The organism is Hyphomonas sp. (genome assembly GCF_013823385.1).
In the GTDB taxonomy this organism is placed as follows: Bacteria; Pseudomonadota; Alphaproteobacteria; order Caulobacterales; family Hyphomonadaceae; genus Hyphomonas.
Genome location: NZ_PNMA01000008.1, coordinates 54,805 through 111,118, shown reverse-complemented (window position 1 = coordinate 111,118; position 56,314 = coordinate 54,805). Strand labels below are relative to the sequence as shown.

51 protein-coding genes and 1 other RNA gene (1 of these 52 cut by a window edge) are annotated in these 56,314 nt (G+C 64.8%); 29 read left to right on the top strand and 23 right to left on the bottom strand.

The features are described from left to right. Both C0456_RS07360 and C0456_RS07355 read right to left on the bottom strand, forming a co-directional pair. A protein-coding gene (locus tag C0456_RS07360) for a hypothetical protein (protein WP_291050134.1) crosses the window boundary here: on the bottom strand, positions 1–503 show its 5' portion. 427 nt of this gene lie to the left of the window's left edge; the window shows 503 of its 930 coding nt (coding positions 1–503); it begins with the start codon at positions 501–503; its stop codon lies off the left edge, out of view. Between the two features lie 4 nt (positions 504–507). Next, positions 508–1,407, bottom strand: a complete 900-nt coding sequence (locus tag C0456_RS07355; protein ID WP_291050132.1) for a hypothetical protein — start codon at positions 1,405–1,407, stop codon at positions 508–510. A 369-nt stretch (positions 1,408–1,776) separates the two neighbouring features. On the opposite strand from C0456_RS07355, the gene hisS reads away from it, so the two are divergent. The 7 genes from hisS (at position 1,777) to C0456_RS07320 (ending at position 11,107) form a co-directional block, all read left to right on the top strand. After that, complete coding sequence (gene hisS, locus C0456_RS07350; protein ID WP_291050130.1) at positions 1,777–3,258, top strand: histidine--tRNA ligase; 1,482 nt, start codon at positions 1,777–1,779, stop codon at positions 3,256–3,258. Next, a complete protein-coding gene (locus tag C0456_RS07345) occupies positions 3,255–4,376 on the top strand; it encodes an ATP phosphoribosyltransferase regulatory subunit (RefSeq protein WP_291050128.1) in 1,122 nt (373 codons plus the stop codon). The genes hisS and C0456_RS07345 overlap by 4 nt, the downstream gene beginning before the upstream one ends. Next, positions 4,373–5,083 carry an ATP phosphoribosyltransferase gene (hisG, locus tag C0456_RS07340; RefSeq protein WP_291050126.1) on the top strand — a complete coding sequence of 237 codons (711 nt, stop codon included), beginning with the start codon at positions 4,373–4,375 and terminating at the stop codon, positions 5,081–5,083. The genes C0456_RS07345 and hisG overlap by 4 nt, the downstream gene beginning before the upstream one ends. 399 nt (positions 5,084–5,482) lie before the next feature. Then, positions 5,483–6,670 carry an aspartate aminotransferase family protein gene (locus C0456_RS07335; protein WP_291050124.1) on the top strand — a complete coding sequence of 396 codons (1,188 nt, stop codon included), beginning with the start codon at positions 5,483–5,485 and terminating at the stop codon, positions 6,668–6,670. A gap of 125 nt (positions 6,671–6,795) precedes the next feature. Next, positions 6,796–7,635 carry a thioesterase family protein gene (locus C0456_RS07330; protein ID WP_291050122.1) on the top strand — a complete coding sequence of 280 codons (840 nt, stop codon included), beginning with the start codon at positions 6,796–6,798 and terminating at the stop codon, positions 7,633–7,635. Between the two features lie 44 nt (positions 7,636–7,679). After that, positions 7,680–8,228: an AAA family ATPase gene (locus tag C0456_RS07325; protein WP_291050120.1), complete on the top strand. Its 549-nt coding sequence runs from the start codon at positions 7,680–7,682 to the stop codon at positions 8,226–8,228. A 248-nt stretch (positions 8,229–8,476) separates the two neighbouring features. Continuing rightward, a complete protein-coding gene (locus C0456_RS07320; protein ID WP_291050118.1) occupies positions 8,477–11,107 on the top strand; it encodes an AAA family ATPase in 2,631 nt (876 codons plus the stop codon). On the opposite strand, the gene C0456_RS07315 is transcribed toward C0456_RS07320, so the two are convergent. Next, entirely contained in the window at positions 11,108–12,310 is a 1,203-nt protein-coding gene (locus C0456_RS07315) for a lipase family protein (RefSeq protein ID WP_291050116.1), read from the bottom strand. 129 nt (positions 12,311–12,439) lie between these two features. Between C0456_RS07315 and C0456_RS07310 the strand changes: the two genes are divergently transcribed. Beyond that, positions 12,440–13,282, top strand: coding sequence for a carbon-nitrogen hydrolase family protein (locus tag C0456_RS07310; protein ID WP_291050114.1), 843 nt, complete (start codon positions 12,440–12,442; stop codon positions 13,280–13,282). Positions 13,283–13,404: 122 nt separating this feature from the next. Here C0456_RS07310 and nspC read toward each other — a convergent pair whose 3' ends face one another. Together nspC and C0456_RS07300 are read right to left on the bottom strand one after the other, a co-directional pair. Further along, entirely contained in the window at positions 13,405–14,532 is a 1,128-nt protein-coding gene (nspC, locus tag C0456_RS07305) for a carboxynorspermidine decarboxylase (RefSeq protein ID WP_291050112.1), read from the bottom strand. 198 nt (positions 14,533–14,730) lie between these two features. Then, the gene (locus C0456_RS07300) at positions 14,731–15,945 is read right to left on the bottom strand and encodes a saccharopine dehydrogenase family protein (RefSeq protein ID WP_291050111.1); all 1,215 of its coding nucleotides are present in this window, start codon (positions 15,943–15,945) and stop codon (positions 14,731–14,733) included. Positions 15,946–16,107: 162 nt separating this feature from the next. On the opposite strand from C0456_RS07300, the gene C0456_RS07295 reads away from it, so the two are divergent. Continuing rightward, positions 16,108–16,428 carry an antibiotic biosynthesis monooxygenase gene (locus C0456_RS07295; protein WP_291050109.1) on the top strand — a complete coding sequence of 107 codons (321 nt, stop codon included), beginning with the start codon at positions 16,108–16,110 and terminating at the stop codon, positions 16,426–16,428. Between the two features lie 9 nt (positions 16,429–16,437). On the opposite strand, the gene C0456_RS07290 is transcribed toward C0456_RS07295, so the two are convergent. Then, the gene (locus tag C0456_RS07290; protein WP_291050107.1) at positions 16,438–16,818 is read right to left on the bottom strand and encodes a hypothetical protein; all 381 of its coding nucleotides are present in this window, start codon (positions 16,816–16,818) and stop codon (positions 16,438–16,440) included. Positions 16,819–17,162: 344 nt separating this feature from the next. Here C0456_RS07290 and C0456_RS07285 point away from each other — a divergent pair, with 344 nt between their 5' ends. From C0456_RS07285 to C0456_RS07275, 3 genes are all read left to right on the top strand, one after another. Then, complete coding sequence (locus C0456_RS07285; protein ID WP_291050105.1) at positions 17,163–17,417, top strand: GlsB/YeaQ/YmgE family stress response membrane protein; 255 nt, start codon at positions 17,163–17,165, stop codon at positions 17,415–17,417. A 135-nt stretch (positions 17,418–17,552) separates the two neighbouring features. Continuing rightward, positions 17,553–18,479, top strand: coding sequence for an ornithine carbamoyltransferase (argF, locus tag C0456_RS07280; protein WP_291050103.1), 927 nt, complete (start codon positions 17,553–17,555; stop codon positions 18,477–18,479). Between the two features lie 96 nt (positions 18,480–18,575). Beyond that, positions 18,576–18,971 carry a VOC family protein gene (locus C0456_RS07275; protein WP_291050101.1) on the top strand — a complete coding sequence of 132 codons (396 nt, stop codon included), beginning with the start codon at positions 18,576–18,578 and terminating at the stop codon, positions 18,969–18,971. Here C0456_RS07275 and C0456_RS07270 read toward each other — a convergent pair. Further along, positions 18,923–19,573 carry a helix-turn-helix domain-containing protein gene (locus C0456_RS07270; RefSeq protein ID WP_291050100.1) on the bottom strand — a complete coding sequence of 217 codons (651 nt, stop codon included), beginning with the start codon at positions 19,571–19,573 and terminating at the stop codon, positions 18,923–18,925. The two genes, C0456_RS07275 and C0456_RS07270, sit on opposite strands and share 49 nt — an antisense overlap. Before the next feature lie 202 nt (positions 19,574–19,775). On the opposite strand from C0456_RS07270, the gene C0456_RS07265 reads away from it, so the two are divergent. Beyond that, on the top strand, positions 19,776–20,696 hold the full coding sequence (locus C0456_RS07265) for an Hsp33 family molecular chaperone HslO (RefSeq protein WP_291050098.1): 921 nt from the start codon (positions 19,776–19,778) through the stop codon (positions 20,694–20,696). A gap of 69 nt (positions 20,697–20,765) precedes the next feature. Here the strand turns inward: C0456_RS07265 and C0456_RS07260 are convergent, their stop codons facing one another. The 5 genes from C0456_RS07260 to C0456_RS07240 form a co-directional block, all read right to left on the bottom strand. Then, positions 20,766–21,668 (bottom strand): SDR family oxidoreductase, encoded by a 903-nt coding sequence (locus C0456_RS07260; protein WP_291050096.1) that lies wholly within the window; start codon positions 21,666–21,668, stop codon positions 20,766–20,768. A gap of 84 nt (positions 21,669–21,752) precedes the next feature. Continuing rightward, positions 21,753–22,136 carry a hypothetical protein gene (locus C0456_RS07255; protein ID WP_291050094.1) on the bottom strand — a complete coding sequence of 128 codons (384 nt, stop codon included), beginning with the start codon at positions 22,134–22,136 and terminating at the stop codon, positions 21,753–21,755. Further along, entirely contained in the window at positions 22,129–23,304 is a 1,176-nt protein-coding gene (locus C0456_RS07250) for a mechanosensitive ion channel family protein (RefSeq protein ID WP_291050092.1), read from the bottom strand. The genes C0456_RS07255 and C0456_RS07250 overlap by 8 nt, the downstream gene beginning before the upstream one ends. Further along, entirely contained in the window at positions 23,301–24,026 is a 726-nt protein-coding gene (locus C0456_RS07245) for a hypothetical protein (protein WP_291050091.1), read from the bottom strand. The genes C0456_RS07250 and C0456_RS07245 overlap by 4 nt, the downstream gene beginning before the upstream one ends. 97 nt (positions 24,027–24,123) lie before the next feature. Further along, a complete protein-coding gene (locus tag C0456_RS07240; RefSeq protein ID WP_291050089.1) occupies positions 24,124–25,326 on the bottom strand; it encodes a trypsin-like serine protease in 1,203 nt (400 codons plus the stop codon). Positions 25,327–25,482: 156 nt separating this feature from the next. On the opposite strand from C0456_RS07240, the gene C0456_RS07235 reads away from it, so the two are divergent. After that, entirely contained in the window at positions 25,483–26,985 is a 1,503-nt protein-coding gene (locus tag C0456_RS07235; RefSeq protein ID WP_291050087.1) for a serine hydrolase, read from the top strand. A 58-nt stretch (positions 26,986–27,043) separates the two neighbouring features. On the opposite strand, the gene C0456_RS07230 is transcribed toward C0456_RS07235, so the two are convergent. Then, positions 27,044–27,727 (bottom strand): hypothetical protein, encoded by a 684-nt coding sequence (locus C0456_RS07230; RefSeq protein ID WP_291050085.1) that lies wholly within the window; start codon positions 27,725–27,727, stop codon positions 27,044–27,046. Positions 27,728–27,828: 101 nt separating this feature from the next. Between C0456_RS07230 and C0456_RS07225 the strand changes: the two genes are divergently transcribed. After that, on the top strand, positions 27,829–30,618 hold the full coding sequence (locus C0456_RS07225) for a ligase-associated DNA damage response DEXH box helicase (RefSeq protein ID WP_291050083.1): 2,790 nt from the start codon (positions 27,829–27,831) through the stop codon (positions 30,616–30,618). Here the strand turns inward: C0456_RS07225 and C0456_RS07220 are convergent. Further along, on the bottom strand, positions 30,608–31,342 hold the full coding sequence (locus C0456_RS07220; protein WP_291050081.1) for a 2OG-Fe(II) oxygenase family protein: 735 nt from the start codon (positions 31,340–31,342) through the stop codon (positions 30,608–30,610). The two genes, C0456_RS07225 and C0456_RS07220, sit on opposite strands and share 11 nt — an antisense overlap. A 199-nt stretch (positions 31,343–31,541) precedes the next feature. Between C0456_RS07220 and C0456_RS07215 the strand changes: the two genes are divergently transcribed. After that, the gene (locus C0456_RS07215) at positions 31,542–32,246 is read left to right on the top strand and encodes a hypothetical protein (RefSeq protein ID WP_291050079.1); all 705 of its coding nucleotides are present in this window, start codon (positions 31,542–31,544) and stop codon (positions 32,244–32,246) included. Positions 32,247–32,540: 294 nt separating this feature from the next. Here C0456_RS07215 and C0456_RS07210 read toward each other — a convergent pair whose 3' ends face one another. Then, positions 32,541–33,026, bottom strand: a complete 486-nt coding sequence (locus tag C0456_RS07210) for a hypothetical protein (RefSeq protein ID WP_291050077.1) — start codon at positions 33,024–33,026, stop codon at positions 32,541–32,543. Positions 33,027–33,833: 807 nt separating this feature from the next. Between C0456_RS07210 and pdeM the strand changes: the two genes are divergently transcribed. The 4 genes from pdeM to C0456_RS07190 all read left to right on the top strand — a co-directional run bounded on the left by pdeM (position 33,834) and on the right by C0456_RS07190 (position 38,099). Then, entirely contained in the window at positions 33,834–34,568 is a 735-nt protein-coding gene (gene pdeM / locus C0456_RS07205) for a ligase-associated DNA damage response endonuclease PdeM (protein ID WP_291050075.1), read from the top strand. A gap of 104 nt (positions 34,569–34,672) precedes the next feature. Next, complete coding sequence (locus tag C0456_RS07200; RefSeq protein WP_291050073.1) at positions 34,673–35,935, top strand: SulP family inorganic anion transporter; 1,263 nt, start codon at positions 34,673–34,675, stop codon at positions 35,933–35,935. Positions 35,936–35,995: 60 nt separating this feature from the next. Further along, complete coding sequence (locus C0456_RS07195; RefSeq protein ID WP_291050070.1) at positions 35,996–36,613, top strand: helix-turn-helix transcriptional regulator; 618 nt, start codon at positions 35,996–35,998, stop codon at positions 36,611–36,613. Between the two features lie 28 nt (positions 36,614–36,641). Beyond that, a complete protein-coding gene (locus tag C0456_RS07190; RefSeq protein WP_291050068.1) occupies positions 36,642–38,099 on the top strand; it encodes a pyridoxal-dependent decarboxylase in 1,458 nt (485 codons plus the stop codon). 98 nt (positions 38,100–38,197) lie between these two features. On the opposite strand, the gene C0456_RS07185 is transcribed toward C0456_RS07190, so the two are convergent. Next, a complete protein-coding gene (locus tag C0456_RS07185; protein ID WP_291050066.1) occupies positions 38,198–38,980 on the bottom strand; it encodes an SDR family NAD(P)-dependent oxidoreductase in 783 nt (260 codons plus the stop codon). Between the two features lie 160 nt (positions 38,981–39,140). Here C0456_RS07185 and C0456_RS07180 point away from each other — a divergent pair, with 160 nt between their 5' ends. After that, positions 39,141–40,049, top strand: a complete 909-nt coding sequence (locus C0456_RS07180; protein WP_291050064.1) for a LysR family transcriptional regulator — start codon at positions 39,141–39,143, stop codon at positions 40,047–40,049. Between the two features lie 274 nt (positions 40,050–40,323). Here C0456_RS07180 and C0456_RS07175 read toward each other — a convergent pair whose 3' ends face one another. Both C0456_RS07175 and C0456_RS07170 read right to left on the bottom strand, forming a co-directional pair. Continuing rightward, positions 40,324–42,252 (bottom strand): hypothetical protein, encoded by a 1,929-nt coding sequence (locus tag C0456_RS07175; RefSeq protein ID WP_291050062.1) that lies wholly within the window; start codon positions 42,250–42,252, stop codon positions 40,324–40,326. 41 nt (positions 42,253–42,293) lie between these two features. Continuing rightward, positions 42,294–43,175, bottom strand: a complete 882-nt coding sequence (locus C0456_RS07170; RefSeq protein WP_291050060.1) for a hypothetical protein — start codon at positions 43,173–43,175, stop codon at positions 42,294–42,296. A gap of 128 nt (positions 43,176–43,303) precedes the next feature. On the opposite strand from C0456_RS07170, the gene C0456_RS07165 reads away from it, so the two are divergent. Next, the gene (locus tag C0456_RS07165) at positions 43,304–44,269 is read left to right on the top strand and encodes an alpha/beta hydrolase (RefSeq protein WP_291050058.1); all 966 of its coding nucleotides are present in this window, start codon (positions 43,304–43,306) and stop codon (positions 44,267–44,269) included. A gap of 128 nt (positions 44,270–44,397) precedes the next feature. On the opposite strand, the gene C0456_RS07160 is transcribed toward C0456_RS07165, so the two are convergent. Beyond that, positions 44,398–44,862 (bottom strand): Dps family protein, encoded by a 465-nt coding sequence (locus C0456_RS07160; protein ID WP_291050056.1) that lies wholly within the window; start codon positions 44,860–44,862, stop codon positions 44,398–44,400. Positions 44,863–44,988: 126 nt separating this feature from the next. After that, complete coding sequence (locus C0456_RS07155; RefSeq protein ID WP_291050054.1) at positions 44,989–46,200, bottom strand: pyridoxal phosphate-dependent aminotransferase; 1,212 nt, start codon at positions 46,198–46,200, stop codon at positions 44,989–44,991. Positions 46,201–46,453: 253 nt separating this feature from the next. Here C0456_RS07155 and C0456_RS07150 point away from each other — a divergent pair, with 253 nt between their 5' ends. Together C0456_RS07150 and uvrC are read left to right on the top strand one after the other, a co-directional pair. Next, entirely contained in the window at positions 46,454–46,744 is a 291-nt protein-coding gene (locus C0456_RS07150) for a hypothetical protein (protein ID WP_291050052.1), read from the top strand. Between the two features lie 58 nt (positions 46,745–46,802). Next, positions 46,803–48,677, top strand: coding sequence for an excinuclease ABC subunit UvrC (gene uvrC / locus C0456_RS07145; protein WP_291050050.1), 1,875 nt, complete (start codon positions 46,803–46,805; stop codon positions 48,675–48,677). On the opposite strand, the gene C0456_RS07140 is transcribed toward uvrC, so the two are convergent. Next, on the bottom strand, positions 48,674–49,291 hold the full coding sequence (locus C0456_RS07140) for a TetR/AcrR family transcriptional regulator (protein WP_291050048.1): 618 nt from the start codon (positions 49,289–49,291) through the stop codon (positions 48,674–48,676). The two genes, uvrC and C0456_RS07140, sit on opposite strands and share 4 nt — an antisense overlap. 102 nt (positions 49,292–49,393) lie before the next feature. On the opposite strand from C0456_RS07140, the gene C0456_RS07135 reads away from it, so the two are divergent. The 5 genes from C0456_RS07135 (at position 49,394) to C0456_RS07115 (ending at position 53,441) form a co-directional block, all read left to right on the top strand. Further along, on the top strand, positions 49,394–50,734 hold the full coding sequence (locus tag C0456_RS07135; RefSeq protein ID WP_291050046.1) for an oxygenase MpaB family protein: 1,341 nt from the start codon (positions 49,394–49,396) through the stop codon (positions 50,732–50,734). A gap of 33 nt (positions 50,735–50,767) precedes the next feature. Further along, positions 50,768–51,124, top strand: a transfer-messenger RNA (tmRNA) gene (ssrA, locus tag C0456_RS07130). An 82-nt stretch (positions 51,125–51,206) separates the two neighbouring features. Continuing rightward, entirely contained in the window at positions 51,207–51,851 is a 645-nt protein-coding gene (locus C0456_RS07125; RefSeq protein ID WP_291050044.1) for a DUF5671 domain-containing protein, read from the top strand. Continuing rightward, positions 51,841–52,323 (top strand): hypothetical protein, encoded by a 483-nt coding sequence (locus C0456_RS07120; protein ID WP_291050042.1) that lies wholly within the window; start codon positions 51,841–51,843, stop codon positions 52,321–52,323. The genes C0456_RS07125 and C0456_RS07120 overlap by 11 nt, the downstream gene beginning before the upstream one ends. A gap of 110 nt (positions 52,324–52,433) precedes the next feature. Then, positions 52,434–53,441: an SDR family oxidoreductase gene (locus tag C0456_RS07115; protein ID WP_291050040.1), complete on the top strand. Its 1,008-nt coding sequence runs from the start codon at positions 52,434–52,436 to the stop codon at positions 53,439–53,441. 23 nt (positions 53,442–53,464) lie between these two features. Here C0456_RS07115 and C0456_RS07110 read toward each other — a convergent pair whose 3' ends face one another. Next, entirely contained in the window at positions 53,465–54,136 is a 672-nt protein-coding gene (locus tag C0456_RS07110) for a glutathione S-transferase family protein (RefSeq protein ID WP_291050038.1), read from the bottom strand. Positions 54,137–54,271: 135 nt separating this feature from the next. Continuing rightward, positions 54,272–56,242 (bottom strand): prolyl oligopeptidase family serine peptidase, encoded by a 1,971-nt coding sequence (locus tag C0456_RS07105; protein WP_291050036.1) that lies wholly within the window; start codon positions 56,240–56,242, stop codon positions 54,272–54,274. Positions 56,243–56,314: the final 72 nt, after the last annotated feature.

Sequence of the window (56,314 nt, the reverse complement as noted above, 5' to 3'; positions counted from 1 at the left end):
TCGAGATTGACGAAGGCGCGCATCTGGGTGTGGGCATCGGCGTGCTGCGGGCTGTCGAAATGCAGATTATGGCTCAGCATTTCCGAAAGGTTGTAGATGCAGAGCCGCTTGTCATACCGATAGTGCGGGAACAGAGCATCAACGAGCGTGATGAGTTCCTGATTGGCGGCGAGGACGGCTGTTCTGAACTCTTCGGGAGAGACATTGCATGCCGGCAGGAATTCGGCCGCCACATCCCAGGCTGCCTTGCGCGGGGGCTCGCCATGATCGAGTTCCTCGCAGTGGAGCATGATCTTCTTGGCGCGCTTCTCGTTTGGAAACAGGACACGAGAGAGAACCTCCCGGCCGGCATCGAAACGGTAATTGGTCAGAACCAGCAGGTCTCCGCCCTCATACCAGCGCATGAGTTCCTGCTGCCGCTCCAGCCCGGCATTGGCGTATTTCCGGTAGTCGATGAGCCGGATATTGTTTTCCAGGCGCGGATTGATGACGAGCTTTGGCATCGGGTCAGCCTATCCCCATCCGGCGCGGATCGAGCTTCAGGCTCAGCACCTTCTGGTGGTAACCCAGGTATCCGAGTTTTTCGACGCCGAGTTGCCGTATGAGGGCGGGCAGGGCCTCCGTTTTTCTGACATATCCTTTGTAAGGATATTCATAGTGGGCAATGGTCAGCAAATCGCCTGACCTTACCTGATGGGCGACAATTGCGGAATTCGCCAGCCAGACCTCTCCGGGGTTGAAGGTCACGACATGCCTGGGATCATCCGTCGTGTGATGACTGTATCCGAATGCGGCGACGCTCAGGCGCGTATTGAATTGATAATAGTCGTGAAGCACTTCCTCCAGAGAGGCCGTCTCAAACAGGCGGGAGGCATACGCCCGCCAATGCTTCGCAATTCCCCACACCCTTGGAGCTGTATGCAGGTTTGCAAACAGGCGAATTTGCGCCAGCTTCTGGCACCCCTGCAAATTGTCGATGTGCAGGTTCTCGCCGGTTATCCGTTGGAACTTCCAGGTGATCGAACGGGTCCGGAAAGGCAGCGACCCAAACAGATGCTCCACCAAGGCATTCATCTGTCCGTTTACTGACTTCACTTCCCGCTGGAACCGCGCATATCCTTCCGGATCCCCCTGAAAGGGGCCTGTCTCAAACTTGTGCCAGACGGCCTCTCGCCTGTCATGGCCTTTCCACCTCTCCTGCCGCGCCAGGCAGAATTTCTCACGGCCAGGATGGGCCGCTTTTGGCGAGGGGATCGAAGACAGGAAGGCATAGTCAGCGTCGATCCGGGCATCTTCCAGAATGACCAGCTTGCCGCATTCATATGCGGACTGAACGGCTTGAGGATCCTTGATCGAAAGGCGGACTATGTTGTCCGGTATGCGATCGTCGCAGCTGATCTCCGCCATCTCGTTGGCCTTTCCGGGGCGTGCCTGATCCGGGCAATGTCTCTACCCTTGGCCGAAACTGTATCTCTGCGCTGCCGGGGGTGCAACCGCGCCTGCCGGGCTTCTCCCGGAATGGCTTGACTTTGGCCGGCGCGCTGCGTATCCGCCCCGCCAATGAACACAGGCATGCATCCCCATCATCACCCCGCATGACGCGCCGTTGAGGCGCGAACCGGTCCGGCTGCGCCTCTGACAAGTGTTCCATCCCGAGAACCAGACCAGATGCGGCAGGCCGGAACGGGCACGCCTCAGGGGCCTTTGTGCCGCCTTTCCAATCGGGCTGCCTGCGGGTATTGCGGGGCCAGCCGGCAAACAGGATCTGAAGACCCCATGAGCACCAAGGACGCCCAACCTCTCACAGGCAAGGATCTCGCCCGCAAGCCGCGCGGCTTTCCCGACAAGCGCGAGGCCCTGATCCATGCCCAGGCCAGGCTCGTGGAAACGGTGACCGGGGTTTACCGCCAATGGGGCTTTGAGGCGCTGGAAACGAGCGCGTTTGAATATGCCGACGCGCTCGGCAAGTTCCTGCCGGATTCTGACCGTCCCAATGCCGGGGTCTTCGCCCTGCAGGATGATGACGAGCAGTGGATGGCGCTGCGCTATGACCTGACGGCGCCGCTTGCCCGTTTCGTGGCCGAGCAGGGGCAGGGGCTGGGCCGCCCGTTCCGCCGCTATGCCGCCGGCCCCGTCTGGCGCAATGAGAAGCCGGGGCCGGGGCGGTTCCGCGAATTCTGGCAGTGCGACGCCGATACGGTCGGCGCGCCCGGCCTGCATGCTGATGCCGAGATGATCGCGATGGGCGCCGAAGCCCTCCGCGCGCTGGGCATGAAGCCCGGCGAGTTTGTCATCCGCGTCAACACCCGCCGCCTGCTCAATGGCGTGCTGGACGGGGTGGGCGCCACCTCTGCCGATACCCGCCTCGCCATCCTGCGCGCGCTCGACAAGCTTGACCGGCTTGGCCCTTCGGGCGTGGCAGACCTGCTGGGCGCAGGCCGCAAGGATGAGAGCGGGGATTTCACCAAGGGCGCCGGGCTTGGGGCCGAAGAGGTGAAGCGCGTGCTGGCCTTTGCTGAGGCAGGCGCGGACACGCGGGCAATGACGCTCGCCAATCTGGCGAAGGCGACGGGCAGCACCGAAGAGGGCAAGGCAGGGCTGGGAGAGCTGGAAGCGATTGCGCTCGCCCTTGAGGCCCTCGGCGCGCCGGAGGATGACGTCAAGATCGACCCGTCCGTGGTCAGAGGACTGGAATACTATACAGGCCCTGTGTTTGAGGCAGAGCTGCTGCGCGAAGTGACCGGCGAAGATGGCAAGAAATATCGCATCGGCTCCATCGGCGGGGGCGGGCGGTATGATGATCTCGTCGCCCGCTTTGCCGGCGAGACGGTGCCAGCGACGGGCTTTTCAATCGGCATCTCGCGGCTGGCAGCGGCGCTGGCCATCCTAGGCGAGGGCGAAAAGCTCGACGGGCCGGTGGTGGTGCTTAATCTGGAAAAGGACAATCCCGGCATCGCGCTTGGGCTTGCGGCAGAGCTGCGCAAGGGCGGCATCCGGGCCGAAGCCTATATGGGCGCTTCGGGCATGCGCCCGCAGATGAAATATGCTGACCGGCGCAGCTCGCCCGCCGTTGTCATCGTCGGCACCGACGAGATCGAGAAGGGCACGGTTACGATCAAGGATCTGGAGATCGGCGCGCAGAAGGCCAAGGCGATTTCCTCCAATGAGGAATACCGCGAGGCCCGCCCCGGCCAGATCGAAGTGCCGCGCGCCCAAATGGTCGAGGCTGTCCGCCGCATTGTCGAGGCCCACGCATGAAACATGACGCCCTGGTGGCGGTTGCCCGCGCGGTCGTCGAGACGGCCGGTGGCACGCCGGTCGATCCTGACTATGTTCTGCCGGCGGACATTCCGCTGGAGCTTTCCGGCGAAGCCGTGCGCGCGCGGCTCTGCGTGTTCCAGGATTATCGCGGCGCCGAGATGGCAATGCGGCCGGACCTGACGCTGCCCGTGGCGCAGCGCGAAGCTGCCCGGCGCGAAGCGGGCGAGGACGGGGCAAAAACCTATACCTATGCCGCGCGCGCCTTCCGCATTCCGGTGGCGCCGGACGATCAGCTGGAGTTCACCCAGGTCGGCCTCGAACGCTTCGGCCATGAGGCGAGCGCGGAGGCCGACGCGGAACTTTTCGCGCTGATCCACCGCGCGGTGGAAGCCTGCGGCGTGGCGCCTTCCGGCGTCATCATGGGTGATCTGGCGATTTTCCCCGCCTTCATTGACGCGCTCGGCCTGCCCGGCGTAACCGCCGATCTGCTGAAGCGCGCCTTCCGGCAGGAGGGCGGCGTGCGCGCGGTCCTGGACGCAGCCTCCCGCCCGCTGGAGCCTGAAGTGGCGGCGGTGCTGAGCGCGGCAGACCCAGTTGCGGCGCTCGCCGACCTGCTCTCTGAACGGAATATTCCGATGGCAGGCGGGCGCAGCCTTGGCGAAATCGTCGAAGGCCTGAAGGCGCGCTGCGCGGCCATCGAGGCGGGCGGCCTCAGCCAGGCGGCGCGCGAGGTGCTGCTGGCCCTGCGCGAGGTGGATTGTCCGCTGGCGGAGGCGGCCGGAACGCTGTCGGCGCTCGCCGATGCCCACGGGCTTGGCGCCGCTGCCGTTTCGATTGCGGCACTGAAAGCGCGCGCCGATGCCATCCTCACGCGTGTGCCGGCCGCCGCGCAGACCGCGCGCTTCCGCACCGGCTTTGGCCGGCGGTTCACCTATTATGATGGCTTTGTATTTGAAATCCTCGCGCCGGGCCTGGAACTCACCCAGCCTGTGGCGGCCGGCGGGCGGTATGACGGCCTGCTGACGGGGCTTTCCGGCGGCAAGGTATCGGCAACCGGGATCGGCGGCGTCGTGCGGCCAGACCGGATGGTGCGTGTGCGGAGGGCAGGAGCATGAGCCGGATCACGATCGCTGTCCCCTCCAAGGGGCGTCTCAAGGAACAGACCGAAGACTGGCTGGCCAGTATCGGCCACACCGTCCGCCAGATCGGCGGGGAGCGGGGCTATACCGCCGAGATCGAAGGCATCGACGCCGAAGTGCGCCTGCTCTCGGCCAGCGAGATCGCCCAAGGCCTGATCGATGGCAGCCTGCATCTCGGCGTTACGGGCGAAGACCTGCTGCATGATCTGTCTCCGGATGGTCCGGTGGATTTTGAAGTATTGAAGCGCCTCGGCTTTGGCGGGGCAGATGTGGTTGTCGCCGTGCCCCAGGCCTGGTTTGATGTCGACACGATGGCGGACCTGGAAGCGGCGGGCGCGGCCTTCCGCAAGGCGCATCACCGCCGCCTGCGGGTGGCCACCAAATATCTGCGCATCACGCGGCGCTATTTCGCGCAGAAATCGGTGGGCGAATACCGGCTTGTCGAAAGCGCCGGCGCCACGGAGGCTGCCCCGGCCACTGGCACGGCCGACGTCATCGTCGACATCACCACCACCGGCGCCACGCTGCGGGCCAATGGTCTCAAGGTGCTTGATGATGGGGTGATCCTGAAAAGCCAGGCTTCGCTCACGCGCTCCATCCGGGCGCCCTGGAGCGCGGAGGCGGACGCTATCGTAGAGTTACTTATGCGTCAGCCCCGCGCAGAGACAAAACGCCCTCTTTAAAATTTTTTTGGACACATTCTTGACACATCCCCGAAAACGTTGCCGTATGGGTAGGCAAGTTTCTGGGAGGAAACGCTGCAAACGGTGGAGGGGCGTAGCGACCGGGGACGGGGCTACGCCTCTTTTTCATTTCAGGGTCAGTTTTCACGAATTTGGGGATGAAGACCGGGACCAGCAACCGCGATGGTTCAGGGGGAGTCGAGGGGCGTTGTCACCGCGCCGCCGGTCCCGGCTTCATGAATAACAATATGCACTTATCGATAAACGTCAAGCGATATTATCGTTTTTCGATTAAATCGCTGTAATCCTCACCCCCATGTTGACTTGCCCAGCGCCGCGCCGCATGCGTGGCGCCTCAAACCCGCCCTCCGGATCATCGCCGCGTCACAGGAGACCAAGATGGAAGATCCCCGCCAGCACATCCTTCCCGTTTACCGCCCGCCGGAGGAAGTGTTCGTGCAGGGCGAAGGCGCCTACATGTTTACCGAGGACGGGCGACGCTATCTCGATTTCATCGCGGGCATCGCGGTTAATGCCCTAGGCCATGCGCACCCGGCCATGGTCGACGCCCTGCGCGATCAGGCCGGCAAGCTCTGGCATACCTCCAACATGTTCCGGATCAAGGGGCAGGAGGAACTCGCCGACAAGATCTGCCGCGATACCTTCGCCGACCGGGTGTTCTTCACCAATTCGGGCACCGAGGCGATCGAGTGCGCCATCAAGGCGGCACGCAAGTATCACTGGGCTGCGGGCAATCCGGACCGAATCGACATCATCACCTTCACCGGCGCCTTCCATGGCCGCTCCCTCGGGGGGATCAATGCCGGCGGCAACCCGAAATACCTTGAAGGCTTCGGCCCGAAACTGCCGGGGTTCGTGCATCTGGAATGGGGCGATCATGACGCGCTGAAAGCCGCGCTGGCCGCCGCTACGACCGCCGCCGTGCTGGTAGAGCCGGTGCAGGGCGAGGGCGGCGTGCGTGCCATGCCCGAGCAATGCCTCAAGGGCCTGCGCGAGCTGTGCGACCAGCATGGCGTGCTCTTGATGTTCGACGAGGTCCAGTGCGGCATGGGCCGCACGGGCAAGCTCTGGGGCTATCAATGGGCCGCCGACGTGGCGCCCGATGTGATCGCCGCGGCCAAGGGCATTGGCGGGGGCTTCCCCTTCGGGGCGTGCCTGATGATCGAGGCGGTGGCCGAACCGATGCAGCCGGGCAGCCATGGCTCGACCTATGGCGGCAATCCGCTGGCCATGGCGGTCGGCAATGCCGTCTGGGACATCATCTCGAATGAGGAGTTCCTGGCCAATGTGCGGCGCGTCTCCGGCACGCTGGCACAGGGCCTGAAAAGCCTCGCCGACAGCCATCCGGACAAGGTCGACGGCGTCACTGGGAAGGGCCTGCTGACGGGCCTGCGCCTCAAGGCGGACCCGAAGAACCTGCAGACCCTCTGCCGCGATGAAGGGCTGCTCGTGGGCGTCGCCGGCAACAATGTCCTGCGCCTTGCCCCGCCGCTGATCATCGATGACACCCAGGTCCGCGACGCCGTCAGCATGATCGACGCCGCCCTGACCGAGTGGACGCTGTAAGCGCCCCTGCCGGCAATATCGGGTCGTGAAATTTGAAGAGACGGCTACCCTGGGGTGGCTGTCCCTTTCCCTTTCCGGTTGCTAATGTCTGCATCAGGCAGAAACAACAGGGGGAAGAGGGCGTCATGAGCCGAATAGACGATTTCGAGCAGGCCACCCGGCTTGAAAGAGTGGGCGAGACTGTCTGGACCGCGCCGCTGCGGGAGGATTGGGCTCTGTGGGGGCCAGCGGGCGGATACATATCTGCCCTCGCCCTGCGCGCGGCCGGCGAGGCGGCCGCCTTTCCCCGGCCGGTCAGCATGACGTGCCACTTCCTGCGCCCCGGCAAGTTCGCGGCGGCAGAGCTGCATGTGGAAAGCCTGCGGGCAGGGCGGCGCAGCGAGCTCTTGCGGGTTGATCTCAGGCAGGAGGGCAAGAGCCTGCTCACTTGCTCGGTCTGGACGATGCCCGACAGCATGCCCGGTCTTGTCCATGACGCCACCCGTCTGGAGGGGCTGCCGGACCCCGAAACCCTTCCGGCGCATGACGTGCTTGATCCGGCACAGACCACGCCGCCCTTCTTCCGCCGCTTCGACCAGCGCCCCCTCAAGGGCATGCCGCGGGTAGGGGAGGCCTCTCGAGATCCGGAACTGACAGGCTTCTACCGCTTCACCCCCACCGCCACGGCATCTGATCCCTTTGTGGACGCCGCGCGTATTCTGCTGCTGCTCGACACCTTCGGCTGGCTTGCCCAATACCCCGCCCATCCGGAGGAGGATCCCTCGCCCTGGGTCGCGCCGAACATTGACTATCACTACCGTTTCCATCGCCCCACCCGCCACGCCGAGTGGCTGCACATGCGCGTCCGCGCGCCGATTGCTGAAGGCGGCCTGATGGCGACTGATGGAGAAATCCGTGACGCGGAGGGCTATTTGCTGGCCACCGGCGCCTCGCAATTGATGTGCCTGCCGCGTGCAGGCCAGTAATCCTCCGGGGCCGGCGCCTGCGGAGGCGCTTCAGGAGGCCTGCCATGTGCCAAAACGCTTCCCACTGCTTCATCCTGACGGGTGGCCCCGGCGCGGGCAAGACGGCGCTGCTGGAACATCTGGCCGGGCAGGGGATTGCCGTGATGCCGGAGGCAGGACGGGGGATCATCCGTTCGCAGATGGCCATTGGCGGCCGGGCGCTACCCTGGGAAGACCGCGCGCTGTTTGCAGAGCTGATGCTCGGCTGGGAGCTGCGGTCCTTGAGCGCGGCCGCCACATTGCCTGGCCCTGTCCTCTTTGACCGGGGCGTGCCGGATGTTGCCGGCTATCTGACGCTGGAAGAGCTGGAGGTGCCCGCGCATGTCTGGCAGGCCGCCGAGACCCATCGGTACAATTCGCTCGTCTTTCTGGCGCCGCCCTGGGAGGAGATCTTCCACACCGATACCGAGCGCCGGCAGGACTTCGATACCGCCCGGCGAACCTGTGAGGCTATGCGGCGTGTGTATACGGAGCTTGGATACAACCTTGTCGAGCTTCCGCGCGCCTCCGTCAGCCAGCGCGCAGATTTCGTGCGGGCCCGGATCGGCGTTTGAACCTTGTTTTTGCTGAAAAGAAAAAGGGACAGGCTGAGAGAGCATAGCCTGTCCCTGGAATGCGCACGTGCGGTCCCCCCACACTTGCTACTCCGCAATTAGCAAATCTGAGCGCTGCTCGCGTCCGTGCAGATACCTATATTTTGGCGGGCCCTACCCACATTTGAGCTTTCATGTGCGCGGGCCCCGGTTAAGCTCATCTTCTGGCCGGCTTTGGGGAGAGCAGGCTGGGAGGGGAGCAGTCTGCAGTGCTGGTAGAGCGGGAACGGGATTTCGAGCGGCTGGACGCGCTGATCGCGGCGGCGGGCCGGGGGCAGGGGAGTGTGGCGCTCGTCTGCGGCGAGGCTGGCATCGGCAAGACCTCGCTGGTCCGCGACCTGCTGGCCCGCCTGCCCCGAGGCTGGCGCGCGGCCGCTGGCGGCTGCGACGCGCTCTATACGCCCCGCCCCCTCGGCCCGGTGCGCGATATGGCAGACATGCTCGGGCCCGAGGTCTGCGCCCTGCTGGAAAATGGCGACCGGCAGCACCTCTTCGCGGCAATCCTCGACACGATCAGCCGCTCCAACAGTCCCATGCTGATGGTCTGGGAGGATATGCACTGGGCCGATCACGCCACGCTGGACCTGCTGCGCTATCTTGGCCGCCGCATTGCCTTCCTGCCGCTGGTTCTGGTGCTGACCTACCGGGATGATGAAACCGGCGCGCAACATCCGCTGACCCAGGTGCTGGAGGAATTGCCCGCCACGGTGCGCGAGGCGGTTCCCCTGAGCCGTCTTTCGCCCAAGGCCGTCAGCGCCATGGCGCGCAAGGCCGGCCTTCCGGGGGACTGGCTCTATCAGAAGACATCCGGAAACCCCTTCCTCGTCACCGAGATGCTGGCAGCCGGGCGGGGCGCTGCCGACAATCTGCCCGGATCCATCCGTGAGGCCGTTACCGTCCGCCAGGGACAGCTCTCGGGCGGGGCGCGCGAATTGCTGGAACTGATCAGCGTCATCCCAGCCGCCGTCCCGCCTTCGCTGCTGCTCCAGCTTGGCGGCGAGGAGGCCCTGGCGCTGGCCGGAGAGCTGACCGACAGCGGCATCCTTCAGGCCTCCACTGCCGGCGATATCCGCTTCCGGCACGAGATCGCGCGCACCGCCACGCTCGAGCGGATTCCGGCCAAGGTCCGGCGCAGCCTTCATGTCCGTATACTGGAAGCCCTGCGCGCGCAGGGGGCAGACGCGCCGCTGGATCAGATGGTCCACCATGCGGCGGGCGCGCTGGACGGGGCGGCCGTGCTGGCGATTGCGCCCGAAGCGGCAGAGCGGGCCGCCGCCAGCGGCGCCCACCGCGAAGCGGCTGCCCATCTGGGTACGGCGCTTCGCTTCGTTGAAGAGGCAGACCCCGAAACCGCCGCGCTGCTGCATGAGCGCTGGGCCTATGAGAGCGCCCTTGCCGCGCCGATCGATGAAGACGTGCTCGACGCCCGCCGTCATGCCATCACGCTCTGGCGCGTGCTGGGCCGGCAGGACAAGGTGGGCGAAAACCTTCGCTGGCTTTCGCGGATGCACTGGTATCGCGGCGAGGCGCTCGAGGCCGCGCGGCTGGCCGACCAGGCCATCCGTGTACTGGAAAGCATTCCCCCTTCCGCCGAACAGGCCATGGCCTATTCCCTGCGGTCGCAGCTGCACATGCTGAACGACCAGATGGAGGACGCCGTCTATTGGGGCGAGCGCGCCCTGGCGCTGGAAGCAGACTTTCCCCGTCCCGATCTGCGCGCCCACGCTCTTAACAATATCGGCACGGCGCTGGCCTTCCGGGGGCGGACGGAAGGAGAGGCGCTGCTGCAGGAAAGCCTCGACATATCCCTCGCCAACAACCTGCATGAACACGCCGCCCGCGCCTATACCAACCTTGCCGAATATGCCGTGGAGTTCCGCAAGTTCGAGCTTGCCGAGAAGGTGATCGCCGAGGGTGTTGCGTTTGACATCGACCATGATCTCGACGCCTGGACGCTTTATCTCTCCGGCCGCCTGGCGCTGTTGCGGATGGAGCAGGGGCGGCTGAAAGACGCCGTCACGCTGGCGGCCTCCGTCACGGATCGCGAGCGGCTGACCCTGGTCGTTCGCCTGCCGGCGCTCCTGGTGCAGGCGCGGGCGGCCATGCGCCTGGCGGCCCCCGAAGCTCCGCGCCTGATGGAGCAGGCCTATGCCGATGCGATGGCGACCGATGAGTTGCAGCATATCGTGCCCGCGCGGCTGACGCTGATCGAACATGCCTGGCTCTCCGGCAATCCCGGCCTGGCGGGCGAACATCTTGACGCCCTCTTCGCCCTGTCGGACGGGGATCGCCATCCCTGGAATATCGGGGAGCGGGCCGTCTGGGCGCGGCGCCTTGGCCGGCAGGTGCCCGGTCTCTCACCCGAGACACTGCCCGAACCCTTCCAGCTTGAGCTGGCGGGGGAGATCGCGCGGGCGTCCGGCGCCTGGAAAGCGCTGGGCATGCCCTATGCTTCTGCAATCGTCCGTCTGCAGAGTGAGGATGTGGAACTGCTTGGCCAGGCCGTGCATGACCTTCAGGGCATGGGCGCAGAGGCGGGCGCTGCCTTTGCCCGGCGGCGCGCCGCAGAGATGGGCGTCACGCGCAGCCTGCCGCGCCCCCGCCGGGGCACCTACAGCGCGGCCCGCGATCATCCCCTCGGTCTCACCCGCCGCGAGCAGGATGTGCTGCGCCTGATCGTCCGGGGCTGTTCCAACCGCGAGATTTCCGAAGAACTCGGCCGCTCGCCGCGCACGGTGGAGCATCATGTCTCATCGGTCCTCTCCAAGCTCAACGCCCAGAACCGGATGGCCGTCATGCTGCGTGTACAGAACGATCCCTGGCTGCTCGGAAACGGGTGATCATCTGGGGCAGACCTTCGGCGCGGGCGTTCCGTCAAACCGGGCGCGCGTCCATTTGATCAGGATCGGCGCGGTCGGCGCATCCGGCGCCACGATGGAGGCATGGTCCAGCGTGTCAAACTGCTGATAGTCGATGGTTTCGCCCGCCGCGCAGCGCTCGCGCGCATAGCCGGCCTGCATCTTGGCGCTCACCACATCGTCGCGCCGCCCCTGCAGGATCAGCACCGGCGCGCCGAGTTTCCGGCTGGGGATGTTCTCGGCCAGCTTCCGGCGGAAACTCGTGCCCGTCTCCCCGCCCCGGAAGATGGAGCCTTCGGTGAACTTCTCTGCCAGCAGCACCGGCACCACCACGCGCGCATCGGCAAAACAGCGCTCGGCAATCTCCTTCGCCTGCCAGCGGGCCTGGTCGTGCACGATGCCGCTGAAATAGAGATCGGGATAGGTGTCGGCATAGGCGCGCGCCGCGAAGGAGGAGAATATCCGGCCCATCGGGGTTGCTTCCGTTTCGGCCAGAATGGCCGGAATATCCGTTGCCGGAGCAAGCGCGGCGATGCCCTTGACCTGCAGTTCCGGGGCGTAGCTGCGCGCCAGGATACCGCTCCAGAGCGCGGCATGCCCCCCCTGGGAGTGGCCCCAGATCACGGTTTCCAGCGACAGGGTCAGCTCTGAAAGGTCATGCGCGGCCCGCGCCGCGTCCAGTACCGAGCGGGCTTCCCCGTCGCCGATCAGATAGGGGTGGGGCCCCGGCGTCGTCAGCCCGGCATAATCACTCGCCACATACACCCAGCCTTCTTCCAGCAGCGCGCCAAGGGCGGGCACATCGGCAAAGGGGTTTGCCTGCATCGAGGCGCCACAGCCGGGCGCGGCGCCCAGCGTGCCATGCGCCCAGAGGATCACCCGCCGGGGCGCCGTCATGTCTTCCTGCGGCTTCCACATCACGATGGCGCTGGCTGTGGCCGGCGCGCCCCCGCTCAGCGTTGTGGTGTAAAGGATGCGGCGGGCAACCGCGCCTTTGGGCACGCTGCGCTTGTAGGGCTCAGATTTCAGCAGATGCCCTGGCCCTGTGCCGGCCGCCACCTCCGCCTTAAAGAACTTCCCCGGCGCGGGCGGATAGGACCAGAACCAGACGCCAAGGACAATCAACAGGACAAGGAGGATCAGCCCCACCACACCCCTGCGCGCGAGTTTCACCCAGCCGGGCATTGTCTGTCCCCCAACGGCTCCACACTGTGCAGCCTGCGTCAAATTACCAGAACCCGCCGCGCCCCGCCAGCGCTGCTTTAGCCTCCGGGGCGCTGGCGGGGCAGCCTCCGGCGCGCTAGTCTGGCGCTCATGAAACTGACCGCTGCCTGTATCCAGATGCGCTCGGGCACCGAGCCTGCCGCAAACCTCGCCGCCGCCACCGCGCTTATCCGGCAGGCTGCCGGGCAGGGGGCGCGCTTCATCGCGACGCCGGAGATGACGAACCTCCTCGACATCCGCCCCGGCATGGCGCGCCCGAAAGTGCGAAGCGAAGCAAGCGATGAAAACCTGCCTGCCTTTTGCGCACTCGCCGCCGAACTTGGCATCACGCTGCTCATCGGCTCGCTCGCGATTGCGCTGGAAGACGGCGCGGATGACCGTTTCGCCAACCGTTCCTTCCTCATCGGGCCGGATGGCGGCGTCATCGCCCGCTATGACAAGATCCACATGTTCGATGTGGAGGTTGGCGACGGCCAGAATTACCGGGAAAGCCGCGCCTATCGCCCTGGCGAAACCGCCGTGCTCGCCGCCGCGCCCTTTGGAAAGCTCGGCCTCACCATCTGCTATGATGTCCGCTTCCCGCATCTCCACCGGGCGCTCGCCAAGGCGGGCGCTGACATCCTCGCCATTCCTGCCGCCTTTACGAAGGTGACGGGTGAGGCCCACTGGCACATCCTCGTCCGCGCGCGTGCCATCGAGACGGGCTGCTTCGTCATCGCCCCGGCGCAAGCCGGAAAGCACGAAGACGGCCGCGAAACCTTCGGCCATTCCCTCATCGTCTCGCCCTGGGGCGAAGTGCTGGCAGAGGGCAGCGCGACGGAGCCGGGCATCGTGATGGCGGAGCTTGATTTGGAAGAGGTCGCCAAGGCGCGCGCGCGGATTCCGGCGCTGGGCAATAGCCAAGTGTTCCGTGTCGAGAGGGCCGGATTTTAGCGAATCTCCGTGTCATCCCGGAATTTGCGAAGCAAATATCCGGGACCTTCTCTCCGCAAATCTCAGCAAGGTCCCGGATAAGCGCTGCGCGCTTTCCGGGATGACACGCTTAAGCTTCCGCCCTATCGCCCCAGCCGCCGCCGGAATTCGCCATAGCCGAAGTCGGAGACCTGCTCGATCCGCCCGTCTTCCCAGCGGATGGCGAGGTTGGCGAGCGGGGTGCCGTTGAAGGTGTTGGTCTTGACGAAGCTGTAATGCATCTGGTCGGTGAAGATGATCTGGTCGCCCGGTTCCAGTTGTTTCTCGAAGGAATAATCCCCGATCACATCGCCGGTCATGCAGGTCTTCCCGCCGAAACGATACGTATGCGGAAGCTCGCCCGGCATCCCCGCGCCGATCACATCGGGGCGGTAGGGCACTTCCAGAACATCCGGCATATGGGTCGAGGCGGACGCGTCCAGAATGGCCAGGTCCATCTCGTTCCAGTGCAAAGCCAGAACGGTCGAGTGCAACTCGCCGGTGTTCACCACCAGCCCCGCGCCCGGCTCCAGGATCACCTCGATCCCGAACCGCGCCTTGAATTTGAGGATGGCCGCGATCAGCGCATCGACATCATAGCCCGGCTTGTTGAGGAAATGCCCGCCGCCGAAATTCACGGCCTTTGCCTGTTCGAGGTAAGGCGCAAACTTTTCCGACACCGCCTCGATCAGGCCGACCGAGCCCTCATGAAGGCTCTCGCAGAGGGCATGGACGTGAAAAATGTCGACGCCCGACCAGTTCACCTGCGCCAGCTTTGAGGGCACTTCTCCAAACCGGCTCGTCGGCGCGGTCGGGTTATAAAGGTCTCCGCCCAGCGTGGCATTGGAATAGCCGGGGTTTACACGCAGGCCCACATGCGCGCCCGCGTCCCGCGCGATATCGCCAAACCGGCCAAGCTGCTCGGCCGAATTGAAATAGATGTGCTGGGCAATTTTCGTCAGACGGCGGACTTCATCTTCGGTGTATGCGGGCGAATAGACATGCACCTCCTTGCCGAACTCCTCCGCGCCCATGATCGCTTCCTGCTCGCCGCTGGCGGTCGTCCCGTCGAGATAGTCCTTCATCAGGGGGAAGGCGGCGGGCATCGCAAACGCCTTGGTGGCCAGCAGCACCTTGCAGCCAGCCTCCTCGCGCACGCGCTGGGCCGTCTCCAGGTTCTTCCGGAGGCGGGCGGCGTCGAGCACGAAGCAGGGGGTTTGGATATCGGTCATGTCAGAAGGCCCTCACCTCCCACGCCCTTCGGGCGCGGGTCCCTCCTCTCCCGCAAGCGGGAGAGGGGTAATGTTGCGTTTGAGATGGCGTGGTGAAAACCCCTCTCCCTCCGGGAGAGGCTGCGAAGGACGGCGTTTGCACTGCAAACGGTCCGAGCAGGCCCATCGCGCAGCGATGGGAGGTGAGGGGCGCCGAGTTCAGGTCACCACCTCAAACAGCTCGTCCTGATCCCCCGGCTTGATGTCGATGATCGTCGTTGGCAGGCCGCGCTCGGCCACATCATCCAGGAAGGGCTTCGACGGGAACTCCTCGACGTTGAACACGCCGGGGCCTTTCCAGATGCCACGGAAGAACATCGCCGCGCCGGATACCGGCGGCACGCCGGTCGTGTAAGAAACCGCCTGCGCGCCAACTTCCTTGTTGGTCTCGGCATGGTCGCAGACATTGTAGAGCATCTTGGCGATCTTCTCGCCATTCTTCACGCCACGGACGATCACGCCGATGCTCGTCTTGCCCGAATAGTTTTCGGCAAGGGAGGAGGGCGGCGGCAGAAGGTCGCGCAGGAACTCCATCGGAATGATGTCCATGCCCTTATGCTTGATCGGCTCGAGGCTGATCAGGCCTATGGATTTGAACACTTCCAGATGCTTGATGTAGGCGTCGCCAAAGGTCATCCAGAAGCGGATCTGCTTCAGGCCACGGATGTTCTTCACAAGGCTTTCTTCTTCCTCATGATAGATGAGGTAAGAGGCGCGCGGGCCGACTTCGGGATAGTCCACCATCGTCTTGATGCTGAGGGCCGGGATCTCGATCCACTCGCCATTCTTCCAGTATTTGCCGTCCTGGGTCACTTCGCGGAGGTTGATCTCCGGATTGAAGTTGGTGGCAAAGGTCTTGCCATGGTCGCCGGCATTGCAGTCCACAATGTCGATATAGTGGATCTCGTCGAAGAGGTGCTCCTGCGCATAGGCGCACCAGATGTTCGAGACGCCGGGATCAAACCCGCAGCCGAGAATGGCGGTGAGGCCGGCTTCCTTGAACTTGTCCCGATAGGCCCACTGCCAGGAATATTCGAACTTCGCCACTTCGCGCGGTTCGTAATTGGCCGTGTCAAGATAGTTCGTGCCCGCCTCAAGGCAGGCGTCCATGATCGGCAGGTCCTGATAGGGCAGGGCCATGTTGATCACGAGGTCGGGCTTCACCTTCTTGATGAGCGCAACCGTGGCGGCCACGTCATCGGCGTCGACCTGCGCGATGTCGATCGGCGTCACGCACTCCCTGGCCACCTTCTCGCAGCTTTCGATGCGGCGCGAGGCCAGGGTGATGTGCTTGAACGTATCGCGGTCCATCGCGCATTTCTTGGCGACGACCGAACCGGCCGCGCCGGCGCCGATGATGAGAACTCTGTCCATATCTGGGCTAACTCCCGGAAAGGGTTGAAACTGTGCGCCTCCCTTAGGGCACTTTGCCGCCGGATGCTAGCTGGCGCGGCGCGGGGAGGGTGCTAGATAGGGGCGCCTATGGCGTGCCACAATGACAGCCATGTGAAGGGGCCAGAGGAGGGGGACACCGCCATGATCGCCACAACACCTGAAGCGCCCTATTGGGCCGTCATCTTCACCGCCATCTTCTCCGGCCGGGAGGAGGCGGAATATACTCGGATGGCCGAAGAGATGGTCACCCTCGCCCACAAGATGCCGGGCTTTCTGGGATACGAGTCCGCGCAAGGCGAGGGCGGGTTGGAAATCACCGTTTCCTATTGGGAGAGCGAAGACGCCATCCGCGCCTGGAAACGCCACGGCGACCACATCACCGCCCAGAAACGGGGCCGCGAAGCCTTCTATTCGGCCTATACGATCCGCGTCGCCAAGGTGGAGCGCGCCTACGGCTTCTGAAGGCGGAGGTCAGCCGTTCGCGATCGTGTCGAGAAATTCGTCGATCGACATCCAGACGCCCATGATCTGGCCGGGGCCGGAGGAGAGCGCAATGCGCTGGGGCTGCTCTCCGTAGGTCCGGCGCAGGAACTGCTCGAAGGCAGCCGTAAACTCGGCAGGCGAGGACAATGCGTCATTGGACGGCATTTCGGCGACGAGGTGTGCCAGAAACTCTTCCATCAATATGTCGCCGGCCGCGCGGTTGCCCACCAGCAGGCCCGCGCAGGCCCTGAGGCTCGGCAGACAATGCTGGGCGCAGTCGGCAAAGGAGCCGAAACGCCTGCCATCATTGCGCAATTCATGCCATCTGAAGTTGCGGGCAAGCGGCAGAGGGGCCCTGTGCGCGGTCATCCCGTACTCTCCATTATCGACCGCAGCTTGCCAGGCGCGATCTGTTTGCCATCAAGCACAAATCGGGAGTGGTCCTTTCTCTGGGGCATGAGCTGTGATCCTTCTGTTCGGATTGTTCCCAATACAAAAACGTCTCAGGAGGCGGCGGGTTCCCTTTTTTTTGCATTTCAGAATTGAAAACCGCCCGCCCTGTGCCCGGGCGGGTACAGGGGCCGGCGCGTTGCTTTTTGCTTTCCGGGGCCGCCGGATCAGGCGTATGCTTTCCCCAAGGGCAGCCCCAAAGGCGGCCCGAACACGGCGCAGCGGCTCAACCCGGGTCCTGCGCAATGGGAAGGAGACCCAGAGTGACCCTTGAAAGCATTATTATTTTTCTGTTGATCGGGGCGGTTGCCGGCTGGCTGGCCGGGCTGATCGTCAAAGGCTTCGGCTTCGGATTGATCGGCAATATCATCATCGGAATCATCGGCGCCTTCATCGCGGGATATATCTTTCCGGCCCTGAATGTCAGCCTGGGAACCGGTATTGTCGCGGCGATCCTGCACGCCACCATCGGGGCGGTGATTCTGCTTCTGGTTGTGAGGGTCATAAAGCGCGCCTGAAGGCGCGTGCCTCAGCGCCGCCCATCCGGCCAGTCCGGCTGGGCGGCCGGGCCCAAACCGGCCCGGCCAACAAACGCTGGCGATCCTGCGAAAAACGCGCTATGCGGCGCCCTTTCTTTTGCGGGGGCAGCGCCCATGACGATCCGCCATTTCCTTGATCTCTGGCCCATCGAGCGCGCCGAACTCCGCGCGATTCTCGATGAAGCCCACCGTATGAAGAAGGCCCGCGCCGGCTGGCCGAAGGGCAAGGTGGATGCCGGCGCCCCGCTGGATGGCCACACGCTGGCGATGATTTTCGAGAAATCGTCCACCCGCACGCGTTTCTCCTTCGACATGGCGATGCGCCAGCTCGGCGGCTCGTCGATCACCGCCACCTCCTCTGACATGCAGCTCGGCCGGGGCGAGACGATCGATGACACCGCCAAGGTGCTCTCCCGCTATGTCGATGCCGTGATGATCCGCGCCAATGACCATGCCGATGTTGAGCTTTTCGCCGAGGCCGCCTCCGTGCCGGTAATCAACGGCCTGACAGACCGCTCCCATCCCTGCCAGATCATGGCAGACCTGCTGACGCTGGAGGAACACGGGCTTACCCTGCAGGGCGCCCGCATCGCCTGGGTGGGGGATGGCAACAATGTCTGTGCCAGCTTCATCCATGCCGCGCCGAAATTCGGCTTCTCCCTCGCCATCGGCACGCCCAAGCGCTTTGCTCCGGATGAAGACGATCTGGAAATCGCCGCCGAGCTTCAGGGCCGGATCGACCTTTTCGAGACCGCCGAGGAAGCTGTCGCCGGCGCCGATGTGGTCATCGCCGACACCTTCGTCTCCATGGGCGACACTGACGCCGAACGCCGCCTCCAGATCCTTGAGCCCTATGCGGTCACCGAGGAGCTGATGGCGCTGGCCGCCGGCGGGGCAAAATTCCTCCACTGCCTGCCGGCCCACCGGGGCGAGGAAGTCGACGCCGAAGTCATCGACGGCCCGGCCAGCCTCGTCTTCGACGAAGCCGAAAACCGCCTCCATGCCCAGAAGGCGATCCTGCGCTGGTGCCTCGGGAAATAAATCCGGACGGCCAAGCCTGCCCCTTGTCGCGATCTTTCAAGACCCGGCCACGCCGCCATGCTCTTATTTGGCTTCCGAGCAATAAGGAGCTTCCGGATGATTTTCAGATACACCATACTCTATGTCGATGATGTAGCCGCCAGCCTTGATTTCTTCGTGCGGGCATTTGGCCTGGAAAAGAGATTTCTGCATGAGAGCGGGGACTATGGTGAGCTCTCCACCGGGGAAACACGGCTTGCCTTCTCCTCAAAGGCGCTGATGCGGCAGATCGGCAAGACCCCCGGCATTCCTTCCGTCCACGAACCGGTATTCGAGATTGCCTTCGAGACGGCGGATGTGCGCTCTGCGCTCGCCCGCGCGCTGGAGGCAGGCGCGCGCCTGCTTCAGGATGCACGCGAGGAAGCCTGGGGCCAGACGACCTCCTATGTCGCCGATCCCAACGGCTATGTGGTGGAGATCTGCTCGCCGGTCCAGTTGCCCAGCCCCGGTTGATGCAGGATCGCCAGCAGGGCTGTGTTTTGGCGCAGGCGCGCCGGAGACATGCCAAACCAGCGGCCGAATGCCCGTGTCATATGGGCCTGATCGCTGTAGCCGGCCATCGCGGCCACCTCTGCCACCGGGGCAGGGGTGGCAAGGGCCATAGCCGCTGTACGGGCCCGGCCAAGCTGGCGCCAGAAATCCGGGGGTGGCAGTTTCAGGGTCCGGAAATGTCTCTGCAGCGTGCGCCCGCTCACGCCCGCTTGCCGGGCGGCTGAGGCCAGGCTTGCAGAAGGGGCCGCGAGCAGGGAAATCAGGCTCGCCATTTCCGAGGCGCGCTCGGCCGCGTCCTGAAGGGCGGGGCCCGCCTCCTCCGGCGCCGCCGAAATGGCGCTCAGCGCATCTTCGGAGAGAACCGTTCCCGGCTGCAGGCGGTAGGCCCGGATCGACGTGTCCCTGGCCACCAGAACCTGCCGGGGGCCGGTATCCCATTCGGTGAGAAGTGTCTGCGCCATCCGTCCGGGGGCTGAGATGATCAGCACATCCCGGCAGCCATCAGGCAGCACCGTTACGGGCGTGTCCTCGCGCGCCTGGAATTCCCATTCAACATGGCTCATCGCGCCGGGATAGGCGAGCCTCCGCCGCTTCGCAACCGGCAGGGATCATTCTCTACGCCTGCCGGGCGATCGGCGCAAACCCTTGATGCTCCGGAAAATCCTTTTGAAATCCGGTGATTGCCGCTGCCCCCTTGCGATCAGGGCGCCTCGCTGCCACATGGGGCGCCTTGAACGCCCCCTTGCGCCGAACGGGATATGCCCCATGACCCAGCCTGCCTTCCAGACCGGTGATTTCACCGCCAGTTTCCAGATCGAGGACCGCCCCATCCGCGGGCGCGCCGTGCGCATGGGCCCGGACAGTCTGACCCCGATCCTGGCGCGTCATGATTACCCCGAAAACCTCGCCCGGATCCTCGGCGAAGCCGTCGCGCTGGCCGCCCTGGTCGGCTCGTCGCTGAAATTTGATGGCCGCATCCTGGTTCAGGCCGAGGGCGATGGCCCGGTGCGCATGCTGGTGGGGGAATACACCACCAATGGCGGCGTGCGCGGCTATGCCCGTTATGATGAAGAGGCCTGGGCCAATCTTGACCGGCTCAACAAGGGCAAGCCGCCCCATATGCCCCAGCTGTTCGGGCGCAGCGGCCGGCTCGGCCTGATCCTCCTGCAGGACAATCCGAACCTGCAGCCCTATCAGGGCATCGTGCCGCTCAACAAGGGTACGCTTGCGCAGTGTGCGGAGGATTATTACAGCATGTCCGAGCAGGTGCCCTCGCGCATCCGGCTTTCGGTCGAGCCTGTCGAGGGCGGAGACTGGGTGTGCGGCGGCATGATGATCCAGCGCATCGCGGGCGACGAGAACCGGGGCGACACGCAGGAAGCCTGGCGCGAGGCCGAGGCCCTGTTCGCAACGCTGACGCCCGGCGAGCTGGCAGACCCCGGCCTTCCGATGACGGATCTTCTCTTCCGCCTGTTCCATGAGCAGGGCGTGCGTCTGGAAGACAGCCGCGCAGTGGATGACCGGTGCACCTGCAATGAGGAACGCCTGCTGCAGACGCTGCGCGGCATGCCCGAAGAGTCGCTGCGCGATCTGGTCGAGCCCAATGGCACGCTCGCCATCGACTGCCAGTTCTGCAATCGCCATTATGTGCTGCCGATCGAAAGCGTCACCGGCCCGGCCAACTGAGGCTTGCGACATAAAAAACGGGCGCGGGAGAGCTTCTCTTCCGCGCCCGCTGCTTTTCTGGAGAAAGCCTCACACCGTGCGCTTGGCGCGGTCCTTGGCGTTGGTGGCTTCGATGGCTTCGCGGGCGGCGGCCCACTGCTCATCGCCCCAGGCCGTCAGCATGCTGAAATTGCCGCCGGAGGCATTGTACATCGCCCCGTCGATGGCAATCGTCTGGCCGTTCACATATTCGGCGCCCGGCGCCATCAGGAATACGGCGAGGTTGACGAGTTCATGCATCTCGCCCACGCGGCCCATCGGGTTGGCCACGCCCCGGTCCATCCGCTCGGCGCCCTCGGCGTCGGGTGAAAGGCGTTTGGACATGCCCTCGGTCGGGAAGGGGCCCGGCGCAATCGCGTTGAAGCGCAGCCCGTAATGGCCCCATTCGACGGCAAGGGATTGCGTCATCACATTGACCCCCGCCTTCGACATGGCCGACGGCACCACAAACGGCCCGCCATTCCACACCCAGGTCGTCAGGATGGAGCAGACATTGCCGCGCCGCTTCTCGGCAATCCAGCGCTTGCCGATGTCATGCGTCATGTAGAAGCTGCCGCGGAACACGATGTTCGAGATCGCGTCAAATCCGCGGATCGAGAGATCCTCCGTACGCGAAATGAAATTGCCCGCCGCATTGTTGATGAGGCCGGTCAGCGCGCCATGCTGCGACCAGATCTTGTCATTCATCTCGGTGATCGCTTCGGCCACACGAATGTCGCAGGCATGGGGCACAACCTTGCCGCCATGCTTGTCCATCAATTCCTTCGCGGTCTCTTCCAGCACGCCGCCCCGGCGCCCGCAGATATGCACTTCTGCGCCCAGCTTCAGAAAGCCTTCGGCCATTTCCTTGCCCAGGCCCGTTCCGCCGCCGGTGACCAGGATGCGTTCATCCTTCATCAGCCCGTCGCGGAACATCAGTTTCGATACGTCCATTTCTGGTCCTCCCTCAGGTGTCTTTAACGAGCGTACAGGCGCCCCGATGCGGCCGCCAGCGGGGACGTCGCGGAAGCTGCCGCCTCATTTCCTCCAGGGCAGGCTGACCACCCGCCAGAGCACCCAGACCGGCAGCACAACCAGCGCGCCCGCCAGGGCCGGCTGCCAGAAATTCCCGATCGCCCAGCCCAGCGCCGCAAAGGATTGCCGCAGGATGGCGCGGAGGGCTTCGGCCAGGTTGAAGTCCGGATTGCCGGGGTCGAAATTCGCCGCCATCACGAAAAAGCCGGTAAGGATGCACAGCCCCAGCAGCTTCAGCCCGCCCAAGATACTGATGCCGAACAGGCGCTTCAGCAGCGGCCGCTTCGGGGGCGGCGGAACAGGTGTCTGCGCCGGGGGCGGTGGCGCCGCGGCCGGGGCTGCCTCGGGGCCCGCCTCGGGGGCTGGGGGCGGGCTCTCGTCAGCCACTGGTATCGCGTCCCGCCGGCGGGGAAAGGGCGGTTTCGCCCTCTTCGGCCTGGCGCTTATCGCGCGCGGGCACTTCCACCTGATACTGGGTCGCGGTCGGGAAGGGGATGGTGATGCCCGCCCGGTCGAGCGCCTGTTTGACATTTTTCATCAGGTCGGCGCGCACCTGGAAATTATTGGGCGTCGCCACCCAGGCCCGCAGGGTCAGCGACACCGCCCAGTCATCCAGAGACCGCACGCCCGCCCAGATCGGCATATAGCCGATCACCTGCGGATGGTTCTCCGCCGTGTTGCGCAGGATCTGCAGCGCCTTGTCGATGTCGTCCTCATAGGAAATGCTGAAGATCAGATCGACCCGGCGGAAGGGTTGGAGCGTGTGGTTGATCAGCGGCGAGCCCCACACCTTGTCATTGGTGATGGAGACGATCTTGTTGTCGATCTGCTTCAGCGAGGTGGTGAAGGGGGTGATGTTGGTCACTTCTCCGTCAAGGCCCGCCAGCGTCACGAAATCGCCGATCCGGAACGGCCGGAACACCGCCAGCATCACCCCGGCGGCCACCGATTTGAGCGTGTCCTGCAGCGCCAGGCCAATCGCCAGGCCCGCCGCGCCCAGTACGGCGGCCAGCGACGCGGCCGGAAAGCCCAGCTGGATCAGCGCCATCACGATGGCGACGGCAAAGATCACATATTTGATCAGCGAGGCGGAAAACGCGATCAGCGTGTCATCGGCCCCGGCATGGGCATGGGCCTTTTCGCCGAACTTGCGCAGCGAGCGGGCGATCATGTTGGCGCCCATCAGCGCAAAGAACAGGATGGCCACCGCCGCCATCGCGCCTGGCCCCCGGGCTTCCACCAGCGCGCGCCAGTCATAGCCGGCCAGGCCCAGCGGCAGGGGGGAGAAGAGGATCAGCGCAAACACCCGCGCCACCGAGGCCATCAGGTCCCAGGCCGAGCCTTCAAACTCCTTGTCCTTGGGTGTCAGCCGCTGGCCGGTAAACCGCACGATATGCTTTACCGCCGTCGCCAGCAGCCAGATCAGCACCACGGAGCCCAGCACCAGGCTCCATTTGACCATATGCGGCCAGGAAGCGGCCAGCCAGGCAGGCCAGGTGGATGTGTCGATGTTCAGTTGCGCCAGCAGGCGCGTCGCGTCGGCAGGTATCGTCATGGCGCCGGTCTAACCGGCTTTGCGCCGCGCGTCAGCCTCACCAGCAGCAGCAGAATGAGGCAGCCAAAGGCGATATGGCCGATGAGGTGCATTCCCGTTTCCAGCCAGTTGTGGAAGGCGATGCCCAGGATGCCCCAGCCGAGCGCCGCGAAATACCAGAGGCTGGCGCTGATGCGGCTGGCAAACAGCCAGGCAAACACGCCCGCGCTGCCCAGCGTCGTCCAGAACATCGGCCAGGGAAAATCCGAATCGCCCAGCCCCGTCAGGCTGCGCACGGTCAGCGGGATCGACACCGCCGTCGCCGCCGAAATCCACCCGGCCAGCAGCCCGCTGGCCGTCGCCCCGAGATAATAGCTGGCAGAGCGGCTCCCCCCGCGCAGCTCATGCGCGCTGCGCGCGGCCAGCCAGGAGAAGAGGAAGATCGGCCCCAGAAGAATGAAGTTCAGAAGCTGGATGTTGAACAGCTGCGCGCTCAGCATCCACAGGATGTTGCCCACGCCTGCCAGCAGCATCGGCAGCCCGGTCGCCCGCGGCCAGCTTTCCGGCTTGCGCAGCCCGGCAAGGCCGAAGGCGATATAGACGGCAAAGATCACGCTCCAGATGGAGAAGAAGGGCGGCATCGGCTGCTCCGGCGCCAGCCCCGCGCGGTTGGCCTCGCCCACAGGAATGCCGATGCCGAACACCGGCGCCAGCGCGCCTGCCAGCGGCTGCAGGATGCCCACGATCAGGACCAGGAGAGGTAATATCCGGCTATGCATGGGGCGGCCCTTTTCGCTCTCTTCCAAGTATAGGCCCGCCCAGCCCCCGTCCATCCCCGGATCAGCGGCAGGCGCCCGCATCGGCGTCACACAGCGCCATCACCGAGGCGATCCAGTCGGCATAGCCCTGCAGGTTGGTATAGCGCCCGTTATACTCCCCCTCGCAGAAATGCCCGGTCGTGCGGTTCTGTTCGACAACGGAGAGTATCCCCACCACCGTCTTGCTGCCATCGGCCTCGGTCACATAGAGCGGCCCGCCGCTGTCACCGATGCAGGGGCCCGCGCCATTGTCGCTCGCCACCGTGATCGCCGCCGGGCCGGCATGGGTGATCTTCAGGCGCGTGGTCAGAAGGTCGTTGGACAGCTGCCCGTCAAACCGGGTGAGGCCCCAGCCGGCCATCTCGGCCGCCGGATAGTTCGCAGGGGCCAATGGCCGGCGCGTCGCGCCAAACCGCGCCACCGGCACATTGCCCAGGCTCGCCACCTGTTCCTCGCTGAGGCGCACCAGCGCAATGTCATTGGCATAGCCATTGTCCGTTCCCTGATAGCCGGCATGGCACACCGCATATTCGGCCGAGACGCGCTTGGCCTCAGGGCTGCGCAGATTGGCGGCCTCGCCGATCACCCGGATCTCGTCGAACGGTTCATCAATGCAATGGGCCGCTGTCACGAACCAGTTGCGCGCCACGCGTACCGCTCCGCAATGGCCGGTGGCTACCGCGCCCGTCGGCTCGGCCCGGCGCGGCTCGATCTTCACGATGCCGGGAAAGGCGCCCAGCGTCGCGGCCAGCGCGTTCACCGCTTCGGTGCCCGCCACCGGTTCTTCCAGCTCGGTCGCCCCGGCGGCCATCGCCACGGTCGGCGTCGGCGCTGCCCCCTGTGGCAGGGCGCAGCGGCTGGCATTGACGAGGCCCAGGGAGGCCGCCCGCACCGCTTCCGGCGCCAGGCGCGCTTCATCCTCTGACGGCATATCCGGGGCAGGGGCCGCGTCCTCGCCGGGCTCGCTGCTGGCGCCCGCCGCCGGCATCTCTGCGGCCGCCGCGTCTTCTTCGGCCTTGCGCGCCGCTTCGGCCAGCTCTGCCTCTATCTCTTCGGGTGTCGGCTGCAGGTCCGTTTCGGTATAGCCGCCGGTGGCCTCGCCGGCCTTGTCGGCGGGACCTGGCGAAACCGGGTTCAGCCCCGGCAGTCTCACCTGATCACAGCCCGCCAGTGTCAGGCCCAGCAGCAGGCAGGCGCCCGCAAGGGCGTAATGGGTGCGTCGCATTCCGATGGTCCCCTTCTGAAAGCATCGCGTCGGCTCATAAACGCCGGGCGGGTGGCCCCGGTCAACAGGCGGTGATAACCGGCCGGAAACTGTCGCGCCGGGCTTGCCCGAAACGCCCGCCTGCCTACACTTGGGCCCAGCCTAGGAGACTCGCCCATGCCCACATTCCGCGCAGCCCTTGCGGCGCTGGCCCTGTCGATCCCGCTTGCCCTTCCGGCCATGGCCCAGGAAGGCGGCACCACCGAGGACACGCAGCGCGCCCTGGCCGCCGGCTGGAAGGCCACCTTCACCTGTTCGGGCCTCTTCGTCGCGGGCCAGACCCAGCAGGAACTCGACCAGAACGAGCTCTCCGGCATCTATCCCGACTATGCCCGCTATTTCGACCAGCTGCCTCCGGCGCGGATCGACCAGTCCCGCAAGACCGTTTCGGTCGACTATTCCCCGCTGATGCCGCCCCGCCTGGCCGCCTACCGCCCCGGCTTTGGCTGCACCCAGCTGCCCGTCGGCGCCACGGAGAAGGCCCTCGATTTCCTGCCCCGCTTTGCCGCCTGGCCCGAATACACCACCCAGGACCGGGGCAGCGCCATCGGCTCGAATGTGAAAGTCGAGCTGCGCCTGGAAGAGGCCGAGCGCCTCGAAATGCCCGTCACCGCCGCTTTCGATGAAATGACCTATGGCGCCGGCACCCGCACCAGCTCGGTCATCGTCGTGCGCGATGGCCAGGTCGTGGCCGAGCGCTATGCCCGCGGCGTGGAGCATGAAACGCCCCAGCGCACCTGGTCGGTCGGCAAATCCCTGACCGCCACAATTATCGGCGCCGCCCGCCGCCAGGGCCTGATCGACATCGACTATCCCGCTGTCATCGCCGCCTGGAACAAGGGCGCAGACCCACGCCGCGAGATCACCATCCGAAACCTGCTGCACATGGCCAGCGGCCTCGACAGCGGCGAAAACGGTTCGCGCACGGATCGCCTCTATTTCGGCGGCGGCCGCGTGGTTGACCAGGCCGCCACCAGCATCCTTGAAGTCGAGCCCGGCTCCCGCTTCAAATATGCCAACAATGACACCGTCATCGCCATGCGCGCCCTGCGCGAAGCGATGGCGGATGATACCCGCTTCCACCGATTCCCGTATGAGGCCGTCCTGCACAAGATCGGCGCCGTGCGCACCACGATGGAGATCGACTGGAACGGCGATTTCATCTCCTCCAGCCAGGTCTGGGCCACGGGCCGCGATCTGGCCCGCATCGGCCAGCTTTACCTGCAGGATGGCATGTGGGCGGGTGAACGCCTGCTGCCGGAAGGCTGGGTTGAGTTCGTCCGTACACCCGCCCCGGCCCAGCCGGCAGACGCCGCCTCCAGGGGCGGCTATGGCGCCCAGTTCTGGCTGATGAACAATGTCCCCGGCGTGCCCGAAGGCACCTTCTACGCCGCCGGCAATCGCGGCCAGTATATCGTCATCCTTCCGGCGCTGCGCACCGTGGTCGTCCGCCAGGGCTATGACACGATCGGCGGCGCCCGGTTCGACATTGAACGGTTTGTTCTGGATGTCACCCGCGCCCTCCAGGCCGCCGATGCAGACCGGGGCCTTGCCGCCGAAGACCTGCGCCGCGCCGCCGAAGCCGAAAACGCCGCCGCCGCCACCCGCCGCCCGCGCTGACGCGTCCTTCCGCCGGCCGCTGCCGAGGCAGTGGCCGGCGTATATTCCTCGTCTTCGCTCAGGGCGCTCCGTAGCCGGATTGAGGCGCTGCCTTCAGGTTTGACACCTTGCGCGTTTCGCTCTGGCGGAAGTCCTGCATCATCGCATTGCCCGCCACCAGCAGCGTGAACGTGTCCACATGGCTGCGCCCGTCCGGCGCGGCCTTGCACGCCACCTTCATGCTGAACGTGTCGATCTTGGCCGCCATCGCCGGTTTGAACGCCTTGGGCGCAGCCAGTTCATAGGCCAGCACATTGCCCGTCGCCTTGTCGAGCACGGCGGTGCCCGTCAGGTGTTTCACCATGGCGCGCATATTCTTGTCCTCGCCGGGCAGGGGGGTGAAGCTGTAGGTCGCCGTGCTGGCATTTTCCGAAATCCGCGTGGCGCCCGGCGGAATGGCTTCGGTAAATCTGTTGCACCAGATGTCGCCCTTGGTTTCGCTTTTCAGCCGCTCGGCGCGCTTGGCGGCCTCGCCCTCAAGGCTTGCAATGTCCGGCGTAATCGCCACCACCCGTTCGTCTTCGGGCCGCGCCTGATCGACCTTGAAACTCAAGCGCTGCTTGCCGTCATCAAATGACATGTCGAAAAGATAGGCCGGGCCCTCCCTGGGCACCTTGCGTGCCTTTTCCAGCAGCGCGTCGGCACCGGCGGGCAGGGCGAGGCCGATAACGCAAAGTCCGGTCAGAAAGAGGCGGGGACGCATCGGCAGGCTCCATCGATTTTGCAGGGCGAATGCAACTTCTTCCTTTCCGCCGCAAAATGAAAGAGCCAGACGCCGCGCCTTGCCCTAGTTTAATCTTCGCCATGGCCGACACTGCCCCGCCTTCCTTCCGCCTGCCGCCCGCCTTCGAGGCGTGGTTTGCCGCGCGCGGCTGGTCGCCCCGCCCGCATCAGCTTGCCCTGGCAGAGGCGTCGCTGTCCGGCGCCAGCGCCCTCCTCATCGCCCCCACCGGCGGCGGCAAAACCCTCGCCGGCTTCCTCGGCACCTTGATCGAACTCAGCAACCCTTCTTCTCCTCCCCCGCCTGCGGGGGAGGTGGCGCCGAAGGCGACGGAGGGGGGAGCCCCGCGTCCGGCTTTGCACACCCTCTACATCTCCCCCCTCAAGGCGCTCGCCGCCGACGTTCAGCGCAATCTCATGACGCCGGTGTCCGAGATGGCCCTGCCCATCCGTATCGAAACCCGCACCGGCGACACGCCCCCCCATGTCCGCCAGCGCCAGCGCAAGACCCCGCCCGACATCCTCCTGACAACCCCTGAACAGCTCGCCCTCCTGATCGCCTCCGATCACGCCGCCAGCTTCTTCGCCGACCTCAAATGCGTGATCATCGACGAGATCCACGCCATCGCCCCGTCGAAACGCGGCGACCTCCTCGCCCTCGGCCTCGCCACGCTGGCAACCTGGTCCCCCACCTGCCGCTTCCTCGGCCTCTCCGCCACCGTGCGCGATCCAGAGCAGCTTGCGGGCTGGCTCAACGTCCGCCGCCCCGCAGAACAACCCTCTTCTCCTCCCCCGTTCACGGGGGAGGTGGCGCCAAAGGCGACGGAGGGGGGAGCCCCGCATACTGCCGCTTCCCCCCTCCGCCCTTCGGGCACCTCCCCCGTAAACGGGGGAGGAGAAGAAAGCCGTGTACGAATAATACAAACCCCCACCGCCCTCTCCCCCGACATCTCCATCCTCGTCTCCCGCGAGCGCATCCCATGGTCGGGCCATTCCGGCCGCTTCGCCGTCGGCGAAGTCTACGAAGCCATCCGCGACGCCACGATGACGCTCGTCTTCGTCAACACGCGCAGCCAGGCCGAGCTGCTTTTCCAGGAGCTCTGGGCAGCGAACGAGGACGGCCTCCCCATCGCGCTCCATCACGGCTCGCTTGCCCGCGACCAGCGCGAGCGCGTCGAAGCCGCCATGGCTGCGGGCCAACTCAAGGCGGTGGTCTGCACTTCCACCCTCGATCTCGGCATCGACTGGGGCGAGGTCGATCTTGTCATCCAGATGGGCGCCCCCAAGGGCGCCGCCCGCCTCATCCAGCGCATCGGCCGCTCCAACCACCGTATGGACGAAGCCTCCAAGGCCATCCTTGTACCGACAAACCGTTTCGAAGTCCTCGAATGCCGCGCTGCTGAAGCCGCCGTCGAAGCCGGGGAGATTGACGGCGAAGGCCCGCGCAGTGGCGCGCTCGACATTCTCGCCCAGCATGTCATGGGCCGCGCCTGCGGCGAAGGCTTCCATCTGCCCGCCCTTTACGACGAAATCCGCCAGGCCCAGCCCTACGCGTCCCTCGACTGGGAAACCTATGAACGCCTCGTCGATTTCGTCGCCACCGGCGGCTACGCCCTCAAAACCTATGACCGCTTCCACCGCATCGTGCGCCGCGCCGACGGCCTCTGGGTCGCCCGAACTCCAAGAGACAAACAGGCCCACCGCATGAATGTCGGCGCCATCGTCGAGGCGCCAATGCTCAATGTCCGCCTGGCAAGTTTCGCGGGGCGAGGCGCAGCGCAACCTTCTCCTCCCCCGCCTGCGGGGGAGGTGGCCGCGAAGCGGTCGGAGGGGGGAGCCCAGCGTACTGCCGCTTCCCCCCTCCGCCCTTCGGGCACCTCCCCCGCAGGCGGGGGAGGAGAGACCCGCCGCGCCCTCCGAGCCGGCCGCAAACTCGGCGAAATGGAAGAATACTTCCTGAGCCTCCTCACCCCCGGCGACACCTTCCTCTTTGCCGGCGAAATCCTCCGCCTGCTGGGCATTGACGGCATGGACGCCCTCTGCGTCCGCGCCGAGGCGGAGAGCCCCGCCATCCCGACCTATAATGGCGGCAAGTTTCCGCTGAGCACCTTCCTGGCAGACCGTGTCCGCCACATGATCCACAATCCGGACGAATGGAAACACCTGCCGGACCCCGTGCGTGAGTGGTTCGAAATCCAGGCGCTGCGCTCAGCCATTCCGCCGCCGGATCATCTGCTCGTGGAAACATTCCCGCGCGCCGACCGGCACTATCTCGTCTCCTATCCCTTCGAGGGGCGCCTGGCCCATCAGACCCTCGGCATGCTCGTCACCCGCCGGCTCGAGCGCGCCGGCGCAAAGCCCACCGGCTTCGTCGCCAGCGAATACGCCATGGCCGTCTGGGGCATGGAGGACATGCGCGGCCTCGACATGGACGCGATCTTCCACCCGGATATGCTGGGCGATGATCTGGAAGAATGGCTCGACGAAAGCGCCCTGATGAAGCGCACCTTTGCCCATTGCGCCCAGATCTCCGGCCTCATCCACCGCAACCTTCCGGGGTCGGAGAAAAACTCCCGCCAGGTCACCTTCTCGACAGACCTCATCTTCGATGTCCTGCGCAGCCACGAACCCGGCCACATCCTCCTTGAGGCCACCCGCGCCGACGCCGCCACCGGCCTGCTGGACGTCCGCCGCCTCTCCGGCATGCTCGCCCGCATCCACGGCCACATCGTCCACAAGCCGCTCGCAAAGATCAGCCCCTTCGCCGTGCCCGTGATGCTCGAAGTCGGCCGCGAACCCGTCTTCGGCGCCTCCGCCATGGAAGCCATCCTGCGCGAAGCCGAAGAAGACCTCGTGCGGGATGCTATGGGGTAGGGGCGGGCGGCGGCCCCTTGCGCAGCCACCCCGTCACCGCCTGCCGCGTGCCCCTGGCGAAGGGCGCCACCGCGCTCACCGCATGCTGCTGGGGCACCTTGAAGAAGGAGAGGGTGTTGAACATCGGCGTGAACGCCTCCTGCACATGCCCGTCCTGGCCGGTAAACATCAGCAGGCCGCCCATATCGGCATTCCAGTCCGGCGTCAGGTTTGCCACGAAGGCGGCAATCCGCCGGAATTCCGGCAATTCGTCATCATGCGAGGTCAGGAAATGCCCGGCCCGGTAGCGCGTCAGCTGCCCGTCACAGAAGGTCTCTCCCGGCACATGATCGGCCCCCATGATGTCATGCAGCAGGGCGATGAAGGCTTCCGAATTCAGCGTCTCGGCCATCTGCCGCAACGGCCCGTCCGGCAGCTTTCCGGCCCGCAGATTGTCATACAGCAGGTGGCGTTCAAACCGGTACTGGAAGCCCGCCCGTGCCTCGGCCGCCACCAGCTCTTCAAACGGCGCCAGCCGCTCGGCGGGCAGGGCGGCCATCTGCGCGGCGTCAAACTCGCGGTGCTGCCCCTGAATGCGCGTCACCAGCAGCCAGCCATCATGCTGCCGGGCCGTCTCCAGCACCGATCTGGCAAAGTCCGGCTCGAATATGTCCGGCACCAGCACGCGGCCGGTCTGGTCAAAGCGATGTTTCAGGGAGGGGAGATCATTACGCGGGGCAAGCATACACAGAGGGTCCAGAATGTTATATCCATTCCTCAACTCACCCGGGCACACCCCTAGACCCGGCACCCGCCCATAACAATCTGGTATTTGAGGTTATCCCCTTAAATTTTCCTCATGAATGCCTTTGGATTCAAAGGGTCAGCCCCGGCGGAAGGCGCCCTTATCCACCCCCTCTCAAGTCATGCCTATACTCGCCTCCATGAGCGAGACAGATCCGCAGACGGAAGATGAGACAGGCGTGGTGGCCCTGCTGCGCCGCGCGACCGGGCTGGCGCTCGGTCTCATCGCCATGGCCCGCGCCGCGCTCGCCCAGTTCGGCGCTGCGCCCCCGCCGGCGGCCTATACAAGGCTCATCCTGCGCCGCTTTGTGGTGCCCGCTGAAGCCACCGTGCGCCGCGCGATCCTCGTGCTCGCCGGCACGCTGCCGCTGCCGGCCGTGCGCCCCGCCTCTGCCGCCCGCGCCGCGCCCAAAGCCCCGCCTCGGGCCAGGCCGGGCATCCGCTATCCGGTCTTCTGCCTGACAGAGCCTGCGCCCCGCGCCCGCCGCCCGCGCCCGGCGCCGGAAGCCCCGCTGCCCCGCATCCTCTTTCTCGACACGCCCACGCCTGCCGCCCCGGCGCCAAAGAATCGTCCGGCAACGGATGAAGAGGAGGCGGCCAGCGAAACCCGGCTGCTGCGCCGCCTCTTCGCGCTGGAGCGCGCTTATCTGAACCCCTGGCGCGAGGCCCGCCGCTATCTGCGCCGCTGCGCCCGCGACGAAGCCAGGGGCAGGGCGCCCCGCCGCCTCGCCTTCACGCGCATCCCCGGCAACACGCGCCATCTCTACGCGCCCTTCCGCGATATCCTTCAGGACATGAACCTCGCCGCCGAGGATTCCCTCCGCTGGCGGAGGGATACTTCATAAACTGTCATCCCGGCCAAAGGCAGCAAAGCTGCCGATTGAGCCGGGACATCCCGGCCAAAGGCGGCAAAGCCGCCGATTGAGCCGGGACATCCCGGCCAAAACGCGCAGCGTCATTGCGCCGGGACCGCCTGCACTCCAGCCCAAATCCCCCGAAGGCCCCGCCTCTCGGGCCAAAACGGCTGCGCCCGGCCGCCAGAACCCCTCTCCCCACGCACAACATGCCCCCTCCCCACGACTGTGGGGAGGGTTGGGGTGGGGCAGTTATCGGCTCTTTCCCGGCCCTCTCAGCCGCGCCTAATGCCCCGGCCCCAGCTTCGCCAGCGCCTGATCCACATACGGTTTGCAGTCTTCCGGCACGCCCAGGAAAGGCTCCTGATTGAAATAGATCCGCCGGCTGACCTGATATTTGAGATCGTTCACGATCTTGGTCTCCACCGCGTCGGTGGGCCCAAGTTCCAGCGCGGCGAGATAATCGCGCATCGCGCATTGCGGATAGGCCTGCGGCCAGTTGCCGATGAACAGCCCGCGCATCGAGCCGCGCCGGTAAAGCACTTCGGCCTTCTGCGCATCGGAGAGGTCAGGCCGCGCCATCAGCTGGGTCAGCGCCTCATCGGCCTTGCGCTCGGGCTTGTGGCTGAAATGCGCCGTCTGCAACAGCGGGCGGAATTCCTCATCGCTCAGCGTGGTTGCCGCCGCCGCCGCAGGCGCCTCAGCCGGCGCCGATGCGCACGCCGCCACCACCAGCGCGGCCAGCCCGCCCGTCACAATCGCTCTCATCATCTCAGATCTCCCCTTTGGCTGTGAACACGCCGCCAGAAAACCCCACCCCGCCACAGGCCTCCATCCCCCGTTCCGGGGGGCTTGTGAGCGAAGGGTTATACTACACGTGGTGAGAAGTGGGTCGCCTAAGCATAGCAACTAGAGGTGATAAGAGATAAGCGCCTACACTCAAGTTAAAGAGCATAATGAACCATCTTTTGGTTGATACCGTGGATGAGTACTTTTCGAGGATCTCGCCATGATATGTCGATAAGTAGCCAAATGAGATGATATCAAATAGCCGCAACGTGAAATCAGTATGCAGATGGAAAACTCGATTAGTTGAATCGACTGGATCGAGTATCGTTCCCCAAGTGCCAAATATAATGGGGATAAAGGCCAAAGCTGAAAAGAAGCAGACAAACTGTAGCCATCGTGGCAGCTCGGGCTCGTTTGGCGCCTTCAGTGAATAGGGAAGTCGCACTATCGACCAGAAACTTATGAGAGCTAAGACAACAGCAGCTGCATAAAGGAATAAAGATAGCGGTTTTGCTGACCCAGACGCCAGTGTTGATATGTAGAGAAATGCGCTGGCGTAGAAGGCCATCATTCCGGCAGTAATAAAGTACGTTCCGGCCAGAGAATTTCTTAGCCAGTGTGCGAATGCTAACGGCAACAGTCCAATTATCGCGCAGGTTAGCCAAATGGTATGAGACCAACTTAGAAAAAGACTTGTCCAATCCATAGCGATCCTCGGATTCGAATCAGTGCACTGTTCGCAGTATACTCCAGTTGACCGCGCGCCCCCGCCGCGCCAATCCTCCTCCCATGACCGCTGCCCGCGCCCTTTCCAGTGAAACCCTGCTCCACCTGGCCGGAGAGCTGCTGACGCCCCTGCCGGAGGGCGGCCTCTGGTGGGCCGCGCGCCGGCTGCTGGTGGTGTCAGACCTGCACCTGGAAAAAGGCTCCAATTACGCTGCCGCCGGCCAGCTTCTGCCCCCCTATGACACCGGCGCCACCCTCGCGCGGCTCGAAGCCCTCTGCGCCCGCCTGAGGCCCGAAACCATCCTCTCCCTCGGCGACAGTTTCCATGACCGCCAGTCTGAACACCGCCTGCCGCCGCCCTATGCGGCGCGTATCCGCGCGCTGACGGCCGCCCATGACTGGGTGTGGATCGAGGGCAACCATGATCCCGATCCCCCGGCCCATCTCGGCGGGCGCGCGGCCAAGGTCCTGCGCCTCGATGGCCTCGTCTTCCGGCACGAGCCGGAAGGGGAGGCGGGCGAGGTTGCCGGCCACCTTCACCCCGTGGCGAAGGTTGCCGGGCGCGGACGGTCTGTCCGCCGCCGCTGCTTCGCCTGCGATGGCGCGCGCCTCGTCATGCCCGCCATGGGCGCCTTTGCCGGGGGCCTCAATATTCTGGATACGGCCTTTTCCGCCGTCTTCCCCGAAGGCTGCATGGCCTTCGCCATGGGGGAGGGGCGGGTCTATTCGCTGCCCCGCAAACATCTGATCCCGGATGTCCGCTCCGGCGGCGCAGGCTCCGGCGGCTGGCGGCTCTGACCCGGCCATTGCTGCGAACAAGCGCCACAGTTGCGCCGCGACCCTCCCTACTTTAGGCATTACTGAAGTACGGACGCCCGCAAATCCTCGCGCCCGCCAGCGATGTGACCCCGAAACTCCTTACCACCCTCAAGACCTACACGCCGAAACTCTTCGCGGCAGATGCCTTCGCCGGCGTCACCGTGGCCATGGTCGCCCTCCCGCTCAGCCTCGCCATCGCCATCGCCTCGGGCGCCGATCCCGGCGTCGGCCTCGTCACGGCGATCATCGGCGGCCTGCTCATCTCGCTACTCGGGGGCAGCCGGGTGCAGATCGGCGGGCCCACCGGGGCCTTCATCGTGGTCGTCTATGGCGTCATCGCCCATCATGGCTTTGACGGGCTGGTGCTGGCCACGTTGATGGCCGGGCTCATCCTGCTGGCCGCCGGCGCGCTGCGGCTCGGCAATCTCATCCAGTTCATCCCGGAAGCGGTGGTCAACGGCTTCACCATGGGCATCGCCCTGATCATCGCCACCAGCCAGCTCAAGGACCTCTTCGGGCTGCAGATTGATCATCTGCCGGCGGATTTCCTGCACAAGCTGCCCGCCCTCTGGGAGGCGAGGGCAACATTCAATCCCGCCGCCCTCGGCATTGGCCTCTCCACCATCCTGCTGATCGTCCTCTTCCGGCGCCTGGCGCCGCGCTGGCCGGGCCTCATCGTCGCCGTCGGGCTCACCTCGGCGGTGGCCGCCTTTGCCCATCTGCCGGTGGATACCATCGCCAGCCGCTTCGGCGATCTGCCCTCCCGCCTGCCGGTGCCCGGCCTGCCGGAGATCACCCTCGCCCGTTTGAAAGAGCTGCTGCCGTCGGCCCTCGTCATCGCCTTCCTGGCCGGGGTCGAATCGCTTCTCTCCGCCATGGTGGCAGACCGGATGATCGGCGGGCGCCATCGCCCCAATGCGGAACTTATGGCGCAGGGCGCGGCCAATCTCGGATCGGGGCTGTTCGGCGGTTTGCCGGCCACCGGCGCGATTGCGCGCACGGCCACGAATGTGAAGGCCGGCGGGCAGACGCCGGTGTCCGGAATTGTCCATGCTTTGACCCTGCTTGTCATCATGCTGTCCCTGTCTGACCTTGCCGGGCAGCTGGTTTTACCCGCCTTGGCCGGGCTTTTGCTGCTCACCGCCTGGAATATGTCCGAGCCGGACAAATGGGCCGAATATGCGCGCCTGCCCCTGGAAGACCGGCTGCTCCTGCTGCTGACACTGGTGCTGACGGTGGTGGCAGACCTCACGATCGCCATCGGCGTCGGGGTCGCGCTCGGCCTCGCCATCCGCCTGCGCCGCCGCAATGTCCCCCCATCCGACTGGACACCGCCAAGCCGTTGACGATAGGGAAAAATTCCTGCAATAGGAATATATTCCAAGGTTTCAGAATGGCGCATCCTGATGCAGCACAAGGACATCTGGCGGGGGCTTGACCGGCTCGCCGCCCATCACGGCCTCACCCCCTCAGCCCTCGCCAAACGGGCCGGGCTCGACCCCACCAGCTTCAACCCGTCCAAGCGCGAAGGCGCCGATGGCCGCCCCCGCTGGCCCAGCACCGAAAGCCTCGCCCGCGCCCTCGAAGCCGTCGGCGCAGGCTTTGATGATTTTGCCGCCCTCGTCGAAGGCCGCCGGGGTGGCTCGGCCCCCCTGATCGGCTTTGCCCAGGCCGGGCAGGACGGCTTCTTCGATGATGCCGGCTTCCCGGTCGGCGCCGGCTGGGAGGAAGTCCGCTTCCCTGGGCTCGGCGCAGAGACCGTCTATGCCCTTGAAATCAGTGGCGATTCGATGGAGCCCGCCTACCGCGCCGGCGACCGGATCATCGTCGCCCCCGGCGCCGAGGTGAAGATCGGAGACCGGGTCGTCGCCAAGACCACCTCCGGCGAAGTGATGGCCAAGGTGCTGGCCAAACGCAACGTCCGCACCATCGAACTGGCCTCCCTCAACCCGGCCTATGACCCGAGGGAATTCAAGCCCTCCGAGATTGCCTGGATTGCGCGCATCCTCTGGGCGAGTCAGTAAGCGCCCAAGTTCAAAGGCCTGTCCTCCCATGACTGACCCCAAATCACCCGCCCCCAGCCAGGGGCTCGACCCTGCCGACTGGGCCGCCTTCCGCCAGACCGCGCACGACCTGCTCGACGCCGCCATCGACAAGATGACCGCCAATCGCGAAGGCCGGGTCTGGACCCCGTTTCCGCCGGAAATGAAGGCTGCCTTCGCCCAGCCCCTCCCCAAGGACGGGCAGGGGGAGGCAGACCTTGCCGGCCAGCTCGCCGCGCTCCTGCCCTATGGCGTGGGCAACACCCATCCCCGCTTCTTCGGCTGGGTGCATGGCTCGGGCACGCCGCAGAACCTGCTCGCGGAGATCACCGCCAGCGCCCTCAACGCCAATGCCGGCGGGCGCGACCATGGCGCCATCTATGTCGAGCGCCAGGTGATTGCCTGGTGCCGCGAGATGTTCGGCTTCCCCGAGAGCGCCAGTGGCCTGATCGTTTCGGGCACATCGCTTGCCACGGTCATCGCGGTGAAGACCGCGCGCGACGCCCGCCTGGACTTCCGTAGCCGGAAGGAAGGCATCTGCGGCGACAGGCTGGTCGGCTATGCCTCCGCCGAGGCCCATGCCTGCAACCCGCGCGCCTTCGACATTCTGGGCCTCGGCACGGACGCGCTGCGGCGCATTCCGGTCAATGAGGCCTATGAGATGGATATGGAGGCCCTGCGCGCCGCCATCCGGGCCGACCGGGAAGCGGGCCTTACGCCATTCCTCATCATCGGCACGGCCGGCACCGTCAATACCGGCTCAACCGATCCGCTGGCGGAGCTTTCCGGCATCGCAAGGGCCGAAGGCCTCTGGTTCCATGTCGATGGCGCTTTCGGCGCGCTGGCGCGCCTCTCGCCCGAACATGCCAGCCGCTTTGCCGCCATCAGCCAGGCCGATTCCATCGCCTTCGATTTCCATAAATGGCTGCATGTGAACTATGATGCCGGCTGCGTTCTGGTGCGCGATGAAGCACTGCATCGCCACGCCTTCTCCGACCGGCCGGATTATCTCAAAGGCACCGAACGTGGCATTGCCGCGGGCAACCCCTGGCCGGTGGAATATGGGCCGGAGCTGTCACGCGGTTTCCGTGCCCTGAAGGTCTGGTCCCAGATTGCCGGCTTTGGCACGGAGCGGCTCGGCGCTGCGATTGCCCGCAACTGCGCGCAGGCAGCCTATCTGTCGGGCAAGGTGGCGGCTGACCGGCGCTTTGAGCTGCTGGCCCCGGCGCGGCTCAACATCTGCTGCTTCCGCCTGCGCCCGGAAGGGCTTGAGGAAGCCGCGCTCGACGCGCTGAACGAGGAAATCGTCCTGCGCCTGCAGGAAAGCGGCATTGCGGCCCCGTCGACCACCCGTCTCAAGGGCCGCCTCGCCATCCGCATCAACCTCACCAACCACCGCACGCAGGACACCGATCTTGATCTTCTGCTCACGGAGATTGTGAGGATTGGGGGAGAGGTGCTGACCTGAACTTCCATCCGCTCATCCCCGCGAAGGCGGGGATCTGGGGAGGCTTGGATGAACCTTGCGAGATCCCCGCCTTCGCGGGGATGAGCGGAGGTAACAGCTTACCTCGGCGCCATCCGGATGCCGCCATCGAGGCGGAGGCACTGGGCGTTGAAATAGGTGTTGCGCACCAGCTCCAGCACCAGAGACCCATACTCTTCCGGCTTGCCGAGGCGTTTGGGGAAGGGGACCGATGAGGCGAGCGAGTTCAGCACCTTGTCGGAGGCGCGCAGCATCAGCGGCGTGGCAAAGATGCCCGGCATGATCGAGTTGACGCGGATACCGATATCCATCAGGTCCCGCGCCATCGGCAGGACGAGGCCGTTGACGCCCGCCTTGCATGATCCGTAGACGACCTGTCCGATCTGGCCATCCTGCGCGGCCACTGATGCGGTCAGCGTGATCACGCCGCGCTCGCCATCTTCCAGCTCCGGCAGGTTTGCCATGCCCTCGGCCGAGAGCGAGGCGATACGGTAGGACGCGACCAGCACGCCACGCGCGCCGAACTCATAGTCTTCGGTCGAGAGGCGTTTGTAGCGGGCGTTCTCCTTGTCCCAGGAAAGCGTCTTGCCGCCTTTCGAGGCCATGGCGCAATGCACCGTGATCCGCTCCTGGCCGTGGGCGGCGCGGGCCTTCTCGAAGCCGGCGACGACGGAGGCTTCGTCCATGATGTTCACATTGCAGAAGATGCCGCCGATTTCCTTGGCGGTGGCTTCGCCGGCTTCGGCATTGATGTCGAAGATGGCGACCTTGGCGCCGGCCTTGGCCAGGGCGCGGGCGGTGGCCTGGCCAAGGCCCGAGGCGCCCCCGGTGACAACGGCGGCGGTATCATTGGTGATCTGCATGGACGGTTTCCTTCCCTGTCTGGCTGTCTTTCTTCCTGTTTAGGCAGGGGCGGGCGGCTTGCAAATGGTGACGCCGCGCCAAGGATATTGCGTTCCAAAAAGCAACCCGGCGCGTCATTCCTCTTGCCGCAGGTTCAAACTCCCGTCACAAACCCTTCCCATGGATTGGGGTAAGCTCAGATCATTTCACGCCGCCGCCGAATCCGGCAGCCTGACCCTTGCGGGCGAGCGCCTCGGCATTTCCCAATCCGCCGTCTCCCGCCAGATTGCGGCGCTGGAGGAACAGCTCGGCGTCTCGCTGTTCCAGCGCCATGCGCGCGGCTTGGTGCTGACCGATAGCGGCCACACCCTCTACCGCTCGACGATGGAGATGGCCTCGGCCGCCCAATCGGCCAACACGGCCCTGCGCGACCAGCAGGAAACCCCGCAGGGAGAGCTGATCGTGGCTGCCCCGGTCGCCTTCGGGTCGATCTGGATGGTGCCCCGGCTCGGCAATTTTATCCGCCGCCATCCCGATCTGCGGCTCGATCTGCGGCTCGATGACCAGTTCGAATATGACCTTCTGAAGCTGGAAGCCGAATGCGCCGTGCGCCTCTGGCCGGCCGACAAGGCAGACCTGATCCAGCGCAAGCTCGGCTCGCTGGGCACCAACCTCTATGCCTCGCCCGAATATCTCAAGGCCCATGGCGTGCCCAAGGAGCCTCAGGATCTCGATAATCACCGGATCATCGCCTATGGCGACGAATCCACCCCGCTGTTCGAAATGGCCTTCGCCTGCCGGGTAGGGCGCGATGACGCACCCCCCCGCAATGCGACCCTGAAAGTGAACAACGTCTTCGCAATGCTCCGGGCGGTTGATGCCGGTCTCGGGATTGCCGACGTGCCGGACTATATGGCCGCGACGCTGCCCCGCCTCGTGCGGGTGCTTCCTGAAGTAACTGGGCCGGTTTTCGATCTTTACTTCATTTACCCCAGCGACCTGCGCCGATCCAAGCGCGTGGCGGCTTTCCGGGAGTTCCTGACGGCCGAGACAGAGTCGCTGCGGCGGCCTTCTATGCGTCAAGGTTAGTGAACTTAGTGTAACGCATGCAGAATTGCATGATTGGGCTGCTGTGTCGCATGTTGCATTGCAGCGAAGATGGCCTATCTAGGCGTCATGCCAAGGGTCCTGGGCATAACCCGATCATTCCTCCGATTGGGCGTTTCCTCCCCCCTTCAGGACCCCACTTTATGCCCGGCGCGTCTTCAGATGCTGCCGGGCTTTCTTTTTCTGGTGCGTCCGGGGCGGCTTGTAAGGTCTGAAAAGCCGGGTTTCTGGATTTACAGAATTTACAAAACACACTTTACCGCAAGAATCCACGGATAAGACGCCAGATCAGGAAAATCACGAGCGCAATCGTGAAGGTCATCGAGGCGTAGAGCACGAAAACCGAAAACTCGTTCCAGGGTTGATCGAGATTCCCGCCTGACAGGTCGAGGAAGGGGGGCACCCAGCTGAGGCTGACGGAAACCTCGTCATTCCGGCTGAGATCGCGCAGCTTGTCGGCCCACATCATGGCCAGCTGGAAGAAGCCGAACACGCCCAACGCGCCGAGCAGCAGGTTCATCGCGCTCTCGTCCTTCTTGGCGAGGCGCGCTTCCCGGTCCCGGGTCTGGCTTTCCATGTTCGAGATCAGGCGTTCGATATAATGATTCCGCCGGCCGATACCGCGCAGCTGGGTCATCTTCTCGAACACCTCGCTCTCGGTGTCATAGCGGAAGACGTTCAGGTACCGGTCGCGGTAATAGTCGGCATATTGCCCGGTGCGGAAGGCGTAGAAGGCTTCCGCCGCGCGCTTCAGCCGGCCCTTGCTGCCGAGCTTTTCCACCTCATCGATGAGGTCGAAGGCGGAGGCCTCATATTCCCGCGTCATGAACTCGTTATGCATCGAGACGACATGGATCATGAAGGCATAGGGGCAGGTGCCGATATAGTCGTTGGCGGCCTCCAGGCTGCGGGCCTTTTCCACATAGGTGGTCAGGGCGCGCGGATTGGCGAAGCGGACGAATTTCCGCTCGGTCGCCTGTGCCTCATTGGCCGGGTAGATCGGGTCGGTTGAATCCAGGATCTCGGACGGGTCCTGGTTCATGAAGTCGATGATGTTCTGGTTGAAGCCGGCCATGAACAGGTATTGCAGGCAGTCCTGACGGCGCCGGTCGTCCATGCCGGGCCGGGTCTTGCGGGCCGCCTCGATCTCCGCATCGGTGAACTTGTCATAGTCGGGGCGGTTCATCACCCAATGCCAGTAGTCCGGCCCCATGCGGACCTCGGGCACATCCACCAGGCCGCGCGGATTGAGGCCGTCCAGCTTCTGCTGATAGGGCAGGTAGCATTCCTCCTGCACCATCAGCGTGCGCGGCGGGGGCAGGCCGGTCACCGGGTCCGGCTCGGGCAGCAGGCGGCGGAAGAAGGTGGCGTCCTCGAAGAAGAAGAGGAGGCGCGACACCGGCATCGTCAGGCCGGGCACCTCGATGAACGGCGCCTCGGCCACCAGCGCGTCGAAGGTAGGTGCCAGCAGCGGGGCGCGGCCCTTGCCGGTATCGCTTGGCAGTTTGCCAAACAGGTCTTCCGCGTCCAGATCAAAGGAGGCGCGCACATATTGCCAGAAGCTGAGATCCTCTCCGCGCGGGCTTTTCACGCGCAACAGGTCCAGCGGGGCAATGCCGGTGCGGTCATCGGTGGCGCGGAAGGGCGGGGCGCCCTGGGGGCGCGGGGCCGCTTCAAACTCCTTCGGCGCGGCCGCCTTCTGCAGCAGGGAGAGGAAGTAGAACTCTCCGGGCGTGTGGTCGTAATTATAGCGGAAGGAGAGGTGATAGCCAATGGCGCCATTGGCATGGGTATACCAGAAGCGCCGCACCCGGAGGGTGCGCGTCTTGCCGAGGCCCGGCGGGGTGGCGATGAAGCGGCGCCCCTCGGTCGACCAGGCGATCTCGTAAGGCGCCGTGATCTCGATGAACTCGCCATTCTGCGGGCAGAGCGTATCGAGCAGGAAGTCATCCACCGCGCCCAGGCGTTCGCGGTCGGCAATGTCGTTGAACAGCGGCTCCACCGCGTCGCGCAGGCGTTTGCTGCCCCGGTAGCCCGGCTGGAAATCCCGCACGGTTTCGGCGTCCAGATGGCGCCCGAGCGCGGCGGTGACCTTCTTTTCACTGACATATAGCGAGAGGGTGAAATAGACAGACTTGTCCTCGCACTCCTCAAAGCCGTGGCTGATGCCGGCCATCTCCGTCATCCGGGCCTCCCCTGAAGTTTCGGTCGCCGGCCCCCCGCCGGCTAGCTTCGGTCCCGTCGCACCTGTGCGGCAGCGGCGAAGACTGATTCAAATCCGGTGAGGGGAATTCGGTCGCCGCGCTGGCAGGCCGCGTCCAGCGCGGCGAGCTGAGCGGCGGCCACAGGCGACCCGACCGGGTCACGCCCTTTCAGAACCGTTACCCCGAAGAAGCGCCGCATATGCGCCAGCATCCGGCAGGCGGTCAGAGACTCCGCGCCGCCAGAGCCGAGCACGCCGAGCAGCAACTCATCCTCCGATCCCTGATCGTCTGACAGGGGCGGCTGGCGATAGTCCATGCCCACAAGCCGCGCCCCGCGCCGCTCCCAGATCTTCAGCCGGTCAACCTGATCGAGGCCCGCATGCTGGCTGTCGAGCGCATAGTCTTCCGGGCTCATCTTCACCGGATTGTTCATCTCGATGAAGATCAGGGGCGCGGGAATGTCGCCCTCCGGCCAGGCAAAGGCCTCGCGCGCTTCCTCGCGGATGAGGTGCATCAGGAGGCCGAACAGGCCGCGCCGCCGCTGATTTGCGTCCACGAAGATGTAGGAGAGGGAGACCGTCGGGTCCGTCCCGTCGCCGGCAAAGGCGATGAAATTGGCCGCCCCCAGCACCGGGCCGTTCGCCCCTTCGGTCAGCAGGATCGCCATCTCCCGGTAAGGCCCGTATAGCGCCGAAAGGCGCTCATAGGCTTCGCCGTCATTGAGGGCGAGACAGGCGCGGAAGCCGTCCAGGTCTTCCTTCTCGTCGGGCAGGATGAAGGCGGCATCATAGGCGGCGTAGAAGCGCAGCAGGTGGGGATCATCGGGCCGCGTGATGTAATGGGCAATCACGCCGCCTTCGAGGGCGTCGCTACGCTCGCGTCCGGGCAGGGAAGTTATCGTCATGCGGCCTGAGTGGTCGCATGTCAGCGGTTTCTGTCAACGGGATTCTCTCTGGCTGCCCCGCCGCAAGGGCTCGACGCTCCCTTCCGGATCGGGAATGCTGGCATCGAGAAAATATCCGGAGGAAACCCATGTCATCCCGCCATCTTGTTGATCCTGAGCTGTTGCCCTTCCTTGAGAGCTTCCCGACGATCAACATCAATGCCGAAAACCTGCCTGCGGTGCGCGAGATGAACCGGGCCGGGCTGGCGCAGCTGCCACCGCTGCCCGAAACGGTGGCGATGGAGGAGCGCTTCATTCCCGGCCCGGAGGGCGCCCCCGATGTGCGCGTCAAACTCTACCGCAAGAAAGACGGCGCCAGGGGCCCGCGCCCGGCGATCCTGCATCTGCATGGCGGGGGTTATATCTCCGGCAATCCGGAATTCATGGGCCCGCAATGCGCCCTCTGGGCGGACCTGTTCGACGCGGTCGTCGTCTCGCCGGCCTACCGCCTCGCCCCGGAGACCTGCTATCCCGGCAATGTGGAAGATGCGTATGCCGCCGCCGCCTGGATGAACCGGGAAGCGGCCAGCCTCGGCCTCGACACCGCCCGCATCGCGGTGACGGGCGAAAGCGCCGGTGGCGGCCTCGCCGCGGCGCTCGCCCTCCTGGCGCGCGACCGGGGGGAATACCGTTTCTGCCACCAGCAGCTGATCTTCCCTATGCTGGACGACCGCACGGCGGTGCGCGCTGATCTCTCGCCGATATATGGCGAGTTCATCTGGACCAATGCGTCCAACCATTTCGGCTGGGCCTCGCTGCTGGGCCAGCCGCCCGGCAGCCCCGGCGTCTCGCCCTATGCGGCGGCCGCGCGCGCGCAAAGTCTCGCCGGCCTGCCGCCCACCTTCATCTCCACCGGCGCGCTTGATCTTTTCACGGAGGAAAACCTCGAATATGCCCGCCGCCTGATGGCCGAAGGTGTGCCGGTCGAGCTGCACGTCTATCCCGGCGCGCCGCATGCTTACATGCGCGACATGCGGGCAAAAGTTTCCCGCACCTACATGCGCGACGCCCTCGCCGGCATGGCGCGCGGGCTGGGCGTGGCGTTTGAGGGGTAGGGGGCGCGCTCCTCCCGGCTCACCCTGAGCGAAGTCGAAGGGCGAGCCGGGGCTTGACGGTTACGCTTGTGGCCATCCTTCGACTTCGCTCAGGATGAGCGTTGTACGGAAGGATGGCAGGGGGCGTGTCAGACCGAAGCCCGCAGCATCCAGGCGGTCTTCTCGGCAATTTGCGCGCGCTGGGTGAAGAGGTCGACGCTCACCGGGTCGGCATTCTTCTCGGCGATGGTGATGCCATACTTGGCCGCGCGGCTGACCGCTTCATGGCCGGCGGCGAGGTTTTTCAGCATGTCCTCGGCGTCGGGCACGCCATTGTCGGGCTTGATGGTCGCATGTTCCATCATCTCGCCGGAGGAGCCCGGCGCAAAATGGCCCAGCGCGCGGATGCGCTCTGCGATTTCATCCAGAGCCTGCCACAGCTCGGTATATTGCGTCATGAACAGGTTGTGCAGCGAATTGAAGCGCGGCCCCGTGACGTTCCAGTGATAGCCATGAGTTTTGACATAGAGCGCATAGGTCTCGCCCAGCAGGGTCTTCAGGGCATCAGCTGAGGATTTACGGGCTTCGTCAGACATTCCGATGTCGATGGACATGAAATTCTCCTTTTGAAACAGATTGGGGGAACAGCCCCCCGCTACCCCATCCATATTGGGACCGGGAGACTGATATTCCAATCCGAAACCCGCTTTGCGGGTATAGGTTCCGCCTATGACAGGTGATCAGGTGAGGCTGCCGCAGAAGCGCTGGATGCGGACCAGCGCTTCCTTGAGGATGGCGTCGGAGGTGGCGTAGGAGATGCGGAAGGTGCCCGGCAGGCCGAAGGCTTCGCCGAAAACGAGGGCCACCTTTTCCGCTTCCAGAAGCTCGGCAGCGAAGGTCTTGTCGCTGTCGATCACCGTGCCGGCAGCGGTCTTCTTGCCGATCAGCGCCTCGCAGGAGGGGTAGACATAGAAGGCCCCTTCCGGCTTCGGGCAGACGATCCCGGCGGCCTGGTTCAGGCCTTCCACCATCAGATTGCGGCGGCCGGCATAGGCAGCGCGGAAGCCAGGCAGGAAATCCTGCAGGCCGTTCAGCGCCTCGACGCTCGCCCACTGGCTGACCGAGCAGGGGTTGGAGGTGGACTGGTCCATCACCTTGCGCATGGCCCCGATCAGCTTCTCCGGGCCGGCGGCATAGCCGATGCGCCAGCCGGTCATGGCATAGGCTTTCGAGACGCCGTTCATCGTCAGCGTACGGTCATAGAGCGCGGGCTCGACCTGGGCGATCGTCCTGTATTCGAAGCCGTCATAGACGAGGTGCTCATACATATCGTCCGTCAGCACCCACACTTGGCTGTGGCGCATCAGCACATCGGCCAGCGCTTTCAACTCGGCGCCGGTATAGGCCGCGCCGGTAGGGTTGGAGGGCGAGTTGAGGATCAGCCATTTGGTCTTCGGTGTGATCGCCGCTTCCAGCTTTTCCGGTGTCAGCTTGTAGGCCGTGTCGGCGCCGCAGGAGACGGCGACCGGCGTACCCCCGCACAGCAGCACCATCTCCGGATAGCTCACCCAGTAGGGCGCCGGGATCACCACCTCGTCGCCCGCGTTCAGCGTCGCCATGAAGGCGTTGAACAGCACGGCCTTGCCGCCCGGCGACACGTTCACCTGCGAGGTCTTGTAAGTGAGGCCATTCTCGCGGGCGAACTTTGCCACGATGGCTTCCTTCAGTTCCGGAATGCCGTCCGAAGGGGTGTATTTGGTCTTGCCTTCGCGGATGGCGCGGATGGCGGCTTCCTTGATGTTCTCCGGCGTGTCGAAATCCGGCTCCCCGGCGCCGAGGCCGATCACGTCCAGCCCCTGGCGCTTCATCTCGTTGGCCTTGGTCGTAACGGCAATCGTGGCGGAGGGTTTCACGCGGTCGATTGCATCGGACAGGCGGAGGTCGGCGGCCATTGGGGCGGTCCTTTTTCTCTGGAGGGGCAGCAGTTGCGGCACGCTTACTGGAGGCCCGGCAGGCCTTCAAGGCGCTTAAATTGGCGCTGCCGTGTCCCGCCGGCGGCAGGCGCGGGCAGGGTTGCCCAAGCGGTGAACCAGATCGATCAAATTTTACCGGCATTTTCGCGAGGCGCTAACGTAACTGGCCCATAATTTGCTGTGTTGCGGATAAAACTGCCTGAAGGCAGAGCACAACATCCGGAGCAGTGCCATGAGCATGGATAGCTGGACCCAGAATTTTGACGCCGTAGTTACCCGCGCCAGCCACGAGATGTCGGGGCTTGCCGGCGCCGCTGCCGAGTTCGTCGGCGAGCTGAGCCTGGTTGAGAAGAGCCTGCTGGGCGGTCTCGGCGTGCTGATGCTTTGCTACATGTTCCTGCCCGGCGGCCGGGGGGAAGGCGTAGGCAATCCCAGCGGCCGGTACTTCGCCGGCATCCTTCTGCTGTTCGTGGCCACCGGGGTGTTTGGCGGGCTGCTGATGTCCGGCCGCATTTCCCTCTGACAGCCCGCGCGCAGCGCCTGAGCTTTCCCGGCCCGCCGGTCTCGACTATCTCTGCCCCATGACCGATGCGAGCCCCGGCGCTGCCCCGATCCGCGGGGTGGACGTCATCCGAGAAAACCTGAAACACCTTCCGGCCAAGCCCGGCGTCTACCGCATGTTCGGGGAGGCGGGGGAGGTGCTGTATGTCGGCAAGGCACGCGACCTGAAGGCGCGCGTCTCGAACTATACCCGCATGGGCGGCCACACCCAGCGCATCGCGCGGATGATCTCGATGACGCGGGCGATGGAATTCGTCGTCACCGAAAGCGAGACCGAAGCGCTGCTGCTGGAAGCCAGCCTCGTGAAATCGCTCAAACCCCGCTTCAACGTGCTGCTGCGCGATGACAAGTCGTTCCCCTATATCCTGATCCGCCGCAATCATGAGGCGCCGCAGATCAAGAAGTATCGCGGCTCCAAGCAGGATGAGGGCGACTATTTCGGCCCCTTCGCCAATGCCGGGGCGGTGATGCGCACGCTCGACACGCTTCAGAAGGCGTTCCTGCTGCGCACCTGCGAGGACAGCGTCTATTCGGCCCGCACGCGCCCCTGCATGCTGCACCAGATCAAGCGCTGCGCCGGGCCCTGCGTGGGGCTGATCTCGAAGGAAGACTATACCGAGCTGGCCGATGAAGCGGCCGACTTCCTGCGCGGGAAGGGGGCCGACCTCCAGAAACGGCTGGCCGCCGAGATGGAAGCGGCCTCCGAAGCCATGGAGTTCGAGACGGCCGCCCGGCTGCGCGACCGTATCCGCGCCATCGCGCATGTCCGCTCCACCCAGGACGTGAACCCCGACGGGATCGAGGAGGCCGATGTCTTCGCCATCTCTATGGAGGGCGGGGTCTCCTGCGTGCAGGTCTTCTTCATCCGGGCGGGTCAGAACTGGGGGGCCAGCGCCCACTTCCCCCGCCATGAACGCGACCAGTCGGTGGGCGAGATCCTCGCCGCCTTCCTGGTGCAGTTCTACGACAAGCGCCCGCCGCCCAGGCTGATCCTCGTCAATGAACTGCCCGAACAGGCCGAGCTGATCGAGGAAGCCCTCGCCCTGAAAGCTGGCCGGAAGATCGAGCTGCGTCGGCCCGAGCGCGGCGCCAAACGTGACCTGCTGACCCAGGCCGAGCGCAATGCCAGCGAAGCGCTCTCACGCAAGCTCGCCGAAAGCGCCAGCCAGGAGCGGCTGCTCACCGAAGTGCAGAAGGTGTTTGATCTGGCCAGGCCGCCGGAGCGGATCGAGGTCTACGACAACTCCCACATCCAGGGGACGAACGCCGTCGGCGGCATGATCGTGGCCGGCCCCGAAGGCTTCCGCAAACAGGCCTACCGGAAGTTCAACATCAAGGACACCGAGCTGACCCCCGGCGACGATTACGGGATGATGCGGGAAGTCATGCGGCGGCGCTTTGCGCGCGCGCTGAAGGAAAAAGAGTCCGGAAATGTCCAGGATTGGCCTGATCTTGTCCTGATTGATGGCGGTCTTGGCCAGCTGAATGCCACTCTGGAGACCCTCGCGGAGCTCGGATTGACGCCGGAAGACGTGACTTTGGTGTCCATCGCCAAGGGCGTTGACCGCAATGCCGGCCGCGAACAATTCTTCCGGCCCGGCAGAGCCCCCTTCAAACTCCCTGAAAATGCGCCGGTTTTATACTATCTCCAGCGCCTGCGGGACGAAGCTCACCGCTGGGCCATCGGCGCCCACCGCCAGAAACGCGCCGCCGAAGCCGCCCGCTCCCCGCTCGACGAAATCGAAGGCATCGGCCCGGCCCGGAAGAAGGCGCTCCTCCACCATTTCGGCTCAGCCCGCGGCGTTTCCCGCGCCAAGGTCGCCGACCTGATGGAAGTCGAAGGCGTCAATGAGGCCCTTGCCATCCGCATCTACGGCCATTTCCACGGCGGTTAGGCTTTGCCCGCTGCCTTTTCGGCTCTGGCGCCCAGGGCGATGAGATAGCTTTCCATCAGCAGCACAAGTTCATCTTCCAGCGCCTTGGGATCCAGCTCCAGTTCCGGCTCGGCAGCGGCAGACCGCAGGAGGCAGATCACCGCATGGGTCAGCACGAAGGCAGACTCCCGGCCCAGCACCAGCTTGAGATCGCTCCGTGAGCTGATCGCCTCGACGAATGCCAGGTGATGCTCGCTCATGATGCTTTCGCCCCGCGCCTTGAACAGGGCGTCCATCAGCACGATGCGCGTTTCAGGCGAGCCTTCGATGCCGCCCATGATCGCCTGGATGATGGTGCGGATGGCGTTCTGTTCCGGCGCGGCGAGCACGATCTCGGTGATCTTCTGGCGCAGCGCTTCGGCCTGACGCTCGCCCATGGCGGCGAGAATGTCGTCCCGGTCCTTGAAGTATTGATAGAGCGTGCCGATGCTGACACCGGCGCGTTCGGCAATGCGGTTTGTGGTCAGCCGGCCTTCCCCTTCGCTCTCCAGAAGCTGAAAGGTTGCCGCCAGAATCGCGTCCACAGTGGCCTGCGCACGCGCTTGCTTCGGATTTCTCCGCGTCTTTTCAGTCATTTGCGTCCCCCAACTTTCCTGCGCTCAGCTGTTTTTCTGATGCGAGTGGAAAATCTGAGAATTACTTACATTATTTGTTCAAGCTAGCCAAGGACTGTCTCTATGCCCGTATCGCTCTACGCTGTTCACCAGCGCATCCAGCTTCAGAAGACTGTTTTGCCGGTGATGTATGGCGGCGTGGATTTCTCGGCGACGCCCGAGCGGTACACCGATGACATCTCGGTCAGCACGATGGCTGCCTATGCCGACAAGTTCCCCGCCCCGCCGGCCGATATGGTGGCGCGGGTGCGTGCCTATACGATGCTGGGCGATGTGACGGCGGATGCCTATGCCGCCCTGATGCCCAAATACGGGTTCAAGCGGCTGGTCAGCATGCTGCAGACGGCCTGCGACGAGGGCATCGGCGCTGTGCCGGATGCGCCGCCGGAACTGGCCGCGCTGATCGCCGAAATGGAAGTGAGACCCGCCTGGCTGAACATGGACCTGGTGCGCCGGGGCGCAGAGCTCAACCGCCTGCCGATGGCGGTGTTTGCGCCCTGGACGATCCGCGGCGCCTTCCTGGCCACCTTCATGAACAAATATACCGCCCTGCCAATGGCGCTGACCGGCACGCTTTCCAACACCACGGCGGCCAAGCGCGTGAACGAGACGGCGACCTTCTTCACCGTCACGACGCTGCCCGGCGCGCTGGAGCCGCGCGGGGAGGGGTTCAAGGCGGCGGCGATGGTGCGCCTGATGCATTCCATGGTGCGGTTCAATGTGCTGCGCGGAATGAGCAAGAGCTGGGACAAGTCCGTCTACGGCATTCCGATCCCGCAGGTGGACCAGATGCCGGCCGGGCTGATCGATGTGTTCCTGCTGGCTTTCAAGATGGTGGAACAGGGGCGCACCGAGTTCACGCCGGAGGAGCGCGCCCGCGTCGAGTTCAGCCGCTATCGCTGCTACCTGCTGGGCCTGCCGGAAGACCTGCTGATGGATACGCCCCAAGGCATTATCGACATCATGAACGCGCGCAGCGCCTCCATCCGCGAGGGCTTTGACGACGCCACCTGCGGCGAGCTCGTGCGCGCCACGCTGGCTGCCTACCTGCCGCCGGACAAGTCGCTGGGCAACCGTATCCACAATTCGCTGGAGCGCCGGGTGGGGCGGATGGTGCTGGTCCAGAGCTTCCTCGGCGGCAGCGTCAAGGCGGCGCGGGACATGGGCGTCGAGGTGGGTTTCCTGGATTATCTCGTGGCCGGGATCGTGCTGCCCATGATCGGGCTGAAAATGGCGCTATATGGCGCGGCGGCGAAGGTGCCTGGCTTGCGGGAGATGGCGGACCGGCGCCTGGTGGCGAAGATCCACAGGCTGCTCAAACGCTATGGCCATGCGGAATTCACAACAAATGCGGAAGCTTACCGCCCGGCTCTCCCGGCCGCAGCGGCAGGGCAGGCCGGGTGATGGCTGCCCGTGGGGCCATATAGGGGATATCAGGGGCTTACCTTTGGCCCGGCTATCCCCTATATTGGCCCGGTCTTCGGACTATGGCGATAAACGCGCGTGTAATAAGCGGCTCGGACCCGGGGGCGGTACCCGGCGGCTCCACCACAAGCAGACCTCTCTGAAGGTCTGTTTCTGACGGGGCCGAAATAGTGTCGACGGACGTGTAAAGACGAGGCTTTCGCTCGCATGAGCTGCGTTAGAAGCTCACAAGCAAATAGTTGCAAACGACAACTTTGCTGAAGGCGAACTGATGGCTGCGTAAGCGGCCGGATGTTTTCCGACCTTAACTCCTAGGGTTTCAGACCCCTAGGCGGGGCCCGGAGGCGCCTGGCAACAGAAGCCTCCACCTTCTCCTCCTGGAAATTGTCTTGTGAACGCCCTGATTGGCGTCCACTCTGCGCGTCAACACTGATCGCGATCCGGGGAACCTATGGCCAACAGCATACTGACAGCTTTCGTCAAGGAAGCCCTCGAAAGAGGGCAGGCGCGGCCCGCGATCCGGACGGCGCTGCTGGATGCCGGATGGCGGGCAGAGGAGGTGGACGAGTCCCTCTCCGCCTTTGCCGAGACGGCCTTCCCGGTCGCTGTACCCCGGCCGCAATCCTATCTCTCGGCCCGTGAGGCCTTCTTCTACCTTCTCTTCTTCATCGTGCTCAGCGTGGTGGCCTACAATCTTGGCTCCCTGCTGTTTGCGCTGATCGATACGGCGGTGCCGGACAAGATCGAGCAGCCCTACCGCTATTGGGGCGGGTCGGACACGCAGATACGCTCGGCGATTGCCGGGCTGATCGTCGGCACACCGATCTTCTTCTGGCTGGCGCGCATCCTGCTGAAGGCGCGGCGCAGCAACCCCGCCCTGCAACGCTCCCGCATCCGCAAATGGCTGATCTATGTCAGCCTCGTGATTGCGGGCACCATCCTCGTCGCCGATGCAATCTCGGTCGTCTACAATTTCCTCAGCGGCGAGCTGACCCTGCGCTTTGCCCTGAAGGCGCTGGTGGTGGCGGCAATCGCCGGGGCGATCTTCGGCTATTTCATCACCAATGCAGAGCGGGACGAAGCCAATGGCATTTAGCCGGGATATGGTCCTGTGGACGGGGTTGGGGGTGATCGTTCTGGCGGCGATTGTGGCCGGGCTGGCGGTGACCGGTGGGCCTGCCGAAGCGCGGCGGCTGAAAGAGGACCAGCAGCGGGAAACAGCACTGCTCTCGACGGCCAATGCCCTCGTCTGCCTGCAGAAGGCCGGGATGGAGATTCCAGAAACGGCCGAGCAGCTGGAGGTGGTCTGGAAGGAATACCGGTCTACGGCGCAGGACAAATGCTTCAATGGCGACCTGCGCGTGGATCCCGTCACGGACGCGCCCTTTGCTCTGGTGCGCGAGGAGGGCCGCGTCACGCAGATCTGCGCGGAGTTCGCCGCCCCGCGGAAGCAGGAGGACGGGCCGTTTCAATACCGGTCAACAAACGCGCTGCCAAACTTGGGCGACCGGCGGGAGGCAGCGGGGACGCATTGCTTCGCCATCAACTATTCGGCTGAGGTGGGCTGATCTCCCCACGCAGATGTGACCCGTGAGGCGCGTTGCCAGCGCGCCGGTTTTGTTTGTCTCTGCGGCTTTTCCGCCTATTGTCCTGTCAGCAAGCAGAGAGGGAGAGAGCCATGGGCAAGAAGGGTGCAACCCGCCGGCAGATGATCGGCGGATCAGCCGCAGTGCTGGGGGCGATGAGCGGGGCGCCCAAAGCGCTGGGCGAGACGGGGCCGCAGGCGCCGCCGCCTGGCGCACTGGAGGGCAAGTCCATTCTCATCACCGGGGCCGCCTCCGGCTTTGGCCGTCTTGGGGCGGAGCATTATGCCCGCCTGGGCGCGCGCGTGTTCGCCACGATGCGGAACCTGCCCCGGCCCGAAGCAGAGGGACTGGCACAGCTCGCCCGCGAGGAAGGGCTCGCCATCGAGGTGGTTGAAATCGATGTGATGTCGGATGAGAGCGTTGCCAGCGGCGTAGCCACCGTTCTGGAGAAGACCGGCGGCACGCTGGACGTGCTGATCAACAATGCCGGGATCGGCCTTGGCGGGCCTGCCGAAGTGCAGGACATGGAAGCCACAAAGCTGCTGTTCGAGACGAATGTGTTCGGGCCCCACCGGATGGCGCGGGCCGTGCTGCCGGCGATGCGCGCGGCGGGGAAGGGGCAGATTTTCCAGATCTCCTCCCAGCTGGGCCGCGTCATCATTCCGGGCATCGGGCATTATTCGCCGACGAAGTTTGCGCTGGAGGCGCTGTCGGAGACCCTCGCCTATGAGGTTGCCGCGCAGGGGATCGAGGTCACGATCATCCAGCCGGGCGGCTATCCAACGAAGATCTGGGAAAAGAGCACGGCGCGGGCCGCCGCCTTGAAGGCGCGCACGCCGCAGGAATTGCTGGATGCTTATCCGGAAATGACCGCCGGCATGGGCCAGCCGAGCAGCGGGGGCGGGACGACGGACCCGATGGACATTCCCCGCGCCATTGCCGAGATCATTGCCATGCCGCGCGGCACGCGCCCGCTCCGCCGGCCCGTGCATCCCGGCAACAAGCCACAGGAAGCAATCAACGCGGTCTCCCGCGAGACGCAGCTGGCAATGCTCGGCAATTCGCCCTGGGGCCCGGCCGTGAAGGATGTGCTGGATTAGGCGCCATCCGTAGGCGGATCAGATCAGAGGAGGATGGTGCCTTTGCCATCCTTCTCCATGGCGCGGATATAGGAAGGGTATTCGCGCATCTGTTTCAGGAAGCGGTAGGCGTTGGGATGGGTCTTCTCGTCCATGCCGGCGCGGTGAACGCAGAGTTCCATGGAATAGCCCATCACCATGTCGGCGGCGGTGAGTTCATCACCGGCAAACCATTTGCTCTCGCTGAGCGCCTTTTCGATCTCGCGGAACAGGGCAGCCAGGCGCGGGCCGAAGAAAGCCTGATCCAGCGCGCCGACGAGCGATCTGGCAACGGGGCGAACGAGGAAGGGCGCGCGCGTCTGCATCGCCATCATTACGAACTTGTTGGTCAGCAGCGGTTGCAGGCTGCCTTGCGAGGTGTGGAACCAGAAGAGGTATTTCACGCGCTCGGGTGAGCCGGGCGCGGGGCGCAGGCGGCCGGTATCATGCGTGTCGCAGATATAGTCGACGATGGCGTTGGTTTCGGCCAGCGTGATGGCGCCGTCCGTGATCACCGGGGCGGTGCCCAGCGGCGAGATGGCCTTGTAGGCGGCGGGCGCAAGCCGCGTCTGCGGGTCGCGGTCGTAGAGCTTGATCTCATAGGGAACCCCCAGCTCCTCCAGCAGCCAGAGGATGCGGATGGACTGGGATTTCTCAAGATGGTGCAGGGTGATCATGGAGGTTCCTCTCGGCCGGGGCTGGCGCCCGCCTACACTTAGCGCGCCGCTGGCCGGGGTCGAGAGGAAAAGCAATTCCGGCAGCCGGAGCCGCTCTTTCCCGGCAGGCGCGGGGAAAGAGCGGTGTGCGGCGCCTCATTTTTCGGCGAGCACTTCCTGGATGAAGAGGGTTTCGGCCTCGCGCTGGGCCTCGCGGTTCGATTTCTTGCGGAAGCCATGGCCTTCATCCATCGCCATCATGAACCAGGCTTTCACGCCATTGGCCTTGACCGCTTCAAGGATCTGCTCGGCCTCCGTATACGGAACGCGGGGGTCGTTATAGCCCTGGATGACGAACAGGGGCTTGGTGATCTTTGAGGCATTCTTCAACGGCGAAATCTCGTCGAAGAAGGCGGCAATCACGGGGTCCCGCTCATCGCCATATTCGGCGCGGCGCAGGTCTGCGCGGTAGCCTTCGGTGTTCTCAAGGAAGGTCTTGAAGTCCGAAATGCCGACAATGTCGATGCCGCCGGCGAGCCGGTCTGCGTAATCGATCATCGAGGCGAGAACCATATAGCCGCCATAGGAGCCGCCATGGACGATCACCTTGTCGCTGTCGAGATCGGGCTGTGCCGCGATCCAGTCGAGCAGGGCGCCGATGTCTTCGACAGACTTCTTCCGGTTGAGACCATTGTCCAGCGACACATAGGTTTTGCCATAGCCGGTGGAGCCGCGCACATTGGGCACGGCGACAGCGATGCCCAGCTCATTCGCCCAATACTGGTAGGAGGAGGCAAAGCCGGGGCGGGACTGGCCTTCCGGGCCGCCATGGATGGAGATGATCACCGGATGCGGGCCTTCGCCCTTCGGCCTGTAGATGAAGGCGGGAATATCCATGCCGTCCGCATTCGGATAATCGAAGAGGACGGGCTCGATGAAGGTATCGGGGTTGAGGCCACCGGTTTCCGCTTCGGTCCAGCGGGTGAGGTTCAGCGTCGCCACATCGAATGACCAGGCATCGGCCGGGCTTGTGGCGGCGTTGAAGGTGAAGCCGACATGGCTGCCACTGCGGGAAAAGACGAGGCCGGAGGCGATGCCCACGGGCAGGGTGGGGCCGGGACGGACATGGCCGCTTTCGACCTCCAGCAGATGGATCGTCCCTAGGCCGCCTTCATTCAGGGTGAAGGCCACCGTGTTGCCATCGGGCGACAGCGTCCAGTCGGACACGCCCCAGTCGATATCGCCGGTATAGTTGGTAAAGGTGCCATCAGGCGCGATCCTCACCAGATTGGTGAACTCGCTGTCCTTGTCGGTCGCGGTGAGGATCGAGCCATCGCTGAGCAGCGCGCCGCCGGAATAGGACACCGTTTCACCGGGATTGATCTGCGTCAGATCGCCGGAGGCCACGTCCAGAACGAAGAGACGGCTTTCCGCGATGGAGATATAGCGCTGCAGCAGCAGTTTTGATCCGTCATCGGACCAGTCGACCGGGCCGATGGCGCCTTCGCCTTCCAGGGCCACGCGCACGCTGGCCGGGTCGGCGGGGTTGCCGATGATGATGTCGTTGTTCGGGTCACCCGGATTGGTGCGGGCCCAGGCGGCAAGCTGGCCGGCATCGGCCCAGAGGGGAGAGCCGTTGCGTGTGCCAGGCTCTGTAAAGCCGGTGATCGTTCCGGTCTGCAGGTCGAAGCGGTAGCCCTGATAATATTCATCCCCGCCTTTGTCGCGGGCGAAGAGGAAGGCGCCGCCCTTGGGGTTCACGGTGGCATTGCTGACGGTTTCATCGAAGAAGGTAAGCTGCCGGCGCGCGCCGCCGGGGCTCTTTACCTCATGCACCTGGTTGGTGTCGCCGAAACGGGTGGTGATCAGAATGCTGCCATCGCCAGTCCAGTCCAGGAAGGCATGGCTGCGGACATTCTCATAGGCCGAGAGGCGCTCCGAGATCTCAGCGGGAATTTCCGGGATCGATTCGAGGACGAGATTGCCCCTGGTCACGCGCTCGGCGGCGATTGGCGCGGCGCTGGCTGCGGTAAGCGTGGCGGCCGGCGTGGTGGCGGTCTGGGCGCAGGCGGCAAGGGCAGCGGCAAGCGCGGCAATGGACACGAGGCGGAGGCTGTGTCGTTTCATGGCGGTTCCCCATCAGAAGTTTTTCATGACGTTTTGTTTAGTGCGTTGAGGCCTGCCGTCACCTCTTTTTCA

Excerpts from the sequence above, each read along its gene's own strand:
- C0456_RS07355 (WP_291050132.1), bottom strand. The coding sequence starts at position 1,407 with ATGGCGGAGATCAGCTGCGACGATCGCATACCGGACAACATAGTCCGC.
- hisS (WP_291050130.1), top strand. The coding sequence starts at position 1,777 with ATGAGCACCAAGGACGCCCAACCTCTCACAGGCAAGGATCTCGCCCGC.
- C0456_RS07345 (WP_291050128.1), top strand. The coding sequence starts at position 3,255 with ATGAAACATGACGCCCTGGTGGCGGTTGCCCGCGCGGTCGTCGAGACG.
- hisG (WP_291050126.1), top strand. The coding sequence starts at position 4,373 with ATGAGCCGGATCACGATCGCTGTCCCCTCCAAGGGGCGTCTCAAGGAA.
- C0456_RS07335 (WP_291050124.1), top strand. The coding sequence starts at position 5,483 with ATGGAAGATCCCCGCCAGCACATCCTTCCCGTTTACCGCCCGCCGGAG.
- C0456_RS07330 (WP_291050122.1), top strand. The coding sequence starts at position 6,796 with ATGAGCCGAATAGACGATTTCGAGCAGGCCACCCGGCTTGAAAGAGTG.
- C0456_RS07325 (WP_291050120.1), top strand. The coding sequence starts at position 7,680 with ATGTGCCAAAACGCTTCCCACTGCTTCATCCTGACGGGTGGCCCCGGC.
- C0456_RS07315 (WP_291050116.1), bottom strand. The coding sequence starts at position 12,310 with ATGCCCGGCTGGGTGAAACTCGCGCGCAGGGGTGTGGTGGGGCTGATC.
- C0456_RS07310 (WP_291050114.1), top strand. The coding sequence starts at position 12,440 with ATGAAACTGACCGCTGCCTGTATCCAGATGCGCTCGGGCACCGAGCCT.
- nspC (WP_291050112.1), bottom strand. The coding sequence starts at position 14,532 with ATGACCGATATCCAAACCCCCTGCTTCGTGCTCGACGCCGCCCGCCTC.
- C0456_RS07300 (WP_291050111.1), bottom strand. The coding sequence starts at position 15,945 with ATGGACAGAGTTCTCATCATCGGCGCCGGCGCGGCCGGTTCGGTCGTC.
- C0456_RS07295 (WP_291050109.1), top strand. The coding sequence starts at position 16,108 with ATGATCGCCACAACACCTGAAGCGCCCTATTGGGCCGTCATCTTCACC.
- C0456_RS07290 (WP_291050107.1), bottom strand. The coding sequence starts at position 16,818 with ATGACCGCGCACAGGGCCCCTCTGCCGCTTGCCCGCAACTTCAGATGG.
- argF (WP_291050103.1), top strand. The coding sequence starts at position 17,553 with ATGACGATCCGCCATTTCCTTGATCTCTGGCCCATCGAGCGCGCCGAA.
- C0456_RS07275 (WP_291050101.1), top strand. The coding sequence starts at position 18,576 with ATGATTTTCAGATACACCATACTCTATGTCGATGATGTAGCCGCCAGC.
- C0456_RS07270 (WP_291050100.1), bottom strand. The coding sequence starts at position 19,573 with ATGAGCCATGTTGAATGGGAATTCCAGGCGCGCGAGGACACGCCCGTA.
- C0456_RS07265 (WP_291050098.1), top strand. The coding sequence starts at position 19,776 with ATGACCCAGCCTGCCTTCCAGACCGGTGATTTCACCGCCAGTTTCCAG.
- C0456_RS07260 (WP_291050096.1), bottom strand. The coding sequence starts at position 21,668 with ATGGACGTATCGAAACTGATGTTCCGCGACGGGCTGATGAAGGATGAA.
- C0456_RS07250 (WP_291050092.1), bottom strand. The coding sequence starts at position 23,304 with ATGACGATACCTGCCGACGCGACGCGCCTGCTGGCGCAACTGAACATC.
- C0456_RS07240 (WP_291050089.1), bottom strand. The coding sequence starts at position 25,326 with ATGCGACGCACCCATTACGCCCTTGCGGGCGCCTGCCTGCTGCTGGGC.
- C0456_RS07235 (WP_291050087.1), top strand. The coding sequence starts at position 25,483 with ATGCCCACATTCCGCGCAGCCCTTGCGGCGCTGGCCCTGTCGATCCCG.
- C0456_RS07230 (WP_291050085.1), bottom strand. The coding sequence starts at position 27,727 with ATGCGTCCCCGCCTCTTTCTGACCGGACTTTGCGTTATCGGCCTCGCC.
- C0456_RS07225 (WP_291050083.1), top strand. The coding sequence starts at position 27,829 with ATGGCCGACACTGCCCCGCCTTCCTTCCGCCTGCCGCCCGCCTTCGAG.
- C0456_RS07220 (WP_291050081.1), bottom strand. The coding sequence starts at position 31,342 with ATGCTTGCCCCGCGTAATGATCTCCCCTCCCTGAAACATCGCTTTGAC.
- C0456_RS07215 (WP_291050079.1), top strand. The coding sequence starts at position 31,542 with ATGAGCGAGACAGATCCGCAGACGGAAGATGAGACAGGCGTGGTGGCC.
- C0456_RS07210 (WP_291050077.1), bottom strand. The coding sequence starts at position 33,026 with ATGATGAGAGCGATTGTGACGGGCGGGCTGGCCGCGCTGGTGGTGGCG.
- pdeM (WP_291050075.1), top strand. The coding sequence starts at position 33,834 with ATGACCGCTGCCCGCGCCCTTTCCAGTGAAACCCTGCTCCACCTGGCC.
- C0456_RS07195 (WP_291050070.1), top strand. The coding sequence starts at position 35,996 with ATGCAGCACAAGGACATCTGGCGGGGGCTTGACCGGCTCGCCGCCCAT.
- C0456_RS07190 (WP_291050068.1), top strand. The coding sequence starts at position 36,642 with ATGACTGACCCCAAATCACCCGCCCCCAGCCAGGGGCTCGACCCTGCC.
- C0456_RS07185 (WP_291050066.1), bottom strand. The coding sequence starts at position 38,980 with ATGCAGATCACCAATGATACCGCCGCCGTTGTCACCGGGGGCGCCTCG.
- C0456_RS07180 (WP_291050064.1), top strand. The coding sequence starts at position 39,141 with ATGGATTGGGGTAAGCTCAGATCATTTCACGCCGCCGCCGAATCCGGC.
- C0456_RS07175 (WP_291050062.1), bottom strand. The coding sequence starts at position 42,252 with ATGACGGAGATGGCCGGCATCAGCCACGGCTTTGAGGAGTGCGAGGAC.
- C0456_RS07170 (WP_291050060.1), bottom strand. The coding sequence starts at position 43,175 with ATGACGATAACTTCCCTGCCCGGACGCGAGCGTAGCGACGCCCTCGAA.
- C0456_RS07165 (WP_291050058.1), top strand. The coding sequence starts at position 43,304 with ATGTCATCCCGCCATCTTGTTGATCCTGAGCTGTTGCCCTTCCTTGAG.
- C0456_RS07160 (WP_291050056.1), bottom strand. The coding sequence starts at position 44,862 with ATGTCCATCGACATCGGAATGTCTGACGAAGCCCGTAAATCCTCAGCT.
- C0456_RS07155 (WP_291050054.1), bottom strand. The coding sequence starts at position 46,200 with ATGGCCGCCGACCTCCGCCTGTCCGATGCAATCGACCGCGTGAAACCC.
- C0456_RS07150 (WP_291050052.1), top strand. The coding sequence starts at position 46,454 with ATGAGCATGGATAGCTGGACCCAGAATTTTGACGCCGTAGTTACCCGC.
- uvrC (WP_291050050.1), top strand. The coding sequence starts at position 46,803 with ATGACCGATGCGAGCCCCGGCGCTGCCCCGATCCGCGGGGTGGACGTC.
- C0456_RS07140 (WP_291050048.1), bottom strand. The coding sequence starts at position 49,291 with ATGACTGAAAAGACGCGGAGAAATCCGAAGCAAGCGCGTGCGCAGGCC.
- C0456_RS07135 (WP_291050046.1), top strand. The coding sequence starts at position 49,394 with ATGCCCGTATCGCTCTACGCTGTTCACCAGCGCATCCAGCTTCAGAAG.
- C0456_RS07125 (WP_291050044.1), top strand. The coding sequence starts at position 51,207 with ATGGCCAACAGCATACTGACAGCTTTCGTCAAGGAAGCCCTCGAAAGA.
- C0456_RS07120 (WP_291050042.1), top strand. The coding sequence starts at position 51,841 with ATGGCATTTAGCCGGGATATGGTCCTGTGGACGGGGTTGGGGGTGATC.
- C0456_RS07115 (WP_291050040.1), top strand. The coding sequence starts at position 52,434 with ATGGGCAAGAAGGGTGCAACCCGCCGGCAGATGATCGGCGGATCAGCC.
- C0456_RS07110 (WP_291050038.1), bottom strand. The coding sequence starts at position 54,136 with ATGATCACCCTGCACCATCTTGAGAAATCCCAGTCCATCCGCATCCTC.
- C0456_RS07105 (WP_291050036.1), bottom strand. The coding sequence starts at position 56,242 with ATGAAACGACACAGCCTCCGCCTCGTGTCCATTGCCGCGCTTGCCGCT.